Consider the following 56205-nt stretch of genomic DNA (forward strand, 5'->3'; position numbering starts at 1 on the left):
GCCGCCCCCCCCCCCCCCCCCCCCCCCCCCCCCCCCCCCCCCCCCCCCCCCCCCCCCCCCCCCCCCCCCCCCCCCCCCCCCCCCCCGGTCAGTCGCGCAGTACCTCGCCGCCGCCACCGGCCGCCTGGGCCGGGACCGGTACGGCCGCTGACGCGCTGTCGCCGTCCGTGTTGACCGTCTCGATGATGGCCAGGCGTTCCGGGCTGTCCTCGGGCTTCAGGAAGCCGATGAGGATGTAGAGGACCAGGGAGACGGCCAGCGGGATTGAGACCTGGTACTGGAGGGGGACTCCGCCGTCGACGTTCCAGTTGATCGGGTAGTTGACCAGCCAGAAGGCGAGCAGGCCCATCGCCCAGCTGGTGAGGGCCGCGGTCGGGCCGGAGCGGCGGAACGGGCGGAGCAGGCCGAGCATCATCGGGATCGCGATCGGGCCCATCAGGCCGGCCACCCACTTGATGACGACGGTGATGATGTCCTTGAAGGCGGGGGAGTTGACCTGGGTGGCCACCGCCATGGACAGGCCGAGGAAGACGACCGTGGTGACGCGGGCCGCGATCAGGCCCGAGCGCTCGTTCCAGGCCCGCGCCTGCCGCGAGACCACCGGGGCCACGTCACGGGTGAAGACGGCCGCGATCGCGTTGGCGTCGGAGGAGCACATGGCCATCGTGTGGGAGAAGAAGCCGACGATGACCAGGCCCAGCAGGCCGTGCGGGAGGAGCTGTTCGGTCATCAGGCCGTAGGAGTCGGAGCCGTCCGGCTTCTGGGCGTGCACCAGGAGGGGGGACATCCACATGGGGAAGAACAGGACGACCGGCCAGACCAGCCAGAGGGCGGCGGAGAGGCGGGCCGAGCGTTCGGCCTCGCGCGGGCTGCCCGTCGCCATGTAGCGCTGGGCCTGGTTGAGCATGCCGCCGTTGTACTCGAAGAGCTTGATGAAGAGGAAGGCCAGGAGGAAGACGGTTCCGTACGGACCGACCAGCGGCTTGCCGTGGCCGTGCAGGGCCGGCTCGTCCCAGGCGTCGAAGAAGCCGATGCCCTTGTCGTTCAGCTTCAGGACGACGGCGACGAACATCGAGACGCCGGCCAGCAACTGGATGACGAACTGGCCGAGTTCGGTCAGCGCGTCCGCCCACAGGCCGCCGATCGTGCAGTAGACCGCGGTGATCGCGCCGGTGATGAGGATGCCCTGGTTCAGGGACACGCCCGTGAACACCGACAGCAGGGTCGCGATCGCGGCCCACTTCGCGCCCACGTCCACGATCTTCAGCAGCATGCCGGACCAGGCCAGCGCCTGCTGGGTCTTCAGGTCGTAGCGGTTCTTCAGGTATTCGAGGGGGGACGCCACGTGCAGGCGGGAGCGGAGGCGGTTGACGCGCGGGGCGAAGAGCTTGGAGCCGATCGCGATGCCGAGGGCGATCGGGAAGGACCAGGTGACGAAGGAGGTCACGCCGTAGGTGTAGGCGATGCCCGCGTACCCGGTGAACATCACCGCGCTGTAGCCCGACATGTGGTGCGAGATGCCGGAGAGCCACCAGGGCATCTTTCCGCCGGCGGTGAAGAAGTCGCTGACGTTGTCCACGCGTTTGTGCGACCAGACGCCGATCGCGACCATCACACCGAAGTAGCCGATGAGCACGGCCCAGTCGAGCCCGTTCATGCGCCCCCCTTCCAGGGTCCGCCTACTGAACTCCGCTCAGCTGGCTGGCACTTCGCATAAGCGGAGCGAGGACGGGGAAGGCCGCGAAGTGCCCGCTCATCGTGGGTTCGTTTACGAGGGCACGACAAGCCGACGTATGGTCAAGGGGGAGTAAAATCGTTCGTCTTGCTGACCTTGATTTATGTACATGAACGGCGGAGTGGCTGGATCCGGTGGGTCAGCGCATCAGCTCCCCCGCGTTGACCAGCAGCGACTGACCCGTGATGGCCCGCGCCCGGTCCGAGGCCAGGAACACCGCCGCGTCCGCCACGTCCCCGTCCGTCGCCAGCTCCGGCAGCGCCATCCGCCCGGTCAGCCGCCCCAGCACCTCGTCCTCCGGCACCCCCTCCGTGTGCGCCGTGAACTGCACGTAGGCCTGCACCGGCGGCCCCCACATCCAGCCCGGCAGCACGGTGTTGACCCGGATCCGGTACGGCCCCAGCTCCCGCGCCAGCGAGTACATCGCGCTGGTCAGCGCACCCTTCGAGGCGCCGTACGCGGCCTGCTTCACCTGCGAGGGCGCGGCGACCGACGACTGCGTCCCGATGAAGACCACCGAGCCGCCCCCCGCCGCCTTCAGCCCCGGCAGGCACGCCCGGGTCATCCGCAGCGTCCCCAGCAGGTTCACGTCGATCACCGACGCCCAGGTCGCGAAGTCCGCGTCCTCGACCCCGCCGAAGTAGGAGTCCCAGGCGGCCACGTGCACCACCGCGTCGACACCCCCGAACCGCTCCCGCGCCAGCTCCGCCAGCGCCTCGCACTGTGCCTCGTCGGTGATGTCGGTGGCCCGGTACGCGGTCCGGCCGCCCTCCGGATCGATCCCGGCCGCGCTCTTCGCGAGGTTCGCCTCGGTCCGCGCACCGAGCACGGCGTTCCCGCCGTCCCGTACGACGGCCGCCGCGACCTGGTGCCCGAGCCCGGCGCCGACCCCCGAGACGACGACGGTCTTGCCCGCGAGCAGCGACATGGAAGCCTCCTGAACCCTGGCGCTTTATCTGACGGAGCGTCAGAGTATGGGCGACCACCGGAAAGGGGAACCGCATGAGCGACGACACCCGCAGTGACGTCTACGCCGAACTCGCCGCCGTCGGGCCGTACGGCGTCCGCCCAGGCCACGCCCTCATCACCATGGTCGAACCGCGCCCCGGGCACGAGTACGCGTACAACCGGTGGTACGAGGACGACCACTACTACGCGGGCGCCATGGCCATGCCCTGGATGTACGCGGGGCGCCGCTGGGTCGCCACCCGCGACCTGCAACTCCTGCGCTACCCCGAGAAGTCGGCGATCGCCCAGCCCGTCACCGCCGGCTGCTACATCTCCGTCTACTGGATCACCGACGGCCGCTACGCCGACCACATGAAGTGGACGGTCGCCATCAACAAACGGCTGAACCGGGACGCCCGCGTGTACCAGGACCGGACCCACGTCTTCACGGCCTTCCAGGACCACGAGGCCACGGTCTACCGGGACGGCGCGGCCGGGCCCCGCGACTTCCACGCCCTCGACCATCCGTACGCGGGGCTGGTGGTCCAGGTCATCGACAGCGAATCGCCCGAGCAGCGCGCCGAGTTGCTGGAGTGGCTGCGCTCCCGCCACCTGCCGAAGAAGGTGGCGTCCTCCCCGTCCGCCCTGGTGACCGTCTTCCGCCCGACGCCCCTGCCCGGCGACCGGATGACGTACGTGAAGCAGGTCGAGGGCGTCGACACCCGGCTGACGCTGCTGTGGTTCCTGGAGACCGACCCGAGGGACTGCTGGGACACCCACTTCACCGGCCTTGACGAGCAGATCGCCGCGTCGGGGCTGGGGAGGGTCGAGCTGGTGGCACCGTTCGTCCCGACCGTGCCCGGCACGGACCGCTACGCGAACGAGCTGCGGTGAGGCCTCGGATCACCAGGGCTCGCGCGGCCACGCGACCCACGCGCCGGCACAGCCCAGCAGGTGGAGGGCGGCCAGCGCGCCGAAGGCGGTCACATACGGCCGTGCGCCGCCGTCCTTGAGCCGCTCCGCGCTGACCGCCGGTATCCAGCCGCCCGGCACCACGGAGACCTCGACGACCGTGCCGACCGGCACCGGTTCCGGCAGCCCGTACAGCAGCCGGCCGAGGTCCCGTTCGGTCGTGGCGTCGGCGACCCGGTACACGAACCGCCCGTCGTCCGCCTCCCAGGAGGTGTCGGAGAGGGCTGTCCGCTCGGTGACCAAGGCCCGGACCGGCTCTCCCACCCAGTCGTGCGCGACCCACGGCACCAGCCAGGGGCTCGGGACGAGGAGAACGGCGGCGGTCAGCACGGGCGCGGCGGTGAGGCGCTCCCTGAGGACCTTGTGCGGGTAGTCGTCCCAGCAGCCGGGGATGCAGAACGCCACGCAGGCGGAGGCGAGCCCGAAGAACATCGGGACCGCGCCCCAAGCCTTGCCGGCGCCCCCGAGGAACAGTGCCACCGGCGTGCCGAGCAGCGACCAGCCCAGCACGGCGGCCAGCAGACCCTTCCTGCTCCTGGACCGCACGGCGTGCCCCGTGGGTCTCCGCGTCCTCCATCGGCGCCACACGGTCACCCCGCCTCCCCGGTGGCCGTGCCGGTGTCGTGCACGGAGCGGCCGAGCTCGTCGAGCCGGTCGAGTCCCGCCTGGACGGCCTCCAGTTCGTGTTCGAGGAAGGTGAGATCGGCCGCCCTCATGGCGGCGTCACCGGCCGCGTGCAGGGAGACCAGCAGGGAACCGCGGTCGGCGGCGGCCTCCAGGCGCAGCACGGTCGACTCCAGTGTGGCCATGAGGAGGTCGCGCAGTCCGGCCAGGCGTTCCAGGGAGGCGGCCCGTTCCCCGATCGCGCGGGCGGAGGCCTCCTTGGCCTCCCGGACCGCTCCCCGCAGCGCCCCGGCCTCCTCCTCCAGTCGGCGCTGGTCGCGCCGCAGGGCCGCGTGGTCGGTGCCCTCGGTGGCGGCGTCGATGACCCGGACGGCCTCGGCGCGGGCCCGGAGTTCGCCGGCCGCGGTGCGCACGAAGCCGACGGCCGTGGTGAGCGCCTCCGTCAGGGCGGGGTCGGCGCTGTCCCGCCGGTGGCGGTCGAGCTTGCGGGCGGCGTTCGAGGCACGGTTCAGCCAGCGCCTGGCGTCGGCGGGCGGCTCGGACCCGGCGGGCCCGGCCTTGGTCCGTGCGGATCCGGGCCCGGGTGGTTCCCCGATTCCGGTGTCGGTCCCGGCGTCGGGATCGGGGCGGCCGGTCACGCGGTCGGTCACCAGGTGGGCCGTCCACGCCAGCAGGCCGATGCCGGCACCGGCGGGCAGGGCCGCGGCCGGCCCGGCCCCCGCCAGGTACGCGGCCAGGGCGCCCGCCGCACCCAGCAGCACGGCCGTGACCGTGCCCGCGGCCGGGAGGTGTCTGCCGTTCATCGTGTGCGCACCGCCTCTCGGAAGAGCCCTAGAAGTTGCTGATGACGGACACCATCACCTTGTCGATGACGGCGGGATCGCGGGCGTCGTACGAGGTGGCCTTGGTGGCCGCGGAGATCTTGCTGAGGGTGTCGAAGTCGGCCGCGTCGCTGAAGGCGACGGTGAAGACCCGCACCGAACGCTCCAGCTGGGTGGCGTCGATGTCCTTCAGCAGGGCGTCGAGGTCGTTGTCGGCCGGGTACTCGTTCTTGCCGTCGGTCAGCACCACCACCGCGTTGATCCGGCTGGTGTCCAGGTCGGCGAGGGCCGCCCGCTGCGCGGCGCGCACCGTGCTGTAGAGGGCGGTGCCGCCATCGGCGTTCAGCCCGTCGATGGCCGCGGTGAGCCGGTCCTTGCTCTCCCGGACCGGTTTCGGCGGCAGGATCTGCTGGTACGGCTCGGGATGCTCGTCGGTCCCGGTGGAGAAGGTCCACAGCCCGACCTCGTCGTCCGGATGGAACTGGCCGAGGGCGTTCACGGCCGCCTTCTTCGCGGCCTCCAGCCGGCTCTGGCCGCCCCCGGCGGACTGGTTCATGGAGCCGGAGACGTCCATCACCAGCAGCACCCGGGCCTTCTTGCGCAGCTCGTCCCAGCTGTCGAGGATCGCGCCGAGCACCGCGGGGGCGGGCGGGTCGATGAGGGACAGCCGCTGCTTGCCCTGGTCGGGCAGGCTCACCGACTTCGCCAGTTCGGGACCGGCGTTGCCCTCGTGGTCGCGGAAGCCGAAGTGCTGGAAGCGGCGCTGCTGCGCGGGTTCGAGCAGGAAGGCGCGGAAGTCGGCGGCGGCGGCCCGCTGTTCCCGGCTCGCCGACGGCAGCACCACGAAGGGGTGGTCGAGCATCAGGGTGCCGTCCGCCGGGTGCACGGCCACCAGCGGCACCTTCGGCTTGCGCCCCTTGCCGAGCTGGTCCACGTCCCCGGTGGGGCTGCCCTGGTTGTACAGGTGGATCAGCTGCTCCTGGACGGCGACCGCGCTGGCGTACGACAGTGACTGCCCCTCGGCGTCGGCCTCGGCGAGGTGGGCCATGTAGGCGGTCGCGTCGGCGGCGTAGTGCAGCACCCCGGCCTCCACACCCGCCACGAACTTCCGCGTCTTCGGGTCCCTGACCTGGTCGAGGGTGAGGTCGCTGGAGCGGCCGGTGGCGGCGTAGAAGGCGGCCACGGTCGCCGCCAGGCCCGAGGTGGAGGTGTGCGGGTTGTCCTTGCCCAGGGAGAAGCGGCCCCACTCGGGGTGGCCGAGCGAGCCCCAGCCCTTCTCGGTCAGCGACAGCACGTCCCGCCAGCCGATCTTCTTCTTGGGCCAGCCCAGCGCCTCGGCCATGGGCCGGGGCATGGCGATCGCCAGCGGGCTGGTGGCCAGCGAGACCGGCTTGTCCCCGGTGAGGACGGTACGGTCCGACGCGGTCCCCTTCTCGGCGAGCAGCGTCAGCCACAGCGAGGAGGTCGGCGTCCAGGCCTGCGGCTCGGGGGCGCCGTCGCGCTTCTCGTCCCAGCCCTGCGCCAGCGCGTCCATCGCTACGCCCGAACTCGTCTCGGACACCGACACCCGGGCGCACCGGCCGCCCGCCAGCTCGCGGCCCGCGGAGTTGTACTTCGCGGCCAGTTCGGCCAGCAGGTCGCCCTTCTCCGTGGAGGAGTTGACCTCTAATCGGACGTCGCAGTCCGGTCCGGACCCGTCGGAGACCTGTCGGACCACCAGAACGGTGGCCAGGATCGCCAGCAGGCCCACTCCCGTGGCCACGAGCAGGGGCAGCCTCCGTGCCCCCTGCCGACCCGTGCGTCTGTTCATCGTTCCCCCCGGAGTCTCACACCATCGGGCAGCGGGGGACGCGACGGCGACGGACTACCCGCCCGCCTTCAAGTCACCCGCAGACGACCGCACTTGCTCACCACTTGCGCCTTGCACGACTTGCTCCTCGCACGCTCTGTGCATATGACTGACGCACGGATCCGCCCGCCGGTTGCAGGCCCGTCGTCACCGCCGCCCGGTCACTTGAGTTCGTCGGGGCACGGGGTGCCGCGCGGGAGCTGGTAGGGCGCCGCCAGCCGGTAGGTGCCGGCCTTCGGGGCCAGCAGCATCGTCCACTTGTCCCCCTTCGCGTCCTCCGGCGTCTCCGCCAGACAGCCGTTGACGTTGACGTACGTCTTCGGCCTGTCGTCCGCCCGGTGCTTGGAGGCCTCGGTCTCCTGCGGCGGCTTCAGGCTCTTGCCCTCCGCGTCGACGATGCTCAGCCACGGCGAGTACGGGATCCGGATCAGGATCCGCCCCGCCTTGCGGACCTCGATGGTCAGCTCGCCCTGCTCGGCGCTGTCCACCACGGCGTCCGGCTCGGCGAGCGGCGTCGGGTCGGTCACCCGGAACAGCTGCCAGTTGGCGTCGCCCCAGATCTGCTTCAGGTACGGCATCCCGCGCCGGACCAGCGCCCGCTCGCGTTCCCCGCCGTCGCCGTCGGGATCGTCCTTGGGCAGGACGACGTAGTGCACGGCCCAGCGCTGCAGCCACTCGTGGTAGTTCGCGGAGTTGAGGGTGTCGTCGTAGAAGAGCGGGTTGCGTTCCATGTCGGCCTGGCGGTTCCAGCCGCGGGCCAGGTTGACGTACGGCGCGAGCGCGGACGCCTCCCGGTGGGAGGCGGCCGGGACCACCTCGACGCGGCCCTTCTCGGCGCCGACCTGCTGGAGCTGGTGGACGAGCGGGGCCAGCTCGCGCGCCCAGGACGCGGTCGGGGTCGTATGGACGACGTCGTCGACCGCCTTGAAGCCGATCCAGCCGGCGGAGCCGAGGAAGGCGAGGACGGTGACGTAGTACTTGCGGGAGCGCGGGACCGTGTACGGGAGGGCGGCGATCAGGGTCGCGCCCGCGAACAGCATCGGCAGCCGCGAGATGTTCGAGCCGATCTGCGAGCTGACCAGCCAGACGAGGACGACCCCGAGGCTGTAGACGGCGGCCGTCAGCCGGACCGTCCGCCACTCCTTGGGGACGAGGAAGAGGCAGAGCAGGCCGGAGGCGAGCGGCAGGCTCATCGAGCCGATGCCCATCGGCTGGGTGCCGGAGAACGGGAACAGCCAGGCGGAGATCGCGACCACGGCCGCGGGCGCCAGACCGAGCGCCCAGGCGCCCGGCCGTCGCTTCTGCAGGAACAGCGCGACCGCGACCAGCCCCACGAAGAGCCCGGCGACCGGCGACGACATGGTGGCGAGCGCCGCCAGCGGGGCCGCGACCAGCGCCTTCGCCCACCGTTTGAAACGCCAGCGGTGCGGCCAGCAGAACACCGCCCCGACCGCGGCCAGCGCGAACACCGTGCCGAGACCGAAGGTGACCCGCCCGGACAGCGCGTTGCAGATCAGCGCGAACACCCCGGCGAGCGCGGCCCACAGCGGGTTCTTCACCGCACGGCTGCGGATCAGGAGCAGGGTCAGCAGCCCGGCGGAGACCGTGCCGGAGATCATCATCGTGGTACGGACGCCCAGCAGCGACATCAGGTACGGCGACACCATGCTGTACGACACCGGGTGCATCCCGCCGTACCAGGCGAGGTTGTACGCGGAGTCCGGGTGCCGGCCGACGAACTCGGCCCAGGCGTCCTGTGCCGCGAGATCCCCGCCACTGTTCGCGAACGTGAAGAACCAGATGATGTGGAGGGCGCCGGCGAGGGCCGTGACCGAGAGCACCGGGTGCTCCAGCAGGCGCCGCCGCAGGGGTTCGGCGGCACGCGCCAGCCGACCGCCGTCCTTACGCTCCGTGCCGTCCGCTTCCGCGGGCGGCACGGCTATTCGCGGGCCGGCTTTCGGGCCCGGATCGGCGTTGTCGGCGCGTGTCGGCTCCGCTGTGGCCACCTGAAGGCACTCCCCGTGTCCCGTCTTCTGTTCTCGGCCGTGTTCCACGGTGTTACCGGCCGCTTCCCGTCCAGTTCGCGGCCGTGTCCCGGCGACCGGCGACCTGCCCCGATTCGTGACGCTAGCACGCACCCCGCCGTGCGGCCCCGGGGTGGGCCGCCAATCGGCGGGGTGCGTGACGGAATGCCTGCTATGGGTTCTGTGCGGCTCAGGCGATACGGGTCAGCCTGCTGCTGAAGCCGGGCTCGGTCAGGTCCTTCTGCAGGGCGACCGGCACCTGGACGGCGGAGCCGGAGCCGTCACCCACGGTGAGGGTGCCGACCTTGGTGCCCGCCTTCGCGGTGTGCGGTACCTCGTCGGCGGCGAACGTCAGCTTCACCTTCAGCCCCGACCAGCCGACGGCGGTGACGTCCTTGGTCGCCACGACCGGGGTACGGCCGCCGAGCCCGTCGTCGACGTACCCGACCACATCGCCCTTCTTGTAGATCGTCGCCGACTTCAGCGCGTCCTGGGCGGCCCGGATCAGCTTGTCACCGCCGGTGAGGGCGGCGCTGAGGATGGTGTTGTCGACGCCGCCCGCGGGCTGCCGGATGACCGCGCCGATGATCGTGCGGGTCTCGCCGCCGGTCGTCTTCTTCGCGGCGAAGACCAGGTTGCCGAGGGCGGAGGTGGTGGTGCCGGTCTTGATGCCGACGACGTCGTTGTGGCCGACCAGCTGGTTCCAGTTGGAGTGGTTGACACCCTTGTAGTCGTCGTACGACATCATCGCGGCGACCTCGCGGAAGGCCGGCTCGCTCGCCATCGCCGCCTTCGCCAGCTTCACCTGGTCCACGGCCGTGGAGACGGTGGAGTCGGTGAGGCCGGAGGGGTCGGTGTAGGTCGTGTTCGTCATGCCGAGCTTCTTCGCGGTGGCGTTCATCTTCGCCACGAACGCCTTCTCGCTGCCCGCGTCCCAGCGGGCCAGCAGGCGGGCCACGTTGTTGGCCGACGCGATGAGGATGCTCTCCAGGGCCTCGCGCTGGGTGACCGAGTCGCCGGCCGTCACGTCGACGGTGGACTCCTGGCCGGCGTTCGCCTGGTCCTGGGCGGTCTGGTCGATCTTGATCTTCGGGCCGGCCGCGCCGCTCTTGAGGGGGTGGTCGCGCAGCACGATGTACGCGGTCATCACCTTGGCGACACTGGCGATCGGCACGGGCTTCTGGTCGCCGGAGGAACCGAACGTGCCGATGCCCTGGACGTCGAGGGCGGCCTGGCCGTCGGCGGGCCAGGGGATGTCCACCTTGCTGCCGTCGAAGGTGTACGTGTCCTTCGCGGTGAGGTCGAGCGTGGGCTGGGGGAGCGGGCGCACGTTCTGTACGACCGCAAAGACGATCAAGAGCAGGAGGACCAGGGGGGTCCAGATCTTGACCCGCCGGACCGCGGTCCTGACCGAGGTCTCCGGCGGCGGGGGCGTGTTCGTCAGCTCCGCGAGCAGGTCCAGCGGGGGCTTCGGGGGAAGCGGCTGCTGGGTGGTGCGCTCGGGGCCGACCTGCGGGATGACCGTGGTGCGGGTGGTGGAGGCGGGCTCGGACCCGGACTCCGGCTTCGGCTGCGGCTTCGCGGGCTTCGCGCCCGGCTGCTGTATGTCCGACTTGAGCGCCACGAACCTGCTGGTGCGCTCGGCATCGGCCTCGGGCTTGGTGGCGCCGCCCAGCTTCAGCGTGGTCGTCGGCTGGTCGACCTGCGGCAGCCGGGGGGCCTTCAGCATGGTCGTCGGCTGGTCGACACCAGTCCCGACGCCCGCCTCGGCCCCGCCTTCGGCAGCCGCGTCCCCACCCGCACCACTCGCGGGCGGCCCCTCCGGCCCCTCCGCACCATCGGCGCCCGCGAGCCCGTCCCCGGAGGCGCCCTCCTCCGACCCCGACTTCCCCTCGGACTCGGCGTCTTCGGGTTCGGCCGTGGCCGTGGTTGCCTTGCCCGTGGGCTTGGCGTCCTCGGGTTCTGCGTCGGCCTTCGGCTTGTCGCCGGGACGCGCGTCTTCGGGTTCGGCCGTGGTTGCCTTGCTCGCGGGCTTGGCGTCCTCGGGTTCGGCGTCGGCCTGCGGCTTGTCGCCGGGGTGGGCGTCCTCGGGTTCGGCCGTCGCTGTCGGCTTGGCCTCGGGCCGGTCGTCCTCGGGCTCGGTGTCGGCCTTCGGCCCGTCTGCGGGCCGGGCGTCTTCCGGTTTGGTCTCGGCCGTCGCCTTGGCCTCGGGCTCGGCGGTCGTCGACTCCGGCTCGTCGGCGGGCTCGGGTGTGGCCTTCGGGGGGGTCTCGGCCGAAGTGGGCTTGTTCGGCTCGGTCTTGGGGGTGGACGCGGTGTGGGCCGCTGTCGTTGCCTCGGGCGCTGTGGCGGGCCTGTCGGCGTTCTCTGCCGCCTCGGGGCCGTCCGAGGGCTGCTCGGCGGTCTCAGGGCCCTCCTCGGGCTCCGTGGCCGCGTCCTCCGGGTCGCCCGTCCGGACCCACGCCGCCACCGCCTCGCGGAGCTTCGTGTCGTCCTCGCCGCCCGGCTTCGGGTTCCGTACCGAGAAGATCCGGGTGGCGGTGTCCACGCCGCCGGCCGTCTCCTTCCCGGCGGCCGCCGCCACTCGCGGGTCACGTGCTTCGGGAACCGAACCCGCGCTCCCCGACGTCGGTTCTGCCGACGACTCGCGCTGCTTCGACCTGTCGGGGGACTCGCCCGCCACCGATGCCTCCTCCACGCTTCGCACGTTGCCGTGCGTTGTCCGAACCATGTACCAGTGTCCTGTGTGCGGGCTTAGCCCCTGCGGTAGACGAGAACGACATACCTTCCGGTTCCCTTACAAACCGGTCACGCACCCTCGACAGACCAATGTGAGAGGGGTCACCCTGTCATTCATCCACGCGGGGAGGCATGGATGGGCAGGAGCCGCAGAACACTTCCGGAGGAGCTTCTGCTGCTGGCACTGGACCCGGCCACGGGTACCACTGCACAGCCGCAGTCGCTCGACCTCGGTCTGGCCGGAGCACAGCTAGTGGAGCTGGCGCTGGCCGGACGGATAGCCCCAGACGGGGATCGTATCGCCGTGGTGCAGCCACGGCCGACTGGAGATCCGACTTTGGACTGCGCGTTGGAGTTGCTGCGAAGGCGTGGCGCTCCCGTGCGGGCTGTGCACTGGATCGGCGGACCCCGGCTGGGACTCCGTCAGGTCTACCTCACGCATCTCGAACGCTGCGGCATGGTCGCCGCCGTGGCGGGCCAGATGTGCGGGGTGCTGCCGACCACTCGCTACCAGGCGACGGACAACGCCGTCACCCGGGAGATCCGTGGCCGGCTGGACTCGGCGATCCGCACCGGCGTACCGCCGGACCCGCGAACCGCCGCGCTCGCCGCCCTGGCCCACGCGGTCGGTCTCGGCAAGCACCTGTACCCGGGCAACGAGGGACGGTCCTCTCGCTCCCGGTTGCGGGACCTGATCCGGCACGACCCGATGGGCGGGCTCGTGGCCCACGCCGTCATGGACGTGCAGAACGGCGCGGTCGCCCAGCCGCGGCGGCAGGCCGGACCAGGCGCCAGGCCCGGTGCGCCGGAACCCGCCCGCGGTGTTCCGATGCAGCCGCGCCGGGGCGCGATGGCGCGCGCCGTGGTGCACTGAGCCGCAGTTCCACGGCAGCGACAGAGAACGACGGGCAGCAACACGGCACACCTGAGACCCGGTTCGGGAGCCGCTGGTCCGAGCGGGGCGGTGAGGCGTACGCGGTACGCGCCTCGCCGCCCCGCTCGGCTGTCTGCGCACCCCTGTTCCCGGCCGCATCCGGAATGTGCCCGAACTGACGCGTACGCGCCGCATATCCACAGTTTCCCAGCGGTAGGAACCACCTTGGTGGCAGTCTGCTGAACAGCAGATACGCAAAGTGGTAGTTACAGGCAGGCAGCCGGAGGTGCACGTCCCGTGGCGTCCAATGTCAATCCCACCGTCAGGCGACGCCGGCTGGGCCAGGAGCTGCGCAGGCTCCGTGAGCTCAAGGGCATGACGGCGGAGGAAGTGGCGGAGCGGTTGCTCGTTTCGCAGTCGAAGATCAGCAGGCTGGAGAACGGGCGCCGGAGCATCAGCCAGCGCGACGTCCGCGACCTGTGCGGGGTGTACGAGGTCGAGGACCAGCGGGTCGTCGACTCCCTGATGGAGATGGCCAGGGATTCGCGCCAGCAAGGGTGGTGGCACGCGTTCGGCGACATCCCGTACAGCGTCTACATCGGCCTGGAGACGGACGCCGAGTCGCTGCGGGTGTACGAACCCCAGCTGGTGACCGGCCTGTTGCAGACCCGGGCGTACGCCGAGGCGCTGGTGCAGGGCGCGTTGCCGGAGACCTCGGCCGCCGACATCGAGAAGCGCGTCCAGGTGCGGCTGCGGCGACAGGAACGTATCACCGCCGAGCACAACCCCCTCCGACTGTGGGTGGTGCTGGACGAGGCCGCGCTGCGCCGGCTGGTCGGCAACAGGCTCGTGATGCGCGAGCAGTTGGAGTACCTCATCGAGATGTCCCAGCAGCCGCACATCACCGTGCAGGTGCTGCCCTTCGAGGTGGGCGCGCATCCCGGTCTCAACGGCCAGTACGCGATCCTGGAGTTCGCGGACGCGGCCGACTCCAGTGTCGTCTACCTGGAGGGCGTGACCAGCGACCTCTACCTGGAGAAGGCCCACGACGTGCAGAAGTACGCCGTGATGTACGAGCACCTGCGGGCCCAGTCGCTGAACGTCGAGCAGTCCCGGCAGTTCATCGCCGACGCGGCCAAGGAGTACGCCCGCTGAGGCGGCGGGGGACTGTACACCGGTGCCACGGTCCAGCGGAAGTCTCCAACGGAATATGCCACCCGGTCGAGTGAACGGGTACTCCAGGCGGGGAAGTTGGCTAGTAGCGTCGATCACGCCAACCGGTCAGAAGGTTGGCGTGATTCGCACTACAGCAAGCACCACAGCAACTCGCAACAGGAGTGGACATGGCACTGCTTCAGGGCGCCACGGAGACGTGGACGAAGTCCTCCTATTCCGCAGGGAACGGGGCGTGCGTCGAGGTCAAGTCGCCGACGACCACGGGACTCGCCGTACGCGACTCCAAGGTCGAGGAGGGCCCGGTCCTCGCGTTCCCGGCCGGCGCGTGGAACGCCTTTGTGACCTCGGTCAAGGCGTAGGGGGCATTCGCTGACCCACCGCTCACGCTCCCGACTACGACAACTGCACAAGCAACACCCCAGAGCCCTCTCGACCAGCCCGCCGTCCTTGCCGAGGGGGCTCGGCTTGTGCCCGGTCACCGGACGGGGAACGCCACATCGCAGACCGGGTCCTCGGGCCCGGCCGCGTCCCAGTCCGCGAAGTAGACCTCCCGGCACGGACCGTCGTACTCCAGACCGCCCTGCCCGGCCACCCAGCGCTCCACCGCCTCGAAGGCCGCCAGGATCTGCGGATGCGCCACCTGCGCCTTGCGGATCCGCGTGTACGCCAGCGTGCGCGCCGGCTCGACGCGCACCTTCGTCTCCCAGGCCCGCCCCTGCCGCTCCGCCCAGGCCCGGGCCGCCGCCTCGTCCGCCACCGGGACACAGGCCTCCGCGGGGCCGTCGCTCTCCATGGACACCTCGGAGTGGTAGACGACGAACGGCGCCCCGGTCATCCCCCCGCACTCCCGGGCAGCGGCCTCCAGCCGGCCCAGCGAGGCCCCGATCCAGGCGGGCAGCTCGTCCGCCAGCGTGTGCCGGGTCTCGGTGATCACCACCTGCGCCGGTACCCGCACCGTCTCCACCACGAACGTCTCGTACATCTCCGTACTCCTCCCGGACAGCCGTCCACGGAGGTATGCGGCCAGCGTCCGCTGCCCGGCGAGCCGCGCCTCGACATCCGCCCAGTAGCCGCTCAGCAGCCCGGCGGCGGTGTCACCGTCCGCCGTCTCCACCGCCCCGACCACCTCGGCGATCCGCGCCAGCGGCATGTCCAGCTGGCGCAGCAGCGCCACCAGCCGGGCGCGCTCCGCCTGGCCGGCCCGGTAGTAGCGGTAGCCGGTCGCCTCGTCGACGTGCGCCGGGGCGAGCAGCCCGAGCCGGTCGTACAGGCGCAGTGCCTTCGCCGAGAGCCGGGAGCGGGAGGCGAACGCGCCGATCGTGAGCAGTTCCTCGTCGTCCACGGCCACATCCTCCGTCACCGGGCGGATCCGTTCCGCCCGGTGACCAGGAGGCTCGTCCCTGCCCCAGGGGCAAGGTCAACCCGGACTCAGGCGAGGGCGGCCTCCACCGCGGCCACGACCTCCGCCGACTCCGGCTCGGCCTGCGGCGAGAACCGGGCGACGACCTGCCCGTCCCGGCCGACCAGGAACTTCTCGAAGTTCCAGCGGATGTCCCCGGTGTGCCCCTCGCCGTCGGCGAACCCGACCAGCCGGTCGTAGAGCGGGTGCCGGCCCTCGCCGTTCACCTCGACCTTCTCGGTCATCGGGAAGGTCACGCCGTACGTCGCCGAGCAGAACTCGGCGATCTCCTCGGCGCTGCCGGGCTCCTGCCCCATGAACTGGTTGCAGGGCACCCCGAGCACGGTGAAGCCCTGCGCCGCGTACCGCTCCTGGAGCCGCTCCAGGCCGCTGTACTGCGGGGTCAGGCCGCACTTGGAGGCCACGTTGACAATGAGGACGGCCTTGCCGCCGTAGCCCGCGAGGCCGGCGGAGCCGCCCTGCAGGGCGTCGATCTCGACATCGAGCACGGACCCGTTGTTCTCAGTAGTCGTCATAAGCGGACTCTAACTCCGCTAAGTGGCGGAACGGTTCCCGGCCTCCACGACCGCGTCCCCGGCCGCCGTCCGCGAGTACAGCACCGACCGGCCGGCCCGGCGCCGCTCCACCAGACCGGCGTCGAGGAGCACCTTCAGATGCCGGCCGACCGAGCCGAGGCCCTGGCCGGTCACCGCGGTCAGCTGGGTGGTGCTCAGAGGCGTCTCCAGCAGCACCAGCACGCCGGCGCGCGCGCCGCCCAGGAGCGTGGTCAGGGCGGCGGGGACGCTCCGGGCGGCCGGGTCGGAGAGCGCGCCGGCGCAGGGGTAGACGAGGGCGTAGCGGTCCGGCTCCTCCCAGGAGACCCAGCCGGACTTGGGGGTGACCGGGACGAGGAGGAGATCGGCGCCGGAGATCTCGCGGGGCGGGTACTCGTGCAGGTTGACCTGGAGCCGGTTGGCGCCGAGCCAGCGGGTCCGGCCCGGCCGTACCGAGTCCAGCACCTCGGCCCAGCCGCCCCGGCTGACCTGCGCGGTACGGGCCACCACGTCCGCCTCCAGGATCCGCCGCCGGCGCTCCCAGGACGGCCGTACGGCCGTCTCCCACACGTACGTCAGCAGGTCGGCCGCGCGGTCGGGCAGGTCGTCGCGGTCCAGGACGGCGGGGAGCGGGCCGGCCAGGGCGGTCCGCAGGTGCGCGCGGGCCGCGTCGGGGCGGGCGGCCCGCACCCGTGCGATGCCCTCCCCGGCGCTCTCGCCGTCCCGGGGGGTGGGGGTGAGGAAGTCGGCGGTCCACACCCGGCCGAGACCGGCGCGGACGAGCGCGGCGGTGACCGGGTCGGCGGCGAGCCGCGCCCGGTAGCCGGGCAGCCGCGCGTCCAGCCAGGCCCGCTCACCGGGGTGCGCGGCGGTCCCGCCGTGCAGCAGCCGCAGGCTCGCGAAGGTCTCGGCGAAGGGGGAGACCACGAAGCGGCTACGGGCGAGCGTGTCCGCGTTCAGCTGCCACCAGCCCAAGAGGGTCTCCTGGTCGTGAGAACGGCCGCGGGGCCGCGAGGACCTTTCGCGTCCGCGCGAAACAATAACGCCCAGGCCGGGCTCCCCCGAGACTCCCCGTCATGCCCACCACCCGTTACCGGTCCCTGTTCCGCACGCCCGAGTTCACCCCGCTCTTCCTCGGTGCCGCCGCCCACAACGCGGGCGGTACCGTCGGCGGCCTCGCCCTCGGCACGCTCGTCTACCGCTCCACCGGCTCACCCCTGCTCTCGGCGCTGAGCATGTTCGGGCCCTCGCTGGCCCAGGTGCTGGGCGCGACCTTCCTGCTCTCCGGCGCGGACCGGCTGCCCCCGCGCACCACCCTCGCCGCGATCTCGCTCGTCTTCGCCGTCGCCACCGCGGGCCTGGCCCTGCCCGGCCTCCCGGCCGGCGCGCTGCTCACCGTCGTCCTGCTGCTGGGCCTGGTCGCCGCGCTGGGCGGCGGGGTCCGCTGGGGGCTGCTGAACGAGATCCTCGCCAAGGACGGCTATCTGCCGGGGCGTTCGCTGTTCAACATGGCGAGCGGGCTGGTGCAGATCGCCGGTTACGCCACCGGCGGCGCACTGCTCGCCGCCGTCTCCCCGCGCGTCTGCCTGCTGCTCGCGGCCGGCCTCTACCTGACGGCCGCGCTCGCCCTGCGCCTCGGCCTGACCGCCCGCCCGCCGCGCGCCGCCGGCCGCCCCTCCGCCGCCGCGACCTGGCGCACCAACACCCTGCTGTGGTCCTCGCGCCCGCGCCGGCTCACCTATCTCGGCCTGTGGGTGCCCAACGGCCTGGTCGTCGGCTGCGAGTCGCTGTACGTGCCGTACGCCCCCGGCTCGGCGGGCACCCTCTTCGCCTGCGCGGCCCTCGGCATGCTCGCCGGGGACGTGACCGTCGGCCGGCTGCTCCCGCCCGCCGTCCGCACCCGGGCGGCCACCCCGCTGCTCCTGCTGCTGGCCACGCCCTACCTGCTCCTCGCCCTGCACCCGCCGCTCGCGCTCGCCGCGGGCTGCGCCGCCGTCGCCTCCGTCGGGTTCGGCGCGAGCCTGGTCCAGCAGGAGCGGCTGATGAGGCTGACCCCCGACGAACTCAGCGGCCACGCCCTCGGGTTGCACTCGGCCGGCATGCTGACCATGCAGGGCGTGGGCGCCGCGCTGGCGGGCTCGGTGGCGCAACTCACCTCGCCCGCCCGGGCGATGACGCTCCTCGCGGGCGTGTCGCTCGCCGTGACGCTGGCGCTGGCTACGGCCGCTCGACGGGAGCGGACGGCTCCTGCGGCTCCGGTTCCCGCGGCGCGGTGAGCTCCGGCGCCGGCGTGAACTTGTCGGCGACGGAGGCGATCTGCTCGATCCCGGCCCTGAGCGCGGCCTGCCCCTCCGGGCCGTCCAGCTCCCGCTCGTTCTTCTCGACCTCCTGGTCGAGTCGCTTGGCCGCCCGGTCGAAGTAGCGCAGCATCTCGACCGGGAAGGGCATCACGAGCGTGGAGTTCTTCTCGGCGGCGACCTCGACGACGGTCTGCAGCAGCCGCAGCTGCATCGCCTCGGGGGTGTCGGACATGATCTTCGAGGCGTTGGCGAGCTGCTGCGCGGCCTGGAACTCGCCGTCCGCGGTGATGACCCGGGCCCGCCGCTCCCGCTCGGCCTCGGCCTGCCGGGACATGGACCGCTTCAGCGACTCCGGAAGCTGTACGTCCTTGATCTCGACGCGGTCGATGTGGATGCCCCACTCCGCGGCCGGGCTGTCGATCATCAGGGCGAGGCCCTCGTGCAGCCGCTCACGGTCGGTCAGCAGGTCGTCCAGGTCGCTCTTGCCGATGATGGACCGCAGGGAGGACTGGGCGACCTGGCCGACGGCGAAGACGTAGTCCTGCACCTCGATGGCGGCCCGCACCGGGTCGGTCACCCGGAAGTAGACGACGGCGTCGACCTTCACCGACACGTTGTCCTTGGTGATGCCCTCCTGGGTGGGCACCGGCATGGTGACCACCTGCACGTTCATCTTGCGCATCCGGTCGACGAAGGGGATCAGGAAGGTGATCCCCGGGCGCCGGAACTCCGGCTGCGCCTTGCCCAGGCGGAACACGATCCCGCGCTCCACCTGGTTGACCACCCGCATCCCGCTGCGCAGCACGAGCAGGGCCAGCACGACGACCAGTACGCCCCCGACAACGGCGCCGTCCATGGGCACACACTCCATTCTCGACGTGATCCGGACAAGATTCCGGACATGGAGGATGACACCGGCGGGGCCCGCCCGGATGCGGGTGCCCGCGTCAGGAGTACGTAAAGAAAGCGCGCCGGGCCCCACGGGGAAGCGGAGCCGCCGGTCTTCGGCGGGGCGGCGCCGAGCCCGAACCGGGCGCCCTCCAGCGTCCCCGTCCCGGTAGGACCAGTGGACCTTGCCGTAGTAGTCCCGGGGATAGGCCGGGTCGTCGTACGGCACCGCGCACAGCCGGCCGAAGTGGTGGTCGGTGTCGCCGAAGGTACGGCAGGGCTCCCTGGACGCGGCGTTCGTCGCCGTACCGCCCGGGGGGGCTCGACCCGGGCTTCGGGCACCGGGTCCTGGTTCGGGACGAGATCGTCGCCGTCGTGGCCGCGGACCGCCCGCAGGCCCGGCGGCCGGACCTGACCCTGCCCGAGCCGGCCGGCACCCCGCTGATCACCTACGGCCCCGACAGCGGCCTGCGCCATCCATCACGTGGTCCTCGCGTGACGGCGGTCCCCCCTCACCCCGCGCTCCCCGTCCCGACGGCCGTGCCGGTCTGTACGCCGTCCTCGCCGCCGCGGGCGTTGCTGTCCCTGCCGGACCCGCCCGGCGCGTGGCGCCGGGCGGGCCTCAGGCACGGGTCAGTCGATCGGCTCCAGCACGCAGGGGGAGATCTCGCCCTTGAGGAAGGTGTAGACGACCCCGTGGGCCGAGTTGTCGATCCGCACCGTGTCGCCCCGGTGCAGGGTCCGGTGCCACGGCTGCGGCTGCTGGCCGTCGGGGGCGATGTCGACCTTGACGATCTCGTTGTCCGCCATGGAGGCCTCGGGGTCGTGGCACCGCTGCCCCGCCGGCACCTTGTTCACCTGGGTGTGCACGCCCGCGTCCGTCAGCTTCCGCACCAGGTCCCGCTGCTGGGGCCCGCTGAGCCGGACGTCCTCCAGGGTGAAGGTGACGGTGCCGTCCGGGTGCGTCTGGACCGCGTACGCGGCGGTGGTTCCCGCGCCCGGCAGGGCGACGGCGAACGCCGCCGCGGCCCCGCAGGCGGCCAGCGCCAGGCCCGCCCGGCGAGGGGTCACCACGCGGCGCGACACGACGGCCACGGGCCCGGCCCCGGCCGCGCGCCGCACCACCTCCCCCTTGAGCTCGTCCAGCAGCCGGTCCTCGAAGGTCGTGTTCATGCGTTTCCCCTCACGTACGACAGTGAATTGGCGTCGGAGCCGGACGGTCCGCCGGTCTGCTCGGCGTGCTTGATGGCGGCGCGCAGCGCCTTGCGGGCGCGGTGCAGCCGCACGCGTGCAGCGACCGGGCGTATACCGAGCGCCACGGCGGCTTCCGCGACGGTCAGCTGGTCCACGTAGACGAGTTCGAGGACCGCGCGCTCGCCCTCCGGGAGTCCGGCCAGCGCCTTGAGGTGGTGCCGTGCGGCCGCCTCGGCGTCGATGCGCTCCTCCAGCCGGACGACGTCGTCCGGCTCCAGGAGCCGACGCCCCGCGATCCGCCGGGTGGCCTGTGACTCGCGGGCCGCCCGCCGCCACTCGACCGACACGACGTTGCGCGCGATGCCGTACAACCAGGCCGTCTCGCTGCCGTGGCCCGCGCGGTAGGAGTCCGCCGAGTCGAGCATGGCCAGGAAGACGTCGGCCGTGAGATCGGCGACCAGGTGCGGATCGGCGATCCGCCGCGCCACGAACCGGGTCACACCGTCGACATGGCGCCGGTAGAACTCCTCGAACGCGGCAGGATCTCTCGCTGCGTGCACGCGACCACCTCTCTTGACTCATCGGATCACCCGCCGTGCGGACGTTCCGCCCGGCGGACGAGGGCCGGCCCGGCTCGGGGGCGGGCCGGCCTTCATCTCCTACTTGTCGACGAGCGGAAGAGCGTTACGAGAGCACTGCCTCACGGAGAGGCCGAGCAGGTGACTTCCGGAGCGAGGGAGTGAGGGAGCGAGGGAGCGACGATCGGACTCAGGCGGTCGCGAGGGCCACCTCGGTCGCCTTGACCAGCGCCACGACCGGTGAACCGGCCGCGAGGCCCAGGTCGGTGACGGCGTCCTTGGTGATCGCCGCGGTGAGGTGCTGACCCCCGTCGACGGCGACCTTGACCGTGGCCATGGCCCCGCCGGTGGCGACCTCGCTGACCGTGCCCGGCAGCTGGTTGCGGATGGACACGCCGGCCACCCGGCCGGTGGCGAGCGCGACCTCGGTGGACTTCACCATGGCCCGTACGGCCGACCCCTCGGCGAGCCCCAGGTCCTTCACCGCCTCCAGGGTGATCGCGGCGGTGAGTTCCTGACCGCCGTCGAGACGCACCTTCACGGTCGCCATCACCTCCCCGGGCGCGACGGCGGTGACGGTGCCGGGAATCTGATTGCGGATGCTCAGGCTCATGACGGAACACCTCAGGGGGAGAGGGGCGGGGGAAGGGTGATTTGGCAGCCTTTGTACTGGCCGCGTGCCCACAACCTAGCCGCTTCGGCGACGGCCGGTGCGCTCCCCGTCGCATCCGCCACCCGAGCCTTCGCCCGCCCCTGGCAATTCGGCGAAACCGTTGCCGAGCGGCCGCGCCGCCTACGGCCTACTCGTCCGGCTCCCAGGCGCGGAGCAGGTCGAACAGCCCCCCGTCTCCGTCGATCCGCACGGAGTCCGCCGGGACACGGCCGTAGAGGAAGAGGACCAGCTCGCCGGCCGTGCCCCTGGCGGAGACGCCGGGCGCGTCCGGGCCCTCGCCGGTGACGGCGGCGGGCAGACGGGTGGACCGTGCGCCGTCCCCGTCGACCGTGAGGCGCCAGGAGCGGCCCTCGGCGGCGTGGAAGTCGAAGGCGGTGGGCTTGTGCGGCCAGGCGGCCGGTGTCGCGACGCAGGTGGACAGGAACTCGTCCAGACCGTCGAGCGCCACCTCGTCCGGCAGCGGCCGCGGGGCGCCCTGGGCGACCTGGGCGTCGTAGGTGTGCACCGCGGTCTCCTGGACCCGGTGCCGGGCGACGGCACCGGAGTTCCGCGGCGACTGCGACGCACCCCACCACGTCCAGCAACCGCGCTCCTCGCCCGCCTCGCGCAGCGCGCTCAGCAGCAGCCGGGTCGACTCGGCCAGCCAGGCCAGCAGAGCCTCACGCTCCCGCGGCGCGGCCACGGCGGCCCGCTCGGCGACGGCCTCGGCCGGCGGACCGTCGGCGGGTCCCGCGCCGACGACGGCGGCCCAGAAGCGGTCGCCCCCGCCCAGGTGCTCCGCCAGATCGAACAGCGTCCACTCGGGGCAGGTCGGCACCCGCACGTCGAGACCGGGCGCGGAGGCGACCGCGGCACGGAAGCCGGTCGACCGTTCGTCGATCAGCCGCCGCAGGTCGGAGAACTCGGGTGTCATGGCCACACCGGGTGTCTATCACCGTGCTCCGGCCGCCGGACAGCGAATTTCGCCGCCGGAGCGCGCGGCCCGGCGGCCGGGCCGCGCGCTCTCGGACGACGCGGTGCTCTTGCTCCGGAACGATCCGCCGGCCGAGCGGTCAGTCGACGTCCACCGGACCGTCGTCGCTCGGCTTGCGGCCCTTGCTGGTGGGCAGCTGGAGCAGGCCGCCGCCGGCGCCGCTCTCCGCGGGGCGCCCGCCGTCGGGGCGCTGGCCGTCGGGGTCCGCGCCGCTCAGGTTCTGCCGGACCGAGTCGAGGATCGTCAGGCCCTGGGACACCAGGCCGGCGGCGATCTCGCCGAGGCCGTCGGCGCCGTTGAGGACGTTGACGTTGGCGCCGGCGAGGCCACCGGCGGCCTCCTTGACGATCTGCGGGAGCTGGTCGATCAGCATCCGGTCGAGCGCGACCCGGTCGTACGAGGCCGCCGCCTCCGCCTGGATCTTCATCCGCTGCGCCTCGGCCGCCGCGAGGATCCTGACCCGCTCGGCCTCCGCCTCGGCGGGCCGCACGACCTCGGCGACCAGCTGCTCCTGGCGCAGCTTGGCCTGGCGCTGGGCCAGCTCCGTCTGGGCGGCCAGCACCTCCTGCTGGGCGTGCGCCTGCGCCAGCGGTCCGGCCTGCCCGGCCTGCGCCTGGGCGCGGTCCACCTCGGCGGAGTACTCGGCCTTGACGATCGCGGTCTGCCGGGCGTACTCGGCCTGCTTGCGGGCCGCCGCCTGCTCCGCCTCGGCCGAGGCCTGGGTGGCCTGGGCCTGGGCGATCTGGGCCTGCCGCTGGATGGCCGCCTTGTGCGGGGCGGACATGGCGTCGATGTAGCCGGTGTCGCCGTCGTCGATGGACTGGATCTGCAGCGAGTCGACGATCAGGCCGATCTTCGCCATCTCCGTCTTCGAGGTGTCCAGCACCTCCGCGGCGAGCTTCTGCCGCTCGGTGACGATCTCCTCGACGGTCATCGAGCCGATGATGGCCCGCAGGTGACCGGCGAAGATCCGGCCGGTGAGCACCGACATCTGCTCCTGGTCGGAGAGGAAGCGCTGACCGGCGTTGATGATGCTCTCGTGGTCGTTGCCGACCTTGAAGGCGATGACCGCGCGGACGTGCAGCGCGATGCCCTGTCTCGTCACACAGGTCTCGGTGACCTCGGACTCGCACATGGACAGGGTGAGGAACCGGACCTTCCGGAAGACCGGCAGCACGAACTTGCCGTGCCCCGTCACCACTCGGAACGGCGCGCCCCCCAGTCCCCGCCTGCCCCCCGAGATCAGCATCGCCTCGTCGGGAGCGGGTACGCGGTATCCGAACATTTCCTGTTACTCCTCAGCCGGCCTCGGCGGTGTCCCCGCCGAGCGCGTCCAATGGATCCGCCCATTCGATGACGCCGACCTCGCGGCATCCCCGTGATTCGATCACGAGCACCGTGGCACCCACGGGCAGGGGCTCCTCCGACCAGGCGAGAAACGTTTCGGAACCGCCTCTGACCCGGACCAGGACCTCGCCGGGGCCGCCGGAACCGCGCGTTCCGATGAGTACTTTCCCCATGCGGCCGATCACGGCCTCGTCCTGCGGCATCACCGGCCGTCCTCCTCGTCCTGGCCCCATGATTCCGACGATAAACCCACTCGGCCCGGGACCCAACGGCCGGGAGAGCACCGGCCATATCGCACGGGCGGGCGGCCATATCGCACGGGCGGCCATATCGCACGGGCGGCGCATTAGACTCCGCCCGGTCGGCGTCGAGCGTCGAGTCGGCGTCGAGCCCGGCCGACTCGGCCGCGGGGTTCTCCAGGGGGGCACGTGTTCTGGTCACGGAGACGGCGGGGGAGAGCGGCGCCCAGACTCCCGCTGCCCGGCGTGTGCGGGCATCGCCGGCACACCCTGCGCACGGCGCGGCTGCTGCTCTACAGCCCGGAATCATGGCTGGACCTGGCGGCCGCCCTGGCCGCCGCCTCGGACCCCGATGCCCAGCAGTGGCTCGGCTGGGAGGAGGAGCGGATCCTCGGCGAAGAGGCCCGCGAGGCCCTGCTGGCGCTGCGCCCGGGCGACACCGATGCCCTCCGGTCGTCCGTCCGGATCCGCCGGCTGCTGGCCCGCACCATGGAACCCAGCCCCGGCACCGTGCCCCTGATCGGCGTGCGTACGGACGACGGCAGATACGCCGGGGCCACCGAGCTGGACCCCGCCTCCGGGCAGCTGAGCGCCTGGCTGGCTCCGCACGCTCGCGACCAGGCGTTCATCGTGGAGCTGGTCGGGGCGGCCGCGGTGCTGGGCCATACCCACCTGGGCCTTCGGACCGTCCGGGTGGCATACGACCCGGGGCACGCGGAGACCGCACCGGCGCTGACGGCCGCGCGCTTCGTCCCCGCCGACGGCCCGTCCCGCCAGACCCTGCCGAACGGCCGGGAGATCGGCATCCGGTGGGTACAGCACACCGCCACCGGCCCGGTGACCCGCTGCCGTGGCGCCGGACCTTCGGCACCGGCCGCCCGCACGGAGGACGCGCCGGCCGAGGGGCACTAGGACGCGGACCGTCCGGAGGACGAACCGCCCTCGCCCTCGCCCTCCGTCCCGTAGAACCGGCCCCGCTCGCACAGGGCGTCGATCTCGGCGTTCTCCTCCCCGCTCAACTGCGCGTCCAGCGCCACACCGATGACCCGCCGGGCATGCGCCAGCCGCCGGGCTACATCCCATTCCGCGACGAAGGCACCGACGGTGAACTCGTCGGCGGTTCCCGACGCCTGACGGGATCCGATGCGGTCGAGGGAGACGACGAACTCGTTCAGGTCCCGCAGCACCGCGACGACCTCGTCGAGGGGCAGGCGAACCTCCCGGGAGGACATGTCCATCAGCTGATTCACCTATCGGGCCGGTCCGGCGGGCGAGCCGTCGGCGGTGGTCGGGGCGGCCGGGGTGGTCGGGACCGGCCGCAGGGTGCGGTCGAGGCCGGAGTGGAGGGTGGTCAGGGAGTCCAGGACGTAGTTCTGGCGCACCTTCCACGGGGCCCGGTCGCCCTGCTGCGGGAAGGCGGCGATGGAACGCCGCACATAGCCGGAGGCCAGGTCGATCAGCGGGCGCGTGCCCAGCGGCCCGGCGGGTTCCGGTACGACCGCAGGGTACCCCCGGCGGCTCATGTGGTTGAGGACCTTGCACACCAGACGGGAGCTGAGATCCGCCCGCAGGGTCCAGGACGCGTTCGTGTAGCCGATGCAGAAGGCGAGGTTGGGGGCGCCCGTCAGCATCGCGCCCCGCCAGACGAACTGCCCCGGCAGATCGAGGAGCCGCCCGTCGACGGTGAACGCGACGCCGCCCAGCGGCAGCAGCCGCAGACCGGTCGCCGTGACCACGATGTCGGCCGGCAGGGTCCGCCCGGACCGCAGCCGGACGCCCTCGGGGACGAACGTCTCGATGCGGTCCGTGACGACGTCCACCGCCCCCGAGCGCAGCGCCCGGAACAGGTCGGCCTCCGGCACCGCGCACAGCCGCTGGTCCCAAGGCGCGTACGGCGGCGTGAAGTTCTCCCGTACGGACCTCTCGTCGCCGACCGCGCGCAGCGTCGCCCTGGTCAGCAGCGCGCGCGCCGACTCCGGGCGGCGCCGGCAGTACTCGTAGAAGGCGGTGCCGAACAGGATGTTCCGGGCCCGTACGGCGCGGTGCGCCACCCCGCCCGGCAGCAGCACGCGCAGCGCCTCGGCGACCCGGTCCCGCTGGGCACGGGAGACGATCCAGGTCGGCGTCCGCTGCAGCATCGTCACATGCGCCGCGTCCCGGGCCATCGCCGGTACGAGGGTGACCGCGGTGGCCCCGCTCCCGATGACGACGACCCGCCTGCCCCGGTGGTCCAGGTCCTCGGGCCAGAACTGCGGGTGGACGACGGTGCCGGTGAAGGATTCCCGGCCGGGGAGGTCGGGGTCGTGCCCGCGGTCGTAGTCGTAGTAACCGGTGCACGAGTACAGGAAGGCACAGGTCAGGGTCCGGGTGCGGGTGGTGCCGTCGGCGGCGGTCTCGCGCACGGTCAGGGTCCAGCGGGCCTCGGGCGTGGACCAGTCGGCGCGCAGCAGTCTGGTACGGAAGCGGATGTGCCGGTCGACGCCGGACTCGGCGGCGGTGTCCCGGACGTAGTTCAGCACCGACTCCCCGTCGGCCAGCGTCTGCCGTCCTCGCCAGGGACGGAAGGGGTAGCCGAGCGTGAACATGTCGGAGTCGGAGCGCACCCCGGGGTAGCGGAACAGATCCCAGGTCCCGCCGATCGCGTCCCGGGCCTCCAGGATCGCGTACGAGCGGTCGGGGCACTCGGACCGGATCCGGTACCCGGCACCGATGCCGGACAGTCCGGCGCCCACGATCACCACGTCGAGGTGTTCGGGCGCCGCTTCCCTGGGAGCGCTACTGGTGCGGGTCATGTCCCCAGTCTGCGAACAGGACGTCCGATTCTTTGACTCCACACGACGACTCGACACGACGGCTCCGCACGACGACTCCACCCGACGGACATCCGAGAGGGGTGGAACCTGGTCGGTTCCACCCCTCTCCGGTACGTGTGGGAATCAAGCCGCCTTGGGTCGTGCGGCACGCAGGCCCGAGGCGGGCCCGAGTGCGTCCTCGTCGTGCAGATAGGTGTCGTCCTCCCCGAAGTCCGGGGCCTGGAAGGGGTTGGTCGCCGGAGGCGGCGATGCCGCGGCGGCGCGGCGGGGTTGCCCTTCCAGGGCGGAGAACAGCGACGTCAGATCGATGAGAACTCTCGCTTTCGGTACAGGCCCCGGAGGGGGCCTGGCGTGCCGTGACCGGGCACAGCGGTCCTACAGTTTGGTCATTTTGGCGTACGGACTCAGGATCCGCATCTGCGTCGAGCCGAAATCCACGAGTGCCGCGATTCCGTCCTCGATGCCGATCACCCGGCCGAGGCCGTACATGTCGTGGTTGACCTGGTCGCCGACAGCGAAGTGCTTGAGAGCCGGGACGACCGGGGCCTTGAAGGGGCTGGTGGGCAAGTGACGCTTCGGTGCAGCAGGCTTTGTCATCGTCCCCAGTATGCGCCCAGGAACCATGCCGGTGGCCGAATCCGGGGGGCAGGAGTGGCCGACCTCCTACCTCCGGGGCCCTTCTCGACGGCTCCGCCGAGCCCGCCGACCGGCGCCCGGACGGGCGGGCTCGGGCGGTTCGGCTTCTTCGGTGGCCGAACCGCCCGTACCCTTTCTGGACTACGGCGTCACATAGCGGGCGCCAAACACTGGAGGCCATACCCCGTGCTGATTGCTCAGCGTCCCTCGTTGACCGAAGAGGTCGTCGACGAATTCCGCTCCCGGTTCGTGATCGAGCCGCTGGAGCCGGGCTTCGGCTACACCCTCGGCAACTCTCTCCGCCGTACCCTCCTGTCCTCGATTCCCGGCGCTGCTGTCACCAGCATCCGGATCGACGGCGTGCTGCACGAGTTCACCACCGTGCCGGGCGTCAAGGAGGATGTCACCGACCTGATCCTCAACATCAAGCAGCTGGTCGTCTCCTCGGAGCACGACGAGCCCGTGGTGATGTACCTGCGCAAGCAGGGTCCGGGTCTGGTCACCGCCGCCGACATCGCGCCCCCGGCCGGTGTCGAGGTGCACAACCCCGACCTGGTCCTGGCCACGCTCAACGGCAAGGGCAAGCTGGAGATGGAGCTGACGGTCGAGCGCGGCCGCGGTTACGTCTCCGCCGTCCAGAACAAGCAGCTGGGCCAGGAGATCGGCCGCGTCCCGGTCGACTCGATCTACTCGCCGGTGCTCAAGGTCACGTACAAGGTCGAGGCGACCCGTGTCGAGCAGCGGACCGACTTCGACAAGCTGATCGTCGACGTCGAGACGAAGCAGGCCATGCGGCCGCGCGACGCCATGGCGTCGGCCGGCAAGACCCTGGTGGAGCTGTTCGGTCTCGCCCGCGAGCTGAACATCGACGCCGAGGGCATCGACATGGGCCCGTCCCCCACGGACGCCGCCCTGGCCGCCGACATGGCGCTGCCGATCGAGGAACTGGAGCTCACGGTCCGTTCCTACAACTGCCTCAAGCGGGAGGGCGTCCACTCGGTGGGCGAGCTCCTGGCGCGCTCCGAGGCGGACCTGCTGGACATCCGCAACTTCGGTGCGAAGTCCATCGACGAGGTCAAGGCGAAGCTGGCCGGCATGGGCCTGGCCCTCAAGGACAGCCCGCCCGGATTCGACCCCACCGCCGCCGCCTTCGACGCGGACGACAACGGCAACGCGGGTTTCATGGAGACCGAGCAGTACTGACCGGTACTGACTGGTACTGACCGGTACTTATCGGTGCCGACCGGTGTTGATCGCAACGCCGGCCCCGAGCCCTCCCGGACTGCCCGGGAGGGCTCGGGGGCAGCCGTCCTCTAGAAGGCCGGTCCGCCGGTTTCCGGCGTGCTCTCCGTCCCGTTCGTCTCCTGCTCCTCGTGGGAGAGGTAGAGGTCGAAGCCGTCCTGCCCGACGCCGTGCACCCGGACCGGGGCGGCCACCGGCGGATAGCCGGAGGCGACCACCGTGTACTCGGTGCCCGGCAGATCCGGGAAGGCGTACTCGCCGTCCTCGCCGGTGGTGCGGGTGGCGACCACGTTGCCGGCCGAGTCGAGCAGGGCCACCCGGGCGTCGGTCAGCGGCGAGCCGCTCCTGCCGCGGATGGTGCCGCGGACCGCGGCGGCCGGAGCGAGGAACACGTCCTGCGCGGCCCCGGCGTCCCCGACGGCCACCGTGGTGGCGGTGGGCCGGTGGCCCACGGCGCTCACGGTCAGGACGTACTCCCCGGCGGTCAGTTCGCCGAGCCGGTAGCCGCCGTCGGCGCCGGTGACGGTGGAGTCCGCCACCTCGCCGTACAGGTCGGTGGCGACCACCAGGGCTCCGGTCACCGGGCGGTCGGCGGAGCGGACACTGCCGGTCACCCCGGTGGTGCCGGTCAGCACCAGGTTGTACTCGACCGGGGAGCCGCCCACCGAGAGGGTGGCCACCTGCGGCTGGCGCCCGGCGGCCGAGCCGACCAGGACGTACGGGCCCGCGGCCGGGACCTGCACCGTGTAGCGGCCCGCCGAGTCGGCGAGGGCATGGCCGAGTTGCCGCCCCGCCGGGTCGATCAGCGTGACCACGGCACCCGGCACCGGGACACCGCCGCCGGCCGCCAGCACCCGGCCGTACACCGGCACACCCCCCGCTGCCGGACCCGGCAGATCCATCAGGGTCGCGGCCCGGGGCCGGACCAGGGGCGTGGCCTCCTCTTCCGCTTCCAACGCAGTCGCGGCCATGCCCTCGGCCTGGTCCTGGGCCTGATCCTGGGACTGGTCCTGGTCCTGGATCCGGGTCTGGGCCAGCGGGCTGCCCTTGCGGTAGAGCACCGCCGCGAGGACGGCGGCGACGACGAAGAAGCCGGCCGCCCACCAGTAGGCGGTGGCGTAGCTGTGCAGCGCGGCGTTGGCCTTCACCAGCGGGGTCACCGGGTGGTGGTCCTTGACGTAGTCGGTCGCCGAGGTCGCCGCCAGGGTGGAGAACAGCGCGGTGCCGATGGAACCGCCGACCTGCTGCATGGTGTTGGTGGTCGCCGAGGCGACGCCCTGGTCCTGCGGGGCGACACCGAGGGTGGCCAGGCTCATCGCGGGCGGCATCACCATGCCGATACCGGCACCCATGATCAGCAGCGGCGCCAGCACGTCCGAGGTGTAGGCCGAGTGCAGGTCGAGCCGGGTGAGCCAGACCATGCCGGCGGCCGCGAGGAGCGCGCCGACCGGGACGATCGGCTTGGCGCCCACCCGGGGCACCACGACGATGGTGGCCAGCTGCGCGAACACCATCAGCGCCCCGATCATCGGGAGGAAGGCCAGACCGGTCTTGACCGGTGAGTACCCCAGCGTCTCCTGCAGGTAGTAGGTCAGGAACAGGAAGATCCCGAACATGCCCGCACCGGTGACGAACACGGAGAGATAGGCGGCCGCGCGGTTGCGGTCGGCCAGCACCCGCAGCGGCAGCAGCGGGTGGGCGGTCCGGGTCTCCCAGAACGTGAAGAGAGCCAGCAGCACGCCACCGGCGGCCAGGAACGCCCACACCATCCAGTTGCCCCACGGGTGGGTCTCGGCGTTGGCGAAGCCGTACACCAGCGAGAACATGCCGCCCGCGGCGAGCAGCGTGCCCAGCGCGTCCAGCCGGGGACGCGCGCCCTTCGCGGGGCGGTGCACGAACACCATCGTGCCGATCACCGCGACGACCGCGATCGGCAGGTTGACGTAGAGGGTGTACCGCCAGTTCAGGTGTTCGGTCAGGACGCCGCCGAGCAGCAGGCCGATGGCACCACCGCTGCCCGCGATCGCGCCGTAGACGCCGAACGCCTTGGCGCGTTCCTTGGCATCGGTGAAGGTCGTGGTCAGCAGGGACAGCGCGGCGGGCGCGAGCAGCGCGCCGAACACGCCCTGGACGGCCCGGCCGACGATCAGCATCGTCAGGTTCTGCGAGGCGCCGGCCATCGCGGAGGCGCCGGCGAACCCGATCAGGCCTATGAGCAGGGTCGTCTTACGGCCGAAGAAGTCCGCGAGCCGGCCGCCGAGCAGCAGCAGCGATCCGAAGGCCAGCGAGTAGGCGGTGACCACCCATTGCCGGCCGTCGTTGGAGAACCCCAGGTCCTGCTGGGCGGACGGCAGGGCGATGTTCACGATCGTCGAGTCGAGCACCACCATCAGCTGGGCGAGGCCGATGACGGCCAGTACCCACCACCGGTGCGGTGCCTGGTGCTTGGCACCCCGGGCGGACGAGGACGCGATGGACGCGGACGCGGCTGACGCGGCGTCGGCGTGCGCGTCGACAGAAGTGGATGACATGGCAGTGCTCTCCGGAAACGGTGCTAGTGGTGCTGGTGGTGCTGGTGGTTTCTGCGGTCGATGCGTCGCCGCCGGGGCTGCCGCTCCGCAAACTGATCGAAACAGTTTCGTACACTTGGAGGCTAGGCATTTCAGGAGCGAAATGCAAAGGGTTTGAGCGATGTCACATTCAAGCTGATCAATGCGGTGATGAGGCTCGACCGCCTCTTTGCTTTCCCTTTGCTCATTGCGTTGCCGGGGGTGTCCGCACCCCCCCTGGCAGTCAGCCGACGGGGGCGAGGTCCCGTTCGGTGACCGGCCCGGCGGCCTTCGTCCGCGCCTTCAGCGCGCCGCCGACGAGTACGGCCCCCAGGCCCAGCGCGGCCCACCAGGTGAGCGTCAGGGCGGGCCCGGTCGCCGCCGCGCCGTCGAAGTACGACACCGAGCGCAGCAGGGTGGCGCTCGCCCCCGGCGGCAGCCACTGGCCGATCCTGCCGGCCGGGTCGGGCAGCATCTGCGGGGCCGAGGAGGCGCCGGAGAACGGGTTGCCCAGGAGCATCATCAGGCTCGCCCCGAGCCCCAGCCCGGCCGGTCCGAGCAGCGCGGCCAGCCCGGCCACCGCGGCGCCCACGGCCAGCGTCGCCAGCCCGAGGACGCCGGCCTCCGTCCACCAGTCGCCGGTGAGCACCCCGAGCCAGCTGTGCGCGAGGCCCGCCGCGGCCATGCCGACCAGCCCGGCGCCGGCCACCAGCACGATCACGGCGCGACGGCCGCGCAGCCCGAGCAGGGTGACCGCCGCCCCCGCGGCGATCCCGGCGAGGGCGAGCGGCAGCACGCTGGAGCTCAGCACGGAACCGCGGGGATCGTTCGCCGGGGCCGCGACCACGTCGACCGTCGTGAGCTGCGTGCCGCTCGCGGCCGCCTGCTCCTCGAACGCCTGCCGCAGCAGCTGCGCGACGATCGGACCGGCGGCGGAGGCGGTCAGCAACTCCGGTCCCCGGTCGGTGACGACGACCGCGCCGTACACGCTCCGGTCCTCGACGGCGCCCCGGGCGGCGGCCTCGTCGGCGTAGTGGTGGATCTCGAACGCGCCCTTCCGGTGCTCCAGTCGCTGCTCCAGCCGGGCCGTCGCGGCGGTGGGGCCGGCCACGCCGAGGGGCAGGTCACGCGGGGCGATACGGGCCGCGGGCCAGGCGAAGGCCCAGAGGGCGAGTGCGGCGAGAAGGGGTACGAGTGCGACCGCCGCGACAGGGCGCAGGTTGCGCCGGTCGCGTTCCCTGGCGTGGGTGGCGTGTGCGGTGGACATGGGGTTCCTCTCCGGGTTCTCCGGGCGACTGCTGAGAGAATGAGCGTTCGTTTTATGTCGCCGCCCACCGTCCTCCGCCGGTGTGCACTTGTCAAGAAGGAACGTTCGTTTTAGATTGGTGGCCATGCCCCGCGTAACCCAGGAACACTTCGACGCCCGACGCCGGCAGATCCTCGACGGCGCCGCGCTGTGCTTCGCCCGCAACGGCTTCCACGCCACGTCGATGCAGGACGTGCTGAAGGAGACCGACCTGTCGGCCGGGGCCGTGTACCGCTACTTCCGGGGCAAGGAGGAGCTCATCGCGGCGATCGTCGGCGAGGTGCTCGGCCAGGTCCACGAGGGCTTCGAGGAGGCGGCGCGCAGCACCCCGCCCCCGCCCCCGGACGTCCTCGTGCCGTCCGTCCTCGGCCGTGTCCTCGCCACCAAGGAGTCCCTGACGGTGGACGGGCGCCCCGCCCTCCCGCGACTGGTCATCCAGGTCTGGGCGGAGACGCTCCGCAACGAGGAGCTGGCCGCCACCATGAGGGAGGGCTACACCGCCGTACTCGGCGCCTGGACGCGGGTCGTCGAGGCGTACCAGGAAGCCGGCATGATGCCGAGGGACACGCCCCCGACCCACGTGGCCCGCACCATGATGGCCGGCGCGATGGGCTTCCTCGCCCAGCAGGCCCTCTTCGGACCGGCACCGGTCGAGGTCCTCCAGGACGGCCTGCGGGCACTGATGAGCGTGCGGGACGGCGGCACGGGCGTCGGCGCCTGAGCGGGCGGGTCCGCCGGACCCTCGGCTCCTCACGCACCGTCCTGGCGACGGACCCGGGGACGTGAAGCGCCCCCGAAGGAGCGCGGGGAACCGCGCGACCAGCCCCCACCGGCCCGCACACTCATCACAACCCACCCCCCCCCGAAGACCCCGCCGACGAAGCGGACGAACCCCAGCCGCACCGCCTCCGCCCGCGCGCCACCACCGCCCCTCCGCCCGCGCGCCACCAGCGCCCCTCCGCCCCGGGCCTGCCGCCCCGCCTCCGCCCGGCCCTGCCGCACCGCCTCCGCCCGGCCCTGCCGCACCGCCTCCGCCCGGCCCTGCTGCACTGGCCGCGCGGCCGGCCCTTCGCCGGCGAATCCGCGAAAGCGCTCCGCAACCCCGCGCGCCACCACCGCCCCTCCGCCCGGCCCTGCCGCACCGCCTCCGCCCGGCCCTGCCGCACCGTCTCCGCCCCGGGCCTGCCGCACCGGCCGCGCGCGGCCCTTTGCCGGCGAATCCGCGGAAGCGCTCCGCAACCCCGCGCGTCACCGGCGCCCCTCCGCTCGGCTTCCGCACATGCCGGAACCGGGCACCGGAGGCTGGCCCGGCCGCCGCCCGCGGAGATCCGGTTCCGCGACGTTCACGCCCTGGCCATCGGCGACGACCTGCGCGGATGCCGCCCGGTGCGATCGTGGGCAACGGACCGCCGAACGCGCCCGAAACCACCCGGGCGCGCGATGCAGGTCGGTCCACCACCGGCTCCGTAAAGCCTGAGCGATGGTGAGGAACCGATGACCTCCATGCCTCCGATGAACCCGGGCGACACCGCCCGTACCGAACCCGCCGCCACCTCACCCCAAGCCGATTCCGGGGCCAAGCCCCTGCTGGACGCTCCCCAGACGGCCGCGGCGGGTGTGGCGATGTGGATCTTCGTCTTCGCCCCGCCGGTCTCCCTGATCGCCGTGGTGCCCTTCGCCTGGGGCTGGGGCCTGTCCGCGCTGGACCTCGCCATGGCCGTGGTCTTCTACGTCGTCTCCCTGGCCGGACTCACGGTCGGCTACCACCGCCTCTTCACCCACCGCTCGTTCAAGGCCCGGCGGGGCCTGCGGATCGCCCTCGCCGTCGCGGGCTCGCTGGGGATCGAGGGCTCCCCGGTCCAGTGGGTGGCGAACCACCGCCGCCACCACGCCTTCGCCGACCGCGAGGGCGACCCCCACTCGCCCTGGCGCTACGGCACCGACACCCGCGCACTCCTCAAGGGACTCCTGCACGCCCACATCGGCTGGATGCTGAAGCGCGAACTGAGCAACCGGTCCAGGTTCGCCCCCGACATCGCCGCCGACCCCGACCTGCGGCTCATCGGCAACCTCTTCGGCCCCCTGACCGCCGTCTCCCTCCTGACCCCGGCGCTGATCGGCGGCCTCGCCACCGGCACCTGGACCGGCGCCCTGACCGGCTTCTTCTGGGCCGGCGTCATCCGGATGGCGCTCCTGCACCACGTCACCTGGTCGGTGAACTCGATCTGCCACGTCGCCGGCAGCCGCCCCTTCGACAGCCGCGACAAAGCCACCAACTTCTGGCCCCTCGCCCTGCTCTCCTTCGGCGAGAGCTGGCACAACTCCCACCACGCCGACCCCACCAGCGCCCGCCACGGCGTACTCCCCGGCCAACTCGACCCCGCGGCCCGCCTCATCCGCACCTTCGAAAAACTCCACTGGGCCCACGACGTCCGCTGGCCGAACCCGGACCGCCTCACCACCCGGCTCCTGCCCAAACAGGCCGTCCCGAACGAGTCCACGGGCTGACCCGGCCCGAACACCCGTCGCCGTCCAGGACCCGGTCGGCCGGCGTCGCCCGGTTCAGCCCGCGCTCGGCCGGCCGCCCGGATCGCCGGGCCTCTTCACCGGCGTCGTTCGACGCTCCCGGCGATGTCGTGGTGCGGCGGAGTCGGAGTCGGAGTCGGCGGTGCCGCCCAACTGGTCTGCCAGGCAGGCGAGGTAGAGCGCCATGGTGGTGCGGTGTTCGCGCAGCGGGCGGCCGGTGATCTGCTCGATCTTGTTCATCCGGTAGACGACGGTGTTGCGGTGGACGTGCAGGGCCTCGGAGGCCCTGACGAGGTTGAACCCGCTCTCGCACCAGGCGGTGACCGTGTCGCGGAGCGCCGGCCAGTCCGGCTGGGCGCGCAGGTCCGCCGTGGTGAGGTCGAGCAGCCGGTTGCGGGCGGACTGACTCACCGAGGTCAGGACCTGGTGGACGCGCAGATCGGTGATGAGGTGGACCGGGGAGCCGCTCGCCAGCCGGGTACCGAGGCGGAGCGCGTCGCAGGCGTCCTGGTAGGAGTCGTGCAGCCCGCCGACGGACGCGGCCGGCTCGCCGATGCCCGCACGGGCGGCCAGGCCGTCCTGGGCGGCGATGACGTCGGTGACCCGCCGGCAGTCGGCGGCCAGGGACGCCGTGGAGCTCCCGGCCGGAATCCGGTGCAGGACACCGATCCAGCCGGGGGCCGTGGTGGCGACGATGTCCTGGGGGTCGGCGAAGACCTCACCGACGGTACGGAGCAGTTCCGAACGGACCAGTGCCAGGCGGGGGGCGGCCTGACGGGGGGCGCCTGCGACGGGCACGGTCACCTCGAACGCCACCGCGACCCGCCGCAGCCGCAGGTCGAAGCCGAGTTCGGCGGCCCGGAACACGAGGAACTCACCCTCGACGACCTCGGGGTCGTAGGTGGCGATGTCGGCCAGCAGCTTCTCGCCCGCGCGTTCCGCCAGCAGCCGGGAGCGCAGCATCACGGACTCGCGCAGCAGGATCTCCGTCTGACGCTTCACCAGCAGGCCGAACCGCCGGACCTGGGTCGGCGTGCCGGTGATCCCGACCGTCCCCACCGCCTGCCCGCCCGCGATCAGCGGCAGGGTCATCCCGGGGCGCACCCCGCGCAGCAGCTGAGCCTGGGACGCGTCGTGCGTGGCGGCCTCCTGCGTGCGGATGACCTGCACGGACGCCTCGTGGAAGGTGCCGACGCGGCTGCTGTCGCCGCTGCCGATGACGATGCCCTGCGCATCGGTGATCAGCACGTTGAAGCCGATGACGGCGGAGGTGTCCCCGGCGATCTCCTGCGCGAGTGAGGGGCTCAGCACGGGCGTTCCTCCCGTCACGGGGCGGGCCGGGCTTGGACGTACCGTACAGGGGAGGGAACGATTCCGGCCACAACTGTGTACGAAGTGACCGGTGACGTACGGCGGGCCGCTCCTTAACGTATGGCCCCAATCACATCCCCGCCGGGGGCACAGAGCGGTGAACGGCGGGCTCCCTCAGCCGGAACGGAAGGCTCATGCCGATGATCCGTGTGCGCTCCATCGCCGCCTCTTTGTCCACCTTCCTCCTCCTTTCCTCCGCCGCCGCCTGCGGCTCGGGCGGTGACGACGCGCCGAAGAACGTCTCCGCGAAGACCGCCGCGCTGGGCACCCTCACGCCCGGCGTCATCAAGGTCGCCGTCGAGCCGTACGCGCCGTACACCACCGTCAAGGACGGGAAGATCGTCGGCCTGGACGGCGACATCCTCGCCTACGCGGCCAAGAAGCTCGGCCTGGAGATCAAACCCCAGGTGACGGACTTCGCCGGCATGCTCGCCGGGGTGCAGTCCCGCCGGGTCGACATCACCATCGGCGGCGTCGCCTGGTCCGCCGAGCGGCAGAAGCAGGGCCTGTTCACCGACCCGCCCTACTACTCGCCCCCGGCGATGGCCGTCCGCGACGGCAAGACCTACAGGACGGTCGACGACCTGGAGAACCTGAACCTCGGCACCGTCGAGGGCTACGTCTGGGTCAAGTCGATCCAGTCCGTGCCCGGCGCCAAGCTGCACGCCTACCCCGACGCCAACGGAGTCTTCGACGACCTCGGCGCGGGCCGTATCGACGTCGGCTTCCTCGACCCGCTCCTCATCATCGCCGCCCAGAAGGAACGCCCCGACCTCAAGATCAGCACCGAGTACCTCACCCCGCCCACCGCCGCGCAGGTCAAGGCCAAGCCCGCCTACTCCTACTTCCAGCCGTACCAGACCGGCTTCTACCTCCCCAAACAGGAGCCGAAGCTGGAGAAGGCGATCTCCGCGCAGATCGACGCCATGTACCGGAACGGCGAACTGGCCAAGCTCATCAAGAAGTACGGCGGCGACCCGGAACAATTCCTCAAGCCCTCCGCCGACATGGCCACCGCACGCCGGGGCGTGGACCGGCCCGCGGACTGGACCCCGCCGACCATCGGCTCCGCCGGATCCAGCGGCTCCGCCGGCCAGTGAGGGGATGACATGTCCGGATTCTTCCAGGTTCCCTGGTCCGACTACCGCCCCGACCTCGTCGCCGCGCTCGGCCGCACCGTCTCCTACACCGTGGTCAGCTTCGCCGGCGCGGTCGTCCTCGGCCTCGCGGTGGCCCTGCTCCGGCTGAGCCGGGTCTGGCCCGCCCGGGCCCTCGCCGCCGTCTACACCGAGGTGTTCAAGAACGTCCCCCTCCTCGCGATCATCTTCCTCGCCTACTTCGGCCTGGCCTCGGCCGGCATCCGGCTCGACGTGTTCACCGCCGGCTGCCTGAGCCTCGTCGTCTTCTACGCCGCCTACCTCTCCGAGATCTTCCGCTCCGCGATCAGCGGCGTGCACACCGGACAGACCGAGGCGGGCGAGGCACTGGGCCTGGGCCGGGCCGGCATCTTCGGCCACGTGGTCCTGCCGCAGGCCGTCCGGCTGGCCCTGGCCGGCACCAACACCATGCTCGTCGACCTGCTGAAGTCCACCTCGCTGCTCGTCACCATCTCCGCCGCCGAGCTGATGTCGGAGGGCCGGCTCATCACCTCGGCCACCTTCCGGGCGCTGGAGGTCTACCTGGTCATCTCCGCCGTCTACTTCGTCCTGTGCTACCCGCTCTCCCAACTGCTCCTGCTGCTGGAGCGGAAGGTACGGGCCGGCGTCCCGCTGTCCCCCTGGCGACGGCGGCGGATCCGCGCCGCCCGCGCCCTGCTCGCCGCCGACCTCGGCACCGGAACCGGGCCCGGCACCGGATCCGGCACCGGAACCGCGGCAACCGACCGGAAGGAGGCGGTCGTATGACCGAGCCCGTGACCACCGCCGAGACCGACACCGCGATCGCGTCGCCCACCGAGGCGGTCGTACGCATCCGAGGGCTCCGCAAGGCCTTCGACGGCCGTACGGTCCTCGACGACGTGAACCTGGAGGTCGACCGGGGCAGCATCGTGAGCGTCATCGGGCAGAGCGGCGGCGGGAAGACGACGCTGATGCGCTGCGTCAACCTGCTCGAATCCCCCGACGACGGCACGGTCGAAGTGGCCGGCGAAGTGGTGCACCAGGCCGGCCGCAAGGTCTGCCGGGACCTGCCCGGACTCCGTCGCACGGTCGGCATGGTCTTCCAGCGGTTCAACCTCTTCCCGCACCTCACCGCCGTGGAGAACGTCGTACTGGCCCAGCGCGCGGCCGGGGTCCCCGAGCAGGAGGCGCTGGAGCGGGCCGTCACGCTGCTGCGCCGGGTCGGCGTGGCCCACCGCGCGCTCGCGCAGCCCGAGATGCTCTCCGGCGGCGAACAGCAGCGGGTCGCCATCGCCCGGGCCCTCGCCCTCAAGCCCGAGGTACTCCTCTTCGACGAGCCCACGTCCTCCCTCGACCCGGAGGCCACCCGGGAGGTGCTCAGCGTGATGCGGGAGCTGGCCGCGGACGGCATGACCATGCTGCTGGTCACCCATGAACTCCCCTTCGCCCGCGAGGTGTCCGACCACGTCGTCTTCGTCGACCGCGGCCGGATCGTGGAGGAGGGCAGGCCGCAGGAGGTCCTGGACCACCCCGCCCAGGCCCGGACCCGGGAGTTCCTCGCCTCGTACGGAACCCGGTCATGACCGCCGAGCCCGGTCTCGTCGGTGACGGCCCCGTGGTGGTGGTCGGCGGCGGAGTCGTCGGCCTCTGCACCGCCTACTACCTGTCCGAGGCCGGCATCCCCGTGGAGGTCGTCGAGCGGCGCGGCCTGGCCTCGGGAGCCTCCCGCGGCAACGCGGGCTGGGTCTGCCTCAGCCACTCCACCCCCGTCCCGGCCCCCGGCGTCGTCCGCTACGCCCTGCGCTCACTGGGCCGCCCGGACTCCCCCCTGTACCTACGACCGCTGCCCGACCCGGCGTTCGTCCGCTGGCTCTGGCGGTTCTGGCGCAGCAGCACACCGGCCGCCTTCCAGCGCGGCTACACGGCGATCGCCGAACTGAACCGCGACACCTTCGACCTCTTCGACGGCCTGCGCGCGGCCGGGGTCGACACCACCCTGACCCGCCCCGGCATGGTGCACGCCTTCCTGTCCCCGGCCGAGGCCCGCCACCACCTCGCCGTCCAGCGGGAGATGGCCGACGGCCGCTACCCGCTCCCCGACGACGTCGTCACCGGACCCGCGGCCCGGCTGCTGGACGAGGCGCTCTCGGACCGGGTGCGCGCGGCGTACCTCGTCGAGGGGGAGGGCGTGGTCGACCCGGAGGCGTTCGCCCGCGCGCTCGGCGAGACGCTCGCCGCGTCGGGGGTGAAGCTCCACGAGAACGTGGAGGCCGCCGGCTTCCGCACCGCCGGGGACCGGGTCACCGCACTGCGCACCACCCAGGGCGACATCCCCTGCGCGGCCGTCGTCATCGCGGCCGGCACCCGCTCCTCGGCCCTCCTCGGCCGCCTCGGCCGGCCACTGCCCCTCCAGGCGGGCAAGGGCTACAGCTTCTCGGTCGACCTGGACCCGGCACCCCGGCACACCCTCTACTTCGGCGAGCGCCGGGCCGTCGCCTCACCGATCGGCACCACCACGCGCATCGGCGGCACGATGGAACTCAGCGGCAACAACAACCGCCTCGACTGGCGCCGCGTCGTCGCCGTCGCCCTCGCCAGCCGGCACTACCTGGGCCGCTGGTTCGACGACCCCGACGACCTCGTCGGCCTGATCCGCGACCCCTGGGTCGGCGGCCGCCCCTTCCTCCCCGACGGCCTCCCCGTCATCGACCGCGTCCCGGGCCGCACCAACGCCTACGCCGCCACCGGCCACGGCATGCTCGGCATCACCCTGGGCCCCGTCACCGGCCACCGACTCACCCAGTACCTCCTCACCGGCCACCGCCCCGCCCCCCTCACCCCGTTCCGCTTCGACCGCCTCCACAGCTGAACAGTCCCCGAGGGCGCCTCCGCCCGGTCGCCAGTGATCAGCCCGCCCGTCCCTGCCCGGCTACGGAGTCAGTCCTGCCTTCGCGCAGGCGGCCCGCAGCTGTGGTGTGCAGATCTGAGGGACGGTGTACACGCCGTCCTTGACGAGGGTCTGCCTGATGTTGGCGGTCGTCACGGCGACCGGGGTGAGGAGCACGGACGGGATGTGGCGGGTGGTGGGGCTGTCGGTCGTCGTCGTGGCGATGGTGCGCAGCTTCTCGCCGCGGCCCAGGGCGACGGCCATGGCAGCGGCTGTTTCGGCTTCCGCGCGGAAGGACTTGTACACCGTCATGGACTGCTCACCGTTGACGACGCGCTGCACCGCGTCGAGGTCGGCGTCCTGGCCGGTGACCGGTGGAAGGCGCCGTACGTGGGCGCTCTTGAGCGCGGAGATGACGCCTGCCGCCATGGAGTCGTTGGCGGCGAGGACACCGTCGATCCCGCCTGGGCCCAGGGCCGAGATGGCGGCGGACATGTTGGCGTTCGCGTTGTTCCTGCTCCAGCCATGGGTGTCGTAGGAACGGCCGATCGTCACCTTGCCCCGCAGGACGGACAGCGCGCCCCTCTTGTACCAGGCGGCGTTGGGGCTGGTCGGGTCGCCGTTCATCATGACGATGGTCCCGCCCTTGGCCGGGGCGTGCATGGCCTTGAGGAGAGCCTGGCCCTGCAGCGTTCCGACCTGTATGCCGTCGAAGGTGACGTAGCCCGAGATCGGCCCCTCGGCGAGCCTGTCGTAGGCGACGACGGGTACGCCCGCGTTGTGCGCCTCCTGGACGGTGGAGCGCAGCGCCCTGTTGTCGGTGGCGCCGAGGACGATGACCCTGGCCCCCTTGGTGATCATGGCGATCATCTGTTGCCGCTGGGCCGTCGGGTCGTCGTCGGCGTTGGCATAGGTGACGTCGCAGTGCGGGCAGAGCTGTCTCACCCGTTGCTCGATCAGCGGCTTGTCGGAGGTCTCCCAGCGTGGCACCACCCGGCTCGGCAGCAGCAGGCCGACGGTGAAGCTGTCCGTGGTAGCTGTTCCGTTCCCTGTACAGGCGGCCGAAGACATGGTCAGCAGACCCGCCACAAGCACGCCCACGGCATACCGCGTACGAGACGTTACGTATCGGCTACGACACGTCATGATCGGTTCCCGTCCTTGGCGCCCGGTGACGAGTTCGGACACCACCAGCAGTGCCGGATCTGCTCCGGAGTCCGCTGGTGACTCCCCTCACCAGAATCGCATAGCGGGATGAACCGGATAGGTCGATGTCGTCCCGGCCGCGCGGCACCGGGTTCGCAGTTCACCGTGGCCGGTGTCACACTGGCGAGGTGGTCGTTCTGCGGCTTTCGCCTGGTCCGGGCGGGTGCCGGCCGAAACCCCGCCCCGCCCCGGCGGGCCACTCTGATGCACCGCGATTGCAGTCGCGGCGCTCCAGGGAGGTGGGAGGTCTCGCGTACGAGGTGACCCCGCTGCCCCACGTCACCGGGCAGGACGCCGAGCTCGCGGCCGTGCGGCGCATGGTCAACGGCGATCAGTGCATCACCGTCCGCAAGCCGTTCGGACCCGAGGCTGCCGTCGGCGGCGCCGTGGCCGTGGCCGCCGACCGTGGTCCTTGGCACCGTCAAGAACACCTTGGTGAAGGGCGGCGTGTCCACACGCGAACGCATCTGCCCCCGTCGCCCGCGGGCGACTGCCACCAGGCCGGGCTGACCTGACAGGCGGGACCGGCCGGCCCCAGGCCAGGGAAGGAGATGGATTCTCTTGCCGTCCCCCTTGCTCGCCCTGCACGGCGTGTGCAAGCGCTTCGGCGTCGTCGAGGTCCTCCGGGACATCGAGCTGGAGATCCACGCCGGCGAGGTCCTTGCCCTCCTCGGCGACAACGGAGCCGGCAAGTCCACCCTGGTCAAGGTGATCTCCGGGGTCGCTCCCGCGGACCAGGGGAGCATCGAGTGGGAGGGCCGGCCCGTGCACGTCCGGCGTCCTCAGGACGCCCGGGATCTCGGCATCGCCACCGTCTACCAGGATCTGGCGCTGTGCGGAGGCCTCGACGTCGTCGGCAACCTCTTCCTCGGACGAGAGATCCGCAGGTTCGGCTTCCTCGACGAGGTGGAGATGGAGCGCCGCACCACGCGGCTGCTGGAGCGCCTGACCCGGAGCATCCCCGATCTGCGCGGTCCCCTGGTGTCACTGTCCAGCGGCCAGCGGCAGACCGTCGCCATCGCCCGCTCGCTGCTCGGCGACCCGCGCGTCCTCCTTCTGGACGAACCGACCGCGGCGCTGGGGTTCGAGCAGACCACCGAGGTCCTCGACCTCGTCGACCGGCTCCGTGACCAGGGCCTGGGGGTCCTGCTGATCAGCCACAACATGGGCGATGTGAAGGCCCTCGCGGACCGGGCCGCCGTGCTGCGGCTCGGCCGCAACAACGGCTTCTTCGACGTGAGCACCACCCCTCAGGAGCAGATCATCTCCTCCATCACCGGCGCCACGGACAACGTGCCCCGCCGGCCGGCCCACCGCGAGGCCGAGTGGTGAAAGGGATGCGTGACATGCCGGACGAGACGCGGGCCGATTCCGCGGCAGCCACCGCGAAAGCCCGTCAGCGTCGTGCCGGGCGGGCCGTCACCCGTGCCCTGGCGGGCTGGATCGCCGTCCGGCGGCGCCGGCTGAGCGGCGGTGAGCTGGGCTGTCTTCCCGTCACCCTCGTCCTCGCCGCGGTCTGGATCATCTTCCAGAGCCTGAACTCCAGCTTCCTCTCGCCCCGTAACCTGTCCAACCTCGGCGTGGACATCGTGGGCACGGGCTTCATCGCGGTGGGCATCGTCTTCGTGCTGCTGCTCGGTGAACTCGACCTGTCCGTCGGCTCGATCAGCGGGTTCGCCGCCGCGGTCTTCGCGGTGCTCAACGTCGACAACGGCGTGCCGGAATGGCTCGCCCTGATCGCCGCCGTGCTGACGGGGACCGTCGCGGGAACCCTCCAGGGGTACTCCGTCGCCAGGACCCGGGTGCCGGCCTTCGTGATCACCCTCGCCGGGCTGCTGACGTGGAACGGCCTCATGCTCGTCATCCTCGGCACCAGCGGCACCATCAACCTCGACGACAACGGGCTCATCGCCGGCCTCACCAGCTACTACTTCACCAACGCCGGCGTCGCCTACGCGGTGGCGGCACTCGCCACAGCTCTGGTCTTCCTCGCCGCCTACCTGAACAGGCGCCGCCGCATGGCCCTCGGCATGCCACACGTCCCGCTGCACGTCATCGGGGTGCGCACCGGCGTGGTGGCGGTGATCGGGTTCGGCTCCGCCTATGTGCTGAACCAGTTCCAGGGCCTGCCGCTGGCTCTGCTGATCTTCCTCGCCACGGTGGCGGGTCTCGACATCGTGCTCCGGCGCACGCACTACGGACGGCGGGTCTACGCACTGGGGAGCAGCGTCGAGGCGTCCCGTCGCGCCAGCCTCGGCGTGACCGGCGTACAGACGGCCGTGCTCGCGGTCTCCGGCACCCTGGCGGCGACCGGCGGCCTGTTCCTGGCCTCGCGCATCACGTCGGTGAGCCAGAACTCCGGCTCCGGCGTCCTGCTGCTCAACGCCATCGCCGCCGCCGTCATCGGCGGTACCAGCCTGTTCGGAGGACGCGGTACGACCTGGTCCGCCGTGCTCGGCATGCTGGTCATCCAGTCGATCGCCTCGGGCATGGCCCTCACCGACACGCCCACCGCCGTCCAGCTGGTGATCACGGGCGGGGTGCTCTTCGCCGCGGTGGTCATCGACTCGCTGTCCCGGCACACGCAGCAGGCGCACGGGCGCGCCGCCTGACGCTTCCACGAGGCGAATGACTGGGCAGGAATGAGATTCCTGCCCAGGTATATTAGATATTGAGACAGTTTGATGTCGGCCGGGTGGCATGTGTCTGCCGGCCAAGTGAGCCCGCCACCAACCCAGGGTCCGAGTGAGCCGGCATGTCACGGCCGGCCCTTCCGAGGGTGCGACGGCAGGCGCTTCGGGACGCACCACGAGGTAGTACCGATGAGGCCCAGACCCGTCCTCCGCTCCGCTGCTTCCGTCCTCTCCGCACTCGTGTTGCTCAGCTTGCTCAGCGCCTGCAGCGGCGACTCGGGCAGCACGGACACGTCGAGCGGCGGCAAGCCGCTGGTCGGCGTCGACTACCCGCGCTCCGACACCGACTTCTGGAACGCGTACATGAAGTACACGCCCGAGTACGCCAGGCAACTCGGCCTCTCACTCAGGACGACCAACTCGCAGAACGACGTCGCGAAGCTCGCCGCCAACGGGCAGACACTCATCCTCCAGGGCGCCAAGGGCATCGCGATGGCCCCGCAGAGCACATTCGCCATCGCGCCGATCCTGGCGCAGCTGCAGGCGGCGAAGATCCCGGTCGTCACCATCGACACCCGCCCCGACACCGGCAAGGTCTACATGGTGGTCCGCGCCGACAACCGCGTCTACGGCGAGAGGGCATGCAAGTACCTGGGCACCAAGCTGGGCGGCAAGGGCAAGGTCGTGATGCTCGAGGGCGACCTCTCGTCGATCAACGGCCGTGATCGCACCGAGGGGTTCAACGCGTGCATGAAGGCGGCCTACCCGGGCATCGAGGTGTTCGGAGAGGCCACCGACTGGGACGGGGCCGTCGCCGCGCAGAAGCTCCAGAACGCCCTGACCGCCCACCCGGACATCAAGGGCGTCTACATACAGTCCAGCTTCGCCCTTTCCGGCACGCTGCACATGCTCAGGCAGCAGGGGCTGCTGGTCGGCCCGAGGAACCCGAAGCACGTGTTCGTCGTCTCCAACGACGGCGTCCCCAGGGAGCTCAAGTACATCTCCGACGGCGACATCGACGCCACCGTGTCCCAGCCGGTCGACCTCTACGCCAAGTACGCCCTGTACTACCTGAAGGCCGCGATCGACGGGAAGACGTTCAAGCCCGGCAGGACCGACCACGACAGCACCATCGTCCAGGTCCGCCCCGGACTCCTGGAGGACCAGCTCTCCGCCCCCCTCGTCACCGCCGACGGCGGCACATACGGCGGCGTCCCCAGCCTCAAGAGCACCGACACGTCCCTGTGGGGCAACAATCTCGGCTGAGGCGATGCCTGCCTCGGCGTACTGGTCGACCTTCACGATCCGGTCGGTGGTCTCCGATCCCGGCGACACCATCTCGGCGACCAGCAGGACGTCGAAGTCCGTGTCGGCGTTCCGCTCCGGGCCAGCGGTGGAGTCCAGGCCGTTCGCCGCAATCCGCGCCGGCCGATCGTGCCGCTTGGACGCGGTCGGACTCACGACGACCATCGCGTCCACGATCTCGATACCCGCGCACTGCTCCTCGGACCAGGACGCGTACTCCTCCGCCGTGCTCGAGAAAGTGTGACCGGCAGGGCAGTCGAACTTCCTTCCCCACCCGTCTTTACAGAGGAACGAGGGAGGGCGCATTGAACGCCGACGAGGAACGCCAGTTCCGAGAGTTCGTGGCGGCGCGGTCGAGACCGCTGCTGCACACGGCGTACCTGCTGACCGGGGACTGGGAGCAGGGCCGGGACCTGCTCCAGACCGCGCTTGCCGCCACCGCTCGGCGCTGGTCGAAGCTGCGTGACCGGGAACAGCCGGAGATCTATGTGCGCCGGGCGCTCTACCACGCCCAGGTGGATCGCTTCCGACTCCTCAGCTGGGGGCGGGAGACGGTCACGGACACCCTGCCGGACCAGCCGTCCGGGCAGGCCGCCGACTGGGCCGACACCGTGGTCCAGCGGCAGGACATCATGGCCGCGCTGCGGAGGTTGCCCAAGCGCCAGCGTGCGGTGATCGTGCTGCGTTACTTCGAGGACCGGCCGGACCACGAGATCGCCGCGATTCTGGGCGTCGCCCAGGGGACGGTCCGCAGCCAGACCCACAAGGCACTCGCCTCTCTCCGTACCACCCTGGCCGAGGCGGGACCGTCGGCCTCCTCCTCCACCGCCTCCGGAAGGGGCGCCGTCGCATGAACGACCCGATCGAACACCCGCTGCACGAAACGTCGCTGCACGATGCCCTGCACACACATGTGCGGGAGAACGGCGGTGACGTCGCCGGTGCCTGCCTCGCCGGCCTGGCGGACGGAGCTCTGCGGGTCGCCCGGCGGCGACAGCGGCTGACCCGCGCCGGGTTCGGCGTCGCCGCCGTGGCCGTGGTCGCCACCGCCTGGGTGGCCGCCGCGGACGGCGCGACCCCCCGTGCGCACGTGGTGCAGCCCGCCGCAGGAGGTGGCACGGGGAACTCAGCGAAGTCGGCCCCGATCTCCCTTCTGCCGGTCACCTCGTCCATGGAGCACGCCTGCCCCCAAGGCAGCGGCGGCTACACCGTGCGCGCGACCGCGACCCAACCCGCGCTCTGTGTCCGTGTCGACCGGGCCAGGGGTATGACCGACGTCCACGCCACCTCCGCGAAGGCCGAGAAAAGCGCCATCGACGGCACGTGGGTGGTCGAGGTGACCCTCAGCCCCACCGACCGGACCCGATTCGCCGCCCTCACCGGCTCCCTCGCGACGGCCCCGGTCCCGCGCAACGAGTTCGCCATCGTCATCGACGGCAAGCTCCGCGGCACGCCCTACGTCAGCGCCTCGATCACCGGCGGTCGTTTCGAAATCGTCGGGTCCTATGTCGGTGACCTCACCAGCGCCACCGCCCACGACCTCGCCCACCAGCTGGCCCCCGGCAGCTGAACGGTCAACTCCCGCCACGGCGTTGACACACCGCTGAGGACAAGCAGGGGAAGCCCTCCGAGCCCCGGCGGTGCCCCGGCGGTGCCCCGGCGGTCCGGCCCCCGCTCACCGGTCCGGACAACAAAGACCCCCCGGCTCCCCTCCCGCGCTGGTCTTTCGGCACCCGCTCGCCGGCCGTGACCGCGCGACCGCCGACCGGATCGGATCGTTGATCGGTAAGGACCGGGGCTATACGCGTGTGGCACGGTCGTGATCACGACAAAGGGCCAGTTCGAGGGGATCACGCCCCTGAACTGGCCCTTGGTCGTGTGCCCCCGGCAGGATTCGAACCTGCGACACCCGCTTTAGGAGTGGGATTGGATCTTTGCCGGGGGGTGCTCGACCGTGCTTCACGGTGCTGTTTCCCCTGGTCAGCAGCGCGTAACTGTGTAGTCGATCCCTCTCATGACGCTTTGTGCCGCGCAGTCCGCTCACGCGTCGCGCACGCATGAAGCCCGTGTCCTGGTAGCCAACCGCTCTTTGTCTCCTACTGGATGAGGGCATGCAGGACGGGTACGGAAGCCCCGACACTGGTCAGTCCGGCCAGAGCGGCACCAGCGGGCTGATTGCCGCAGAGGAGGGTGAGGCCGCCGGTGACTACGCCGATGACTACGGATGCCAGGAGGATGAGCGCGGTGCGTACGGTCATGAAGGGACCGGGCTCTGAGTGTGTGGGCGGGGGCGAAACTTGAGGGTCCTGAGAGTGCGTCATGCATCCCATGGCAACAGTGCCTAGCCCGTAGACCTGCATCGCACGAACGAAGTTGTGATGCCGCCATAGTTTCGGCGGATTTCGGCGCGATACGGCCTGAGGACCCCTAGCCTAAACGCCAGACGCAACTGGGGGTGGACGGATGAGCGCGCCGAACAAGACCGAATTTACGGTCGGGCTTGACCGGCTAGCTGAGGAGCTACGCCAACTGCGAGCCGAACGCGGAGGCCCCACGCTCAACCTGATCGTGTCCCGCGCGGCTGCTATGCCGGGTGCAAGCCCCTTATCAGTCTCCGCCCTCAGCGAGGCATTCAACGGCAAGCGGCTCCAGCGGCTGGACACCCTGATGTCTCTGGTGCGCACGTTGCTCTCGTACGACGAGGACGGCAATCACTGTCTCGTAGCACGCGGAGCTCCCGAGATGGGGGTGTGGCGCGGACGGTGGCGAGACCTGGACCATATGCGGCCGCAGCGCAGCGGTACAGGTGCGGGCATCTCGGAGCGCGCTCCAGTGCGAGCCGTAAGTCCGCTGGCGCTCCAGGCTCTTGCGGACGACCTAGAAGGCGGATACGTCGTGGCTCTGACGCCTATTCAGGGTCCTGCCGATGAGTACGACGCATTGGCCTTCTCACCCGATAAACAGTACCTGGCCCTGGGCGGCTGCGACGGGGTCGTATACCTGCGGGATCCCATGGGGAACACCGTAACGAACCCCCTCGCCGGACACCGAGATATCGTCCGGGACCTGACCTTCTCGTCCGATGGGCGGCTGCTTGCTTCGTCGGCCGATGATGGAACAGTGTGGCTGTGGGACGTGACTTTCCGCATCCCTGTGGGGGGAAGCCTGCCTGACAGCGACGGGATCCTCGACAGTCTGGCGTTTTCCCCCGACGGAAGTCTGCTGGCGGCAGCCGGATACGTGGGGTGTGTGTACCTGTGGGACACCGCTACACGCGAGATGATCAAGACTTTGGATGTGGGGCAGACCCGGGTCGACGGGCTTACGTTTTCCCCCAATGGCTCCCTACTGGCCGTTGCCGGACACGACGGGATAACGCAGCTGTGGTCACCTGCCACATGGGAGGTGACCGGATGCATAACCGTTGGAAGATGTTGCGATATTGCGTTCGCGCCTGACGGCAAGCTGCTGGCCTCAGCGGGGAGCGATGGATCGGTGCGGTTGTGGGATCCACTTGTCTCGAGAACGGGGAACGCTGTCCGTGATTGCTCGTCTGCTCCGACAAAAGCCGTGAGCGCCGTGGCCTTCTCGCCGGATGGTCAACTCTTGGCCGGCGCAGCTATGGACGGCACAGTGCGCCTATGGGATGCGGCTGACGGCCAGCCACTTCCCGGCTCTCTCGATGCCTCCCTCGGCGAGGCGTACGACGTTGCGTTTTCTCCGGATGGTGGCCTCCTCGCAGCAGTCGGTGATCACGACAGCGTCCGTATTTGGATCACCCCTGTTCATCGTGCTGGCGGGTGATAGCTGGGCCCGAAGCCGCCTAGGGCGATCTCCAAGGCGAGCGAGGGCGACTCAGAAAGCCAGGTAGTCGGCCCTGAAGCCACGTCAACGGGTCCGGTCAGTTGATCAGCGTCGCCTCCCGATCAACAAGGGAATCAACGAGGCCCCAATTCCAGGACAGTGCCAGCAGTCCAGTGGAACTGAGTGAGTAGGCGGCGAGTGAGTCGAACGTCCGGATGATTTGGGCCCAATTCTCGGAGCCCCCTCTCCAGGAGATCAGAGAGGATCGCTATAGCCGCTGCGAGGTCGCCGGACTTGCCCTTCCAGTAACCAAGATTATGGAGGAGTGTTCGGATGTTCGGATGATGGGACTCAAGGTCTGATTCCTCATCCAGGAGAGCAGTATAGTCCGCGATTGCTCCCGGGATGTCGCCCGAGCATCCCTTCCACCAGGCAAGGCTTGTACGCAGGGAACGGACGGCTTCATGATTCAAACCCAGATAGTGGCCGAGTCCCTCAACAAGTTCGGTGTATTGATCGACTGCTCCGGCTGCGTCTCCAGCCCTCCCTTGCTGTTCGATGAGGCTGGTGAGCCCACTCAAAATTGCGTCGAATTCCTCCTCCGTCATCCGTTCGGTATCGATTTTCTGGTGACGTATGGAGAGCACTTCCCGGATTCCGTCCGCGGCCAGCGTCGAGTCGCCAGCCAGGCCTTGCCAGTGGGAAAGATTATGGCGTACGTCCAGAGTAAAAGGATCTGTCGCCCCACGGGCCGTCATAGCATCTTCAAGAACTTCCGCGAGTTCTGCTATGGCAGTGGCTACCTCTCCGGCTTCTCCCTTGACATTGGCTAGGACCCGGCGAGTGGCCAACGTCAGGTGGTCCGTCGACCCGACTACGCGTTGCGCGTCGCCCAACAGATCTTCGAGCGCAGCGGCAGCGCTATTCAGGTCTCCCGCACGCAACTGCCAATAGGAAAGGTTGTATCGCATCGCGAGCGTGTGCCGACTGTCCACACCTAGCCGACGGTTGGCAACCTCCACCAGTTGGCGAAAATGATCCAGAGCGGCATCGAATTGGCAATCGGCCCCTAGGCTGGCGCCGAACCGCAGGAGCAACGGGTGCGGCTCAGGGTCCCACAGATCGCCTTGTGCGTTCTGAATAACAGCTTGAGCATTGGAGAGAAAATCCCCCCTATTGACCCTGTCGTCCCGGTATTCGTTAACGGTAGCCAAAAGCGAGTCAGCGGTTGAACGGATCACATCAGCGTGATCGATGGGTGAGAGTGATTCGCGTGTGACGCGTTGGATGAGTTGATGGACCCGAACACGTGGGTGGATCGCGTCCGGTGAATGCTCGATCAAGCTGAGACGGTGCAGGACTCGCAAGGCCGCACGTGCTTCGTCGCTAGAGACGCTGTGCTCCGCCTGATCGCCATCAGAGCAGGCTCTGTGAGCCGTGAGGTAGGTGAGGGAGGGCTGGCTGGAAAGAGCGTGTTCAGGAATACCGTTCGGGTCCATGGCCGAGGCAAGCTGGAGCACCGGCCGGGCCAGACCAGCGGGGCGCAAGGTATCGGCGCGGTCGAGGGACAGGCTCCAGGCAGCAGCCACGGTATGGGTTTGGTCGTCGGGCAGGACGTCGGGGGCAGCGTCGGCCAGGGAACGGGTACGGTCGGCCAGCAGGCCCCGGTATTCCTGGCAGCTGATGCCGGCGTCTATGAGGTAGGCGGCAGCCTGGGACAGCGCAAGCGGCAGCTGGCCCAAGTCGCGGGCGAGGGCGGTGAGTTGCTCTTCGGGCTCGATGCGGCCGTGGTCGGCTAGAGCACTCGTGAGGTAGGCCAGGGCCTGGGCTTCAGTGAACAGGCCGATCTCGATCAGGCGTCTACCGCCCCCGGTCAGGGCGGCGTCCTTGCGGCGAGTGGTAGCCAGAGTGCGGCCGTGCGGGCTGGCTGGCGGCCACCACCCCCTCAAGTCGACGGGGTCGGCGACGTCATCCAGAACCACGAGCCAGCGGCACGGACTCGGCTGCGGCTTGGGCTCCAGCCAGGCCAGGAACGTCCTCGCCGCCTCCGGATCATCGGAGTCGGCGCCCAAGATCTCCACCGCGGCCTGGGCATAGCCAGCTACGACGGCGCTACGGCTGCTCGCAGTGATCCACACCAGCACATCCAGCGCGCCAGCCTGCCAGGCAGTGCGCGCGTAGTGGGCGGCCAGCTGAGTCTTACCAACCCCGCCCATCCCTGCCAGCACCCCGCCCGCCGGCACTTGGTCTGCAGATTCGACGACCGCGGTCCCGCCGCTGGCCAGCAGCTGGGCCAGTCGACTGGTCTCGACCCGGTCCTGGAACCACTCCGCTTGCGATGGGATCACCCCGACCTGATACGGCCATGTGGCTGGCACGCGCGGCGCGGCGTGAAGGTGTTGGTTGACCTGGTCGATGCGCCCGGCGGCGAAGCTGTGGTCTGCTGCGGTGACGACCACACCGGCGGCTGTCGTGTCGGGCAGCGGGCTCGCGTTGCTGGTGCCGGGGACGGTCAGCCCTTCTCCGAACCCGGCTGGCGAGGGTCTACCACAGACCCGATCGATACGTCTCCCATGGTCAGCGCCGCCGCGGAGCCACTCTCCGCGTGGATGTCGACGTTCCCGCCGACTGCGGTTCCACCAGCGGTTACCACCACCCTGTCGGCTCCGGGACCTGCGGCCGTGGCGGTCTGCAGCTCCTTCACGAGCTTCTCCAACTCTTGAGCGAAGCCAGGGTCGCGTTCTGCGGCTTCCTCCAGGGAATCGGTAAGTCGCCGCCGGGTCCGCTCCGTAGGCTCGGGCAGCCCCTGCTCGCCTTCCTCGGTCGCCCGCGTCAGTGCAGGGTCGTCGCCGAGTCTGCCGCTGACCAGGTCGTGGAGACGGCTCATCCCCGCGTCCAGTGAGCGGTCAACCTCCGCGTCCGCACGCTCACCGACCCGCTTGGCCTTGCGGAGCAGCCACGCGAACACGTACCCGACCGCGATCTCGATTCCCGTCATCACCCACCCCAACTCAGTGCTGACCTCGCATCAGACAGTACCGGCCACCATAGCCCCGGCCGCCGATCCTCCGGATTCGCTGGGCGCAAGGCAATGAGCTGCCGCGTGATTCCGGCCAGGCCACGAAAGGTGAGCCAGCACTGGACCGTCTACTGGCAGTGAGGGGGAAGAGCACGAGGGCGGTGGCAGCCCGTCGGCTCATGAGCATCCGCTTACATTTGGCCGGCAAAGCCCTGAGGCGCATGTCCCGGCATTTCCCCTGTCATCGCCTGCAAGGAAGTGACGCAGGATAGGACACCGACGGTGCGGGGGTCATCCGCACCAAACGCCCGCATCATGGCGGCCAGCACTTCCTTGTAGTCGGCGACGGCCTCCGCTAGGTCCCCCGTCTTAACCCGCCAGCGGGCGAGCAGCATACGACTGGCGATGGTGTCCGGGTGGTCCCCGCCTCGCGTCGCAAGGAAATCAGACAGCAACCTCTCCAACTCGGCCACAGCTTCTGACTGCTCCCCTGCAATTCCCTGCCAGTCAGCAAGGACCATCCGAGTGGACAGCGTCTCCGGGTGCTCCTCACCCAACTCTCGTTTCATGTCCGGAAGCAATTCTTTTGCAGCGGCTACGGCGCCGGACGGATCTCCTGTCTTGCCTAGCCAATCGGCGAGAATCAGGCGAGTGGAGAGGGCCAGCATGTGATTTTCGCCGAACTCGTTCTTAATTTTTGGCAGCAGTTCCTCGAATGCGGCCACGGCCTCCGATGCATCCCCTGAAATGCCGCGCGAGTGGGCCAGGCTGAGGTGGGCAGAGAGGGTCTCCTGATGATTCTGACCGAACTCCTCCTTCATCTCAGGCAACAGCTCCTTGAGGGCAGCTACGGCCCCCGACGCATCCCCTGACATGCCACGGTAATCGGCCAAGAGCCGCCGGGCTACAAGAGCGTCAGGATGGCCTGCTCTGAGGTGGCGTGAGGCAGCTTCCACCAGATCCTGGAAATAGAGCAAAGCGGCGCCAGCCTGACCGCTTTCCCCGAGGCTTTGTCCGGCGCGGTAATGGACGGGGTGAATGTTCGGTTGATAAAGGGAGTTTGTAGCGTGGCCAGTGAGTGCTGTGGCGTTGGCGCGCAATGTTGCGGCCAGGGCGGTGTCACGTTCGACCTCAGACCACGTGGACATCAGGGCGTCGGCGGCGGCGCGGGTGAGCTGGTCGTACTCGTTGGGGGCGAAGACATCATCACGGGTGGCGCGCTGAGTGAGCCGGTGGACGCGGACCGCCTGATGGGGGGTGCCGGGTGTGTGGTCGATTAGGCTCAGGCGATGCAGGTTCCGCAATGCGTCCCAGGCGTCCTGCTCCGTCACCTCGGTATCGGGGGCCGACGCCGGTGTGGCGGCAGAGCGGTGATTAGTGAGGTAGTCGCAAGCGGGCTGGCTGGTCAGGACGTCCTGAGGAATGCCGTTGGGCTCTAGCACGGCGGTGAGTTGGAGTGCTGGGCGCGCCAGGCCGAAGGGGCGGAGAGCATCAGCCCGCTCGATGGAAAGCGACCATGCGGCAGCGACAGTGGTGCTCTGATCGTCAGGCAGGGCGTCCGGCTCAGGCAGTATGTTGGCGAGCTTGGTGGCACGGTCCGCGAGCCGACGGCGATAGTTGCGGCACTGTTCGTGAGTACACCCGGGGCAGCCAACGGGGACACCGGCGTCGACGACGTAGGCAGCGGCCTGGGACAAGGCTAACGGCAGATAGCCAAGGTCCCCGGCCAGCGCACTGATCTCGCCCGAGTCCTCGTGCCGTCCGTGCTCGGCCAGGAACCCGGTCAGGTAGGCGGCGGCCTGCTCTGGAGCGAAAACGCTGAGATCGATCCAGCGTCCGGGTACGGCAGCGTCGCGGCGACGCGTGGTGATGATCGTGCGGCCGTGCGGATTTTTCGGTGGCCAGAGGCCGGTCATGTCAGCGGGATTGGCGACATCGTCCAGCACGACCAGCCACCGGCAGGTTTGTTCGGTTCCTGGTGGCCGAGGTTCCAGCCACGTCAGGAACGCCTGTGCGGACCGCTCGGAGTCCCCGGGGCCGAGGGCCAGGAGCTCGTCGGCTGCCTGGGCGTAGGCAGAGATAGCGGCGGGTCGGCTGCTGGCACTGACCCACACCAGCACGTCCAGTTCGCCAGCCTGCATGCTGCTGCGGGCATAGTGGGCGGCAAGCTGGGTCTTTCCGACGCCACCAGCGCCGCGCAGGATATGGCACAGCACCGCCGTGCCGCCGTTGGCCACAGCGGCCCGCAACTGTTCAGTCTCGTCCCGGTCTTGGAAAGCCTCTGCTTCGCGGGGTATGTCACCGACCAGGTAGGGCCAGGACGCCCGGGCGCGGGGCGCGGCCTGGTAGATGACCCCGACCGCTGCGCTGTTGTGGGCGGCATGGACCGTTATGTTCTCCGGCATAGCGGTGCCCGCGGGCGGTGGTGGTGGGCTTGGAGCTGCCGGTCCGTTCAGCCCTGGGACGGATCCGGCGCCAGAGGGCGGCCGATCTGCGCGCCTCCATGGATGACCCCGGCTGCGATCGAGCCTCCCTCGGCACGGATGTCTACGTTGCCACCAACAGCCAGCCCGCCTTGGCCAGCCGATACGCCGCCGTGGGGGGTGTGGTGCTGGGCCAGCAGGGCACGCAGTTCGTCAGCGGCCTGGTCGCGCTCCGCCTCACCGAGGCTCTCCAGCGTGGCCTCGATCCGGGCCTGCCAGGCCGCCTCTTGGCGGATGCGTACCCGATCCCCAGTGTCCGCATCAGAGGCTTCGATTGCGGATGCGGTCTGGTCCAAGCGCTCCAGTTCTGCCTGCTCGCGTTGTTCGTCGCCTCGCCCGAACCACCGTGCAATCGCCTGCCGCAACCCTGTCCATGCCTCCGTTCCTGCGGCCTGCACCACCGCGATGCCGCCCGCTGCGGCCGCAGCCACCAATGCTTCCTCCAGCACCTTGCGCCCCCTTGCTCTTGCTGATCCGTGGTAGTCGGCTGAAGAGTGTATTGGCCAACAACCGGTTACTCTGAGCCTCTGGTTAGATCACGCTGGGCAACAGCCTATATGTCGCGGATCCGCGCGAAGCTCATCCCTCGGGCCAGTAATCGACGTCTCGGCTCACCACTCCAGCGATCTCACAGCACGCCTCGGCCTTGAAGCCGCCTTTGCGGGCTGCCGCCGTTCACGCCGGGCCGCTCGGAGACGGTAGGGCTGTTTGCTGGGCTGGTCAGCGGCTTGCGCGGATCATCACAGTGAGCACCGGCGAGGCCGGTGACGGCTGACTCTGTCCGATGTCCTCATACCCCCACGACGTGTAGAGGGCGTGGACCCTTCCTTCGCCGGCGGCCGGGTTGACCATAAGGGTGACGTACGGCTCGTCGCGTGTGGCGAGGAGGACGTCATGAATGCGCCGGGCCGTGCCGGTCTTCCGCCAGGCTGGCCGGACGCCGATCTCCTTCAGGGCTACGGCTGGACGCTCGGTGTACTTCTCCGCCGGCGTCGGGCTGGTGCGCTGCCAGTAGCGGTCGCCGTGCTCGATGGTGTTGCCGTAGGCGTAGCCGACCGGATGGCCGTCCGCGTAGGCGAGGACGGCCGTGAACCCTGGTTCGGTGCCGTGTCGGTCGAGGCGTTCGCCGAACGCGGTGACGGCGTAGTTCGGCAGGTGGAGGAGTGGGGCGCGTACGTCGGCGTATACGTCGAGGAGGTCGCTGCGGGCGGTGTCGAGGGCGGTGAAGGTGCGCAGTTCGATGGCGGGCGCCGTGCTCATGCGGCCATCCTCCAGGCGGCGGTGTGCTCGGTCCAGGTCTGCACGGTGGGACTGCTCGGCGCGGTGGCGCGCAGTGCGGCCCCGAACTCCTGCAGCATGCGTGTGACCCGGGCGTGCTGGGTGGCGGCTTCGGCGGGGAC

General features: G+C 70.7%; 50 protein-coding genes and 1 pseudogene (1 of these 51 only partly in view). 20 read left to right on the forward strand and 31 right to left on the reverse strand.

Annotated features, from left to right (window positions below):
- Nucleotides 1-88: 88 nt before the first annotated feature.
- Complete coding sequence (locus ACGFZS_RS44765; protein WP_393800003.1) at nucleotides 89-1657, reverse strand: sodium:solute symporter family protein; 1569 nt, start codon at nucleotides 1655-1657, stop codon at nucleotides 89-91.
- 217 nt (nucleotides 1658-1874) lie between these two features.
- Nucleotides 1875-2663 carry an SDR family oxidoreductase gene (locus ACGFZS_RS44770; protein ID WP_393800004.1) on the reverse strand — a complete coding sequence of 263 codons (789 nt, stop codon included), beginning with the start codon at nucleotides 2661-2663 and terminating at the stop codon, nucleotides 1875-1877.
- A gap of 74 nt (nucleotides 2664-2737) precedes the next feature.
- Between ACGFZS_RS44770 and ACGFZS_RS44775 the strand changes: the two genes are divergently transcribed.
- Nucleotides 2738-3577: a hypothetical protein gene (locus tag ACGFZS_RS44775; RefSeq protein ID WP_393800005.1), complete on the forward strand. Its 840-nt coding sequence runs from the start codon at nucleotides 2738-2740 to the stop codon at nucleotides 3575-3577.
- Between the two features lie 9 nt (nucleotides 3578-3586).
- Here ACGFZS_RS44775 and ACGFZS_RS44780 read toward each other — a convergent pair whose 3' ends face one another.
- The 5 genes from ACGFZS_RS44780 to ACGFZS_RS44800 all read right to left on the reverse strand — a co-directional run bounded on the left by ACGFZS_RS44780 (nucleotide 3587) and on the right by ACGFZS_RS44800 (nucleotide 11704).
- Nucleotides 3587-4201: a hypothetical protein gene (locus ACGFZS_RS44780; protein WP_393800006.1), complete on the reverse strand. Its 615-nt coding sequence runs from the start codon at nucleotides 4199-4201 to the stop codon at nucleotides 3587-3589.
- A 44-nt stretch (nucleotides 4202-4245) separates the two neighbouring features.
- Nucleotides 4246-5082 carry a hypothetical protein gene (locus tag ACGFZS_RS44785; RefSeq protein WP_393800007.1) on the reverse strand — a complete coding sequence of 279 codons (837 nt, stop codon included), beginning with the start codon at nucleotides 5080-5082 and terminating at the stop codon, nucleotides 4246-4248.
- A 28-nt stretch (nucleotides 5083-5110) separates the two neighbouring features.
- The gene (locus ACGFZS_RS44790) at nucleotides 5111-6862 is read right to left on the reverse strand and encodes a substrate-binding domain-containing protein (protein WP_393800008.1); all 1752 of its coding nucleotides are present in this window, start codon (nucleotides 6860-6862) and stop codon (nucleotides 5111-5113) included.
- A gap of 248 nt (nucleotides 6863-7110) precedes the next feature.
- Nucleotides 7111-8955, reverse strand: a complete 1845-nt coding sequence (locus ACGFZS_RS44795) for an MFS transporter (protein WP_393800009.1) — start codon at nucleotides 8953-8955, stop codon at nucleotides 7111-7113.
- Nucleotides 8956-9163: 208 nt separating this feature from the next.
- Nucleotides 9164-11704, reverse strand: a complete 2541-nt coding sequence (locus tag ACGFZS_RS44800) for a serine hydrolase (protein WP_393800010.1) — start codon at nucleotides 11702-11704, stop codon at nucleotides 9164-9166.
- Nucleotides 11705-11848: 144 nt separating this feature from the next.
- Between ACGFZS_RS44800 and ACGFZS_RS44805 the strand changes: the two genes are divergently transcribed.
- The 3 genes from ACGFZS_RS44805 to ACGFZS_RS44815 all read left to right on the forward strand — a co-directional run bounded on the left by ACGFZS_RS44805 (nucleotide 11849) and on the right by ACGFZS_RS44815 (nucleotide 14121).
- A complete protein-coding gene (locus ACGFZS_RS44805; RefSeq protein ID WP_359206960.1) occupies nucleotides 11849-12586 on the forward strand; it encodes a GPP34 family phosphoprotein in 738 nt (245 codons plus the stop codon).
- 297 nt (nucleotides 12587-12883) lie between these two features.
- Nucleotides 12884-13741, forward strand: coding sequence for a helix-turn-helix transcriptional regulator (locus ACGFZS_RS44810; protein ID WP_355725171.1), 858 nt, complete (start codon nucleotides 12884-12886; stop codon nucleotides 13739-13741).
- Between the two features lie 188 nt (nucleotides 13742-13929).
- Complete coding sequence (locus tag ACGFZS_RS44815; protein WP_093501738.1) at nucleotides 13930-14121, forward strand: DUF397 domain-containing protein; 192 nt, start codon at nucleotides 13930-13932, stop codon at nucleotides 14119-14121.
- A gap of 116 nt (nucleotides 14122-14237) precedes the next feature.
- Here ACGFZS_RS44815 and ACGFZS_RS44820 read toward each other — a convergent pair whose 3' ends face one another.
- The 3 genes from ACGFZS_RS44820 to ACGFZS_RS44830 form a co-directional block, all read right to left on the reverse strand.
- Nucleotides 14238-15122, reverse strand: a complete 885-nt coding sequence (locus tag ACGFZS_RS44820; RefSeq protein WP_393800011.1) for a MerR family transcriptional regulator — start codon at nucleotides 15120-15122, stop codon at nucleotides 14238-14240.
- A 68-nt stretch (nucleotides 15123-15190) separates the two neighbouring features.
- Nucleotides 15191-15697 carry a glutathione peroxidase gene (locus tag ACGFZS_RS44825; protein WP_359206952.1) on the reverse strand — a complete coding sequence of 169 codons (507 nt, stop codon included), beginning with the start codon at nucleotides 15695-15697 and terminating at the stop codon, nucleotides 15191-15193.
- A gap of 18 nt (nucleotides 15698-15715) precedes the next feature.
- Nucleotides 15716-16690 (reverse strand): winged helix-turn-helix domain-containing protein, encoded by a 975-nt coding sequence (locus ACGFZS_RS44830; protein WP_393800012.1) that lies wholly within the window; start codon nucleotides 16688-16690, stop codon nucleotides 15716-15718.
- A 101-nt stretch (nucleotides 16691-16791) separates the two neighbouring features.
- Between ACGFZS_RS44830 and ACGFZS_RS44835 the strand changes: the two genes are divergently transcribed.
- Nucleotides 16792-17991, forward strand: coding sequence for an MFS transporter (locus tag ACGFZS_RS44835; RefSeq protein ID WP_393800013.1), 1200 nt, complete (start codon nucleotides 16792-16794; stop codon nucleotides 17989-17991).
- Here the strand turns inward: ACGFZS_RS44835 and ACGFZS_RS44840 are convergent.
- The 7 genes from ACGFZS_RS44840 to ACGFZS_RS44870 all read right to left on the reverse strand — a co-directional run bounded on the left by ACGFZS_RS44840 (nucleotide 17933) and on the right by ACGFZS_RS44870 (nucleotide 23871).
- On the reverse strand, nucleotides 17933-18871 hold the full coding sequence (locus ACGFZS_RS44840; protein ID WP_355725158.1) for an SPFH domain-containing protein: 939 nt from the start codon (nucleotides 18869-18871) through the stop codon (nucleotides 17933-17935). The genes ACGFZS_RS44835 and ACGFZS_RS44840 overlap by 59 nt on opposite strands.
- 665 nt (nucleotides 18872-19536) lie before the next feature.
- Nucleotides 19537-20076: a hypothetical protein gene (locus ACGFZS_RS44845; RefSeq protein ID WP_393800014.1), complete on the reverse strand. Its 540-nt coding sequence runs from the start codon at nucleotides 20074-20076 to the stop codon at nucleotides 19537-19539.
- On the reverse strand, nucleotides 20073-20657 hold the full coding sequence (locus tag ACGFZS_RS44850; protein ID WP_393800015.1) for an RNA polymerase sigma factor: 585 nt from the start codon (nucleotides 20655-20657) through the stop codon (nucleotides 20073-20075). Before ACGFZS_RS44850 ends, ACGFZS_RS44845 begins: the two co-directional genes overlap by 4 nt.
- Nucleotides 20658-20865: 208 nt before the next feature.
- Entirely contained in the window at nucleotides 20866-21288 is a 423-nt protein-coding gene (locus ACGFZS_RS44855) for a molybdopterin-binding protein (RefSeq protein WP_393800016.1), read from the reverse strand.
- Nucleotides 21289-21475: 187 nt separating this feature from the next.
- Nucleotides 21476-22261, reverse strand: coding sequence for a maleylpyruvate isomerase family mycothiol-dependent enzyme (locus ACGFZS_RS44860; RefSeq protein ID WP_393800093.1), 786 nt, complete (start codon nucleotides 22259-22261; stop codon nucleotides 21476-21478).
- A gap of 139 nt (nucleotides 22262-22400) precedes the next feature.
- On the reverse strand, nucleotides 22401-23606 hold the full coding sequence (locus tag ACGFZS_RS44865; RefSeq protein ID WP_393800017.1) for a flotillin family protein: 1206 nt from the start codon (nucleotides 23604-23606) through the stop codon (nucleotides 22401-22403).
- Between the two features lie 13 nt (nucleotides 23607-23619).
- On the reverse strand, nucleotides 23620-23871 hold the full coding sequence (locus ACGFZS_RS44870) for a hypothetical protein (RefSeq protein ID WP_355725149.1): 252 nt from the start codon (nucleotides 23869-23871) through the stop codon (nucleotides 23620-23622).
- A 282-nt stretch (nucleotides 23872-24153) separates the two neighbouring features.
- On the opposite strand from ACGFZS_RS44870, the gene ACGFZS_RS44875 reads away from it, so the two are divergent.
- Nucleotides 24154-24819 (forward strand): N-acetyltransferase, encoded by a 666-nt coding sequence (locus tag ACGFZS_RS44875; protein WP_393800018.1) that lies wholly within the window; start codon nucleotides 24154-24156, stop codon nucleotides 24817-24819.
- Here the strand turns inward: ACGFZS_RS44875 and ACGFZS_RS44880 are convergent.
- The 3 genes from ACGFZS_RS44880 to ACGFZS_RS44890 all read right to left on the reverse strand — a co-directional run bounded on the left by ACGFZS_RS44880 (nucleotide 24816) and on the right by ACGFZS_RS44890 (nucleotide 27317).
- On the reverse strand, nucleotides 24816-25145 hold the full coding sequence (locus ACGFZS_RS44880) for a hypothetical protein (protein ID WP_393800019.1): 330 nt from the start codon (nucleotides 25143-25145) through the stop codon (nucleotides 24816-24818). The two genes, ACGFZS_RS44875 and ACGFZS_RS44880, sit on opposite strands and share 4 nt — an antisense overlap.
- A gap of 12 nt (nucleotides 25146-25157) precedes the next feature.
- Nucleotides 25158-26699, reverse strand: coding sequence for a flavin-containing monooxygenase (locus tag ACGFZS_RS44885; protein WP_393800020.1), 1542 nt, complete (start codon nucleotides 26697-26699; stop codon nucleotides 25158-25160).
- Nucleotides 26700-27095: 396 nt separating this feature from the next.
- Entirely contained in the window at nucleotides 27096-27317 is a 222-nt protein-coding gene (locus tag ACGFZS_RS44890; RefSeq protein ID WP_355725138.1) for a hypothetical protein, read from the reverse strand.
- A gap of 225 nt (nucleotides 27318-27542) precedes the next feature.
- On the opposite strand from ACGFZS_RS44890, the gene ACGFZS_RS44895 reads away from it, so the two are divergent.
- A complete protein-coding gene (locus ACGFZS_RS44895; RefSeq protein WP_365688700.1) occupies nucleotides 27543-28559 on the forward strand; it encodes a DNA-directed RNA polymerase subunit alpha in 1017 nt (338 codons plus the stop codon).
- A 110-nt stretch (nucleotides 28560-28669) separates the two neighbouring features.
- On the opposite strand, the gene ACGFZS_RS44900 is transcribed toward ACGFZS_RS44895, so the two are convergent.
- Together ACGFZS_RS44900 and ACGFZS_RS44905 are read right to left on the reverse strand one after the other, a co-directional pair.
- Nucleotides 28670-31129: a DHA2 family efflux MFS transporter permease subunit gene (locus ACGFZS_RS44900; protein WP_393800021.1), complete on the reverse strand. Its 2460-nt coding sequence runs from the start codon at nucleotides 31127-31129 to the stop codon at nucleotides 28670-28672.
- Between the two features lie 262 nt (nucleotides 31130-31391).
- The gene (locus tag ACGFZS_RS44905) at nucleotides 31392-32414 is read right to left on the reverse strand and encodes an ABC transporter permease (protein WP_393800022.1); all 1023 of its coding nucleotides are present in this window, start codon (nucleotides 32412-32414) and stop codon (nucleotides 31392-31394) included.
- A gap of 124 nt (nucleotides 32415-32538) precedes the next feature.
- Here ACGFZS_RS44905 and ACGFZS_RS44910 point away from each other — a divergent pair, with 124 nt between their 5' ends.
- Both ACGFZS_RS44910 and ACGFZS_RS44915 read left to right on the forward strand, forming a co-directional pair.
- Nucleotides 32539-33174, forward strand: a complete 636-nt coding sequence (locus ACGFZS_RS44910) for a TetR/AcrR family transcriptional regulator (protein ID WP_393800023.1) — start codon at nucleotides 32539-32541, stop codon at nucleotides 33172-33174.
- Between the two features lie 773 nt (nucleotides 33175-33947).
- Nucleotides 33948-34961 carry an acyl-CoA desaturase gene (locus ACGFZS_RS44915; RefSeq protein WP_393800024.1) on the forward strand — a complete coding sequence of 338 codons (1014 nt, stop codon included), beginning with the start codon at nucleotides 33948-33950 and terminating at the stop codon, nucleotides 34959-34961.
- 54 nt (nucleotides 34962-35015) lie between these two features.
- Here the strand turns inward: ACGFZS_RS44915 and ACGFZS_RS44920 are convergent, their stop codons facing one another.
- A complete protein-coding gene (locus ACGFZS_RS44920) occupies nucleotides 35016-36290 on the reverse strand; it encodes a CdaR family transcriptional regulator (RefSeq protein WP_393800025.1) in 1275 nt (424 codons plus the stop codon).
- A 194-nt stretch (nucleotides 36291-36484) separates the two neighbouring features.
- Between ACGFZS_RS44920 and ACGFZS_RS44925 the strand changes: the two genes are divergently transcribed.
- Genes ACGFZS_RS44925 through ACGFZS_RS44940 form a run of 4 tightly spaced genes read left to right on the forward strand, consistent with a single transcriptional unit; the run spans nucleotide 36485 to nucleotide 40337 of the window.
- Nucleotides 36485-37450, forward strand: a complete 966-nt coding sequence (locus ACGFZS_RS44925; protein WP_393800026.1) for a substrate-binding periplasmic protein — start codon at nucleotides 36485-36487, stop codon at nucleotides 37448-37450.
- Between the two features lie 9 nt (nucleotides 37451-37459).
- Nucleotides 37460-38254, forward strand: coding sequence for an amino acid ABC transporter permease (locus tag ACGFZS_RS44930; protein WP_393800027.1), 795 nt, complete (start codon nucleotides 37460-37462; stop codon nucleotides 38252-38254).
- Nucleotides 38251-39051, forward strand: coding sequence for an amino acid ABC transporter ATP-binding protein (locus ACGFZS_RS44935; protein WP_393800028.1), 801 nt, complete (start codon nucleotides 38251-38253; stop codon nucleotides 39049-39051). Before ACGFZS_RS44930 ends, ACGFZS_RS44935 begins: the two co-directional genes overlap by 4 nt.
- Nucleotides 39048-40337, forward strand: coding sequence for an NAD(P)/FAD-dependent oxidoreductase (locus ACGFZS_RS44940; RefSeq protein ID WP_393800029.1), 1290 nt, complete (start codon nucleotides 39048-39050; stop codon nucleotides 40335-40337). The genes ACGFZS_RS44935 and ACGFZS_RS44940 overlap by 4 nt, the downstream gene beginning before the upstream one ends.
- Before the next feature lie 60 nt (nucleotides 40338-40397).
- Here the strand turns inward: ACGFZS_RS44940 and ACGFZS_RS44945 are convergent, their stop codons facing one another.
- Nucleotides 40398-41501, reverse strand: a complete 1104-nt coding sequence (locus ACGFZS_RS44945) for a sugar ABC transporter substrate-binding protein (protein ID WP_393800030.1) — start codon at nucleotides 41499-41501, stop codon at nucleotides 40398-40400.
- Nucleotides 41502-41800: 299 nt separating this feature from the next.
- Here ACGFZS_RS44945 and ACGFZS_RS44950 point away from each other — a divergent pair, with 299 nt between their 5' ends.
- The 4 genes from ACGFZS_RS44950 to ACGFZS_RS44965 all read left to right on the forward strand — a co-directional run bounded on the left by ACGFZS_RS44950 (nucleotide 41801) and on the right by ACGFZS_RS44965 (nucleotide 45460).
- Nucleotides 41801-42076, forward strand: a complete 276-nt coding sequence (locus ACGFZS_RS44950; RefSeq protein WP_393800031.1) for a hypothetical protein — start codon at nucleotides 41801-41803, stop codon at nucleotides 42074-42076.
- 46 nt (nucleotides 42077-42122) lie between these two features.
- Nucleotides 42123-42893 carry an ATP-binding cassette domain-containing protein gene (locus ACGFZS_RS44955; RefSeq protein ID WP_393800032.1) on the forward strand — a complete coding sequence of 257 codons (771 nt, stop codon included), beginning with the start codon at nucleotides 42123-42125 and terminating at the stop codon, nucleotides 42891-42893.
- A gap of 14 nt (nucleotides 42894-42907) precedes the next feature.
- Complete coding sequence (locus ACGFZS_RS44960) at nucleotides 42908-44173, forward strand: sugar ABC transporter permease (RefSeq protein ID WP_393800033.1); 1266 nt, start codon at nucleotides 42908-42910, stop codon at nucleotides 44171-44173.
- 210 nt (nucleotides 44174-44383) lie between these two features.
- Nucleotides 44384-45460: a sugar ABC transporter substrate-binding protein gene (locus tag ACGFZS_RS44965; protein ID WP_393800034.1), complete on the forward strand. Its 1077-nt coding sequence runs from the start codon at nucleotides 44384-44386 to the stop codon at nucleotides 45458-45460.
- Nucleotides 45461-45463: 3 nt separating this feature from the next.
- Here the strand turns inward: ACGFZS_RS44965 and ACGFZS_RS44970 are convergent.
- Nucleotides 45464-45805 (reverse strand): annotated as a pseudogene (locus ACGFZS_RS44970) (hypothetical protein); the annotation flags it as partial.
- Between ACGFZS_RS44970 and ACGFZS_RS44975 the strand changes: the two are divergent.
- The 3 genes from ACGFZS_RS44975 (at nucleotide 45805) to ACGFZS_RS44985 (ending at nucleotide 49303) form a co-directional block, all read left to right on the forward strand.
- Complete coding sequence (locus tag ACGFZS_RS44975; protein WP_393800035.1) at nucleotides 45805-46353, forward strand: SigE family RNA polymerase sigma factor; 549 nt, start codon at nucleotides 45805-45807, stop codon at nucleotides 46351-46353. The pseudogene ACGFZS_RS44970 and the gene ACGFZS_RS44975 sit on opposite strands and share 1 nt — an antisense overlap.
- The gene (locus tag ACGFZS_RS44980) at nucleotides 46350-47069 is read left to right on the forward strand and encodes a hypothetical protein (RefSeq protein WP_393800036.1); all 720 of its coding nucleotides are present in this window, start codon (nucleotides 46350-46352) and stop codon (nucleotides 47067-47069) included. Before ACGFZS_RS44975 ends, ACGFZS_RS44980 begins: the two co-directional genes overlap by 4 nt.
- Before the next feature lie 893 nt (nucleotides 47070-47962).
- Entirely contained in the window at nucleotides 47963-49303 is a 1341-nt protein-coding gene (locus ACGFZS_RS44985) for a WD40 repeat domain-containing protein (protein ID WP_393800037.1), read from the forward strand.
- A gap of 134 nt (nucleotides 49304-49437) precedes the next feature.
- Here ACGFZS_RS44985 and ACGFZS_RS44990 read toward each other — a convergent pair whose 3' ends face one another.
- The 6 genes from ACGFZS_RS44990 to ACGFZS_RS45015 form a co-directional block, all read right to left on the reverse strand.
- Nucleotides 49438-51762, reverse strand: a complete 2325-nt coding sequence (locus ACGFZS_RS44990) for an NB-ARC domain-containing protein (RefSeq protein WP_393800038.1) — start codon at nucleotides 51760-51762, stop codon at nucleotides 49438-49440.
- Between the two features lie 53 nt (nucleotides 51763-51815).
- Nucleotides 51816-52301: a hypothetical protein gene (locus tag ACGFZS_RS44995; protein WP_393800039.1), complete on the reverse strand. Its 486-nt coding sequence runs from the start codon at nucleotides 52299-52301 to the stop codon at nucleotides 51816-51818.
- Nucleotides 52302-52513: 212 nt separating this feature from the next.
- Nucleotides 52514-54727: a tetratricopeptide repeat protein gene (locus ACGFZS_RS45000; protein WP_393800040.1), complete on the reverse strand. Its 2214-nt coding sequence runs from the start codon at nucleotides 54725-54727 to the stop codon at nucleotides 52514-52516.
- A gap of 47 nt (nucleotides 54728-54774) precedes the next feature.
- Nucleotides 54775-55254 (reverse strand): hypothetical protein, encoded by a 480-nt coding sequence (locus ACGFZS_RS45005; RefSeq protein ID WP_393800041.1) that lies wholly within the window; start codon nucleotides 55252-55254, stop codon nucleotides 54775-54777.
- A 271-nt stretch (nucleotides 55255-55525) separates the two neighbouring features.
- Nucleotides 55526-56065, reverse strand: coding sequence for a GNAT family N-acetyltransferase (locus ACGFZS_RS45010; RefSeq protein WP_393800042.1), 540 nt, complete (start codon nucleotides 56063-56065; stop codon nucleotides 55526-55528).
- Nucleotides 56062-56205 carry the end of an XRE family transcriptional regulator gene (locus ACGFZS_RS45015; protein ID WP_393800043.1) on the reverse strand. 1140 nt of this gene lie beyond the right edge of the window, so the window shows 144 of its 1284 coding nt (coding positions 1141-1284); its start codon lies off the right edge, out of view — the gene reads right to left on this strand; its stop codon occupies nucleotides 56062-56064. The genes ACGFZS_RS45010 and ACGFZS_RS45015 overlap by 4 nt, the downstream gene beginning before the upstream one ends.

Source organism: Streptomyces sp. NPDC048288, from assembly GCF_043201555.1.
Classification (GTDB): Bacteria; Actinomycetota; Actinomycetes; order Streptomycetales; family Streptomycetaceae; genus Streptomyces.

Bases quoted from the DNA above. Each gene is read 5' to 3' on its own strand.
- ACGFZS_RS44855 (WP_393800016.1), bottom strand. From the start codon at position 21,288: ATGAGCCTGAGCATCCGCAATCAGATTCCCGGCACCGTCACCGCCGTC.
- ACGFZS_RS44900 (WP_393800021.1), bottom strand. From the start codon at position 31,129: ATGTCATCCACTTCTGTCGACGCGCACGCCGACGCCGCGTCAGCCGCG.
- ACGFZS_RS45000 (WP_393800040.1), bottom strand. From the start codon at position 54,727: ATGCCGGAGAACATAACGGTCCATGCCGCCCACAACAGCGCAGCGGTC.
- ACGFZS_RS44885 (WP_393800020.1), bottom strand. From the start codon at position 26,699: ATGACCCGCACCAGTAGCGCTCCCAGGGAAGCGGCGCCCGAACACCTC.
- ACGFZS_RS44835 (WP_393800013.1), top strand. From the start codon at position 16,792: ATGCCCACCACCCGTTACCGGTCCCTGTTCCGCACGCCCGAGTTCACC.
- ACGFZS_RS44890 (WP_355725138.1), bottom strand. From the start codon at position 27,317: ATGACAAAGCCTGCTGCACCGAAGCGTCACTTGCCCACCAGCCCCTTC.
- ACGFZS_RS44865 (WP_393800017.1), bottom strand. From the start codon at position 23,606: ATGTTCGGATACCGCGTACCCGCTCCCGACGAGGCGATGCTGATCTCG.
- ACGFZS_RS44915 (WP_393800024.1), top strand. From the start codon at position 33,948: ATGACCTCCATGCCTCCGATGAACCCGGGCGACACCGCCCGTACCGAA.
- ACGFZS_RS44925 (WP_393800026.1), top strand. From the start codon at position 36,485: ATGCCGATGATCCGTGTGCGCTCCATCGCCGCCTCTTTGTCCACCTTC.
- ACGFZS_RS44805 (WP_359206960.1), top strand. From the start codon at position 11,849: ATGGGCAGGAGCCGCAGAACACTTCCGGAGGAGCTTCTGCTGCTGGCA.
- ACGFZS_RS44840 (WP_355725158.1), bottom strand. From the start codon at position 18,871: ATGGACGGCGCCGTTGTCGGGGGCGTACTGGTCGTCGTGCTGGCCCTG.
- ACGFZS_RS44985 (WP_393800037.1), top strand. From the start codon at position 47,963: ATGAGCGCGCCGAACAAGACCGAATTTACGGTCGGGCTTGACCGGCTA.
- ACGFZS_RS44845 (WP_393800014.1), bottom strand. From the start codon at position 20,076: ATGAACACGACCTTCGAGGACCGGCTGCTGGACGAGCTCAAGGGGGAG.
- ACGFZS_RS44765 (WP_393800003.1), bottom strand. From the start codon at position 1,657: ATGAACGGGCTCGACTGGGCCGTGCTCATCGGCTACTTCGGTGTGATG.
- ACGFZS_RS44940 (WP_393800029.1), top strand. From the start codon at position 39,048: ATGACCGCCGAGCCCGGTCTCGTCGGTGACGGCCCCGTGGTGGTGGTC.
- ACGFZS_RS44965 (WP_393800034.1), top strand. From the start codon at position 44,384: ATGAGGCCCAGACCCGTCCTCCGCTCCGCTGCTTCCGTCCTCTCCGCA.
- ACGFZS_RS45010 (WP_393800042.1), bottom strand. From the start codon at position 56,065: ATGAGCACGGCGCCCGCCATCGAACTGCGCACCTTCACCGCCCTCGAC.
- ACGFZS_RS44870 (WP_355725149.1), bottom strand. From the start codon at position 23,871: ATGCCGCAGGACGAGGCCGTGATCGGCCGCATGGGGAAAGTACTCATC.
- ACGFZS_RS44785 (WP_393800007.1), bottom strand. From the start codon at position 5,082: ATGAACGGCAGACACCTCCCGGCCGCGGGCACGGTCACGGCCGTGCTG.
- ACGFZS_RS44825 (WP_359206952.1), bottom strand. From the start codon at position 15,697: ATGACGACTACTGAGAACAACGGGTCCGTGCTCGATGTCGAGATCGAC.
- ACGFZS_RS44910 (WP_393800023.1), top strand. From the start codon at position 32,539: ATGCCCCGCGTAACCCAGGAACACTTCGACGCCCGACGCCGGCAGATC.
- ACGFZS_RS44815 (WP_093501738.1), top strand. From the start codon at position 13,930: ATGGCACTGCTTCAGGGCGCCACGGAGACGTGGACGAAGTCCTCCTAT.
- ACGFZS_RS44960 (WP_393800033.1), top strand. From the start codon at position 42,908: ATGCCGGACGAGACGCGGGCCGATTCCGCGGCAGCCACCGCGAAAGCC.
- ACGFZS_RS44860 (WP_393800093.1), bottom strand. From the start codon at position 22,261: ATGACACCCGAGTTCTCCGACCTGCGGCGGCTGATCGACGAACGGTCG.
- ACGFZS_RS44935 (WP_393800028.1), top strand. From the start codon at position 38,251: ATGACCGAGCCCGTGACCACCGCCGAGACCGACACCGCGATCGCGTCG.
- ACGFZS_RS44905 (WP_393800022.1), bottom strand. From the start codon at position 32,414: ATGTCCACCGCACACGCCACCCACGCCAGGGAACGCGACCGGCGCAAC.
- ACGFZS_RS44880 (WP_393800019.1), bottom strand. From the start codon at position 25,145: ATGGACATGTCCTCCCGGGAGGTTCGCCTGCCCCTCGACGAGGTCGTC.
- ACGFZS_RS44770 (WP_393800004.1), bottom strand. From the start codon at position 2,663: ATGTCGCTGCTCGCGGGCAAGACCGTCGTCGTCTCGGGGGTCGGCGCC.
- ACGFZS_RS44995 (WP_393800039.1), bottom strand. From the start codon at position 52,301: ATGACGGGAATCGAGATCGCGGTCGGGTACGTGTTCGCGTGGCTGCTC.
- ACGFZS_RS44945 (WP_393800030.1), bottom strand. From the start codon at position 41,501: ATGACGTGTCGTAGCCGATACGTAACGTCTCGTACGCGGTATGCCGTG.
- ACGFZS_RS44800 (WP_393800010.1), bottom strand. From the start codon at position 11,704: ATGGTTCGGACAACGCACGGCAACGTGCGAAGCGTGGAGGAGGCATCG.
- ACGFZS_RS44980 (WP_393800036.1), top strand. From the start codon at position 46,350: ATGAACGACCCGATCGAACACCCGCTGCACGAAACGTCGCTGCACGAT.
- ACGFZS_RS44775 (WP_393800005.1), top strand. From the start codon at position 2,738: ATGAGCGACGACACCCGCAGTGACGTCTACGCCGAACTCGCCGCCGTC.
- ACGFZS_RS44930 (WP_393800027.1), top strand. From the start codon at position 37,460: ATGTCCGGATTCTTCCAGGTTCCCTGGTCCGACTACCGCCCCGACCTC.